47 protein-coding genes and 1 tRNA gene (2 of these 48 only partly in view) are annotated in these 57,671 nt (G+C 72.3%); 24 read left to right on the top strand and 24 right to left on the bottom strand.

The features are described 5' to 3' along the window. The 12 genes from ACZ6CV_RS23890 to ACZ6CV_RS23835 form a co-directional block, all read left to right on the top strand. Nucleotides 1-227, top strand: the 3' end of a protein-coding gene (locus ACZ6CV_RS23890) for an ABC transporter substrate-binding protein (RefSeq protein WP_469252735.1). The gene continues 1,114 nt to the left of window position 1, outside the view; the window shows 227 of its 1,341 coding nt (coding positions 1,115-1,341); its start codon lies beyond the left edge, outside the window; the stop codon is at nt 225-227. A gap of 18 nt (nt 228-245) precedes the next feature. Beyond that, a complete protein-coding gene (locus tag ACZ6CV_RS23885) occupies nt 246-1,181 on the top strand; it encodes a carbohydrate ABC transporter permease (RefSeq protein ID WP_355808153.1) in 936 nt (311 codons plus the stop codon). A 6-nt stretch (nt 1,182-1,187) separates the two neighbouring features. Further along, on the top strand, nt 1,188-2,093 hold the full coding sequence (locus tag ACZ6CV_RS23880) for a carbohydrate ABC transporter permease (protein ID WP_469252734.1): 906 nt from the start codon (nt 1,188-1,190) through the stop codon (nt 2,091-2,093). 8 nt (nt 2,094-2,101) lie between these two features. After that, entirely contained in the window at nt 2,102-3,367 is a 1,266-nt protein-coding gene (locus ACZ6CV_RS23875) for a 6-phospho-beta-glucosidase (RefSeq protein WP_469252733.1), read from the top strand. After that, the gene (locus ACZ6CV_RS23870) at nt 3,358-4,350 is read left to right on the top strand and encodes an N-acetylglucosamine kinase (RefSeq protein ID WP_469252732.1); all 993 of its coding nucleotides are present in this window, start codon (nt 3,358-3,360) and stop codon (nt 4,348-4,350) included. The genes ACZ6CV_RS23875 and ACZ6CV_RS23870 overlap by 10 nt, the downstream gene beginning before the upstream one ends. Nucleotides 4,351-4,570: 220 nt before the next feature. Continuing rightward, nucleotides 4,571-6,079 carry a hypothetical protein gene (locus ACZ6CV_RS23865; RefSeq protein WP_469252731.1) on the top strand — a complete coding sequence of 503 codons (1,509 nt, stop codon included), beginning with the start codon at nt 4,571-4,573 and terminating at the stop codon, nt 6,077-6,079. 32 nt (nt 6,080-6,111) lie between these two features. Continuing rightward, complete coding sequence (locus ACZ6CV_RS23860; RefSeq protein ID WP_469252730.1) at nt 6,112-7,104, top strand: glutamate ABC transporter substrate-binding protein; 993 nt, start codon at nt 6,112-6,114, stop codon at nt 7,102-7,104. Nucleotides 7,105-7,199: 95 nt separating this feature from the next. After that, nucleotides 7,200-8,519, top strand: a complete 1,320-nt coding sequence (locus tag ACZ6CV_RS23855) for a hypothetical protein (protein WP_469252729.1) — start codon at nt 7,200-7,202, stop codon at nt 8,517-8,519. Then, on the top strand, nt 8,513-11,056 hold the full coding sequence (locus ACZ6CV_RS23850) for a serine/threonine-protein kinase (protein WP_469252761.1): 2,544 nt from the start codon (nt 8,513-8,515) through the stop codon (nt 11,054-11,056). Before ACZ6CV_RS23855 ends, ACZ6CV_RS23850 begins: the two co-directional genes overlap by 7 nt. Nucleotides 11,057-11,058: 2 nt before the next feature. After that, nucleotides 11,059-12,426, top strand: coding sequence for a PP2C family protein-serine/threonine phosphatase (locus ACZ6CV_RS23845; RefSeq protein ID WP_469252728.1), 1,368 nt, complete (start codon nt 11,059-11,061; stop codon nt 12,424-12,426). An 84-nt stretch (nt 12,427-12,510) separates the two neighbouring features. Then, entirely contained in the window at nt 12,511-13,857 is a 1,347-nt protein-coding gene (locus tag ACZ6CV_RS23840) for a vWA domain-containing protein (RefSeq protein ID WP_469252727.1), read from the top strand. 100 nt (nt 13,858-13,957) lie between these two features. Continuing rightward, entirely contained in the window at nt 13,958-15,349 is a 1,392-nt protein-coding gene (locus ACZ6CV_RS23835; RefSeq protein ID WP_469252726.1) for an FHA domain-containing protein, read from the top strand. 6 nt (nt 15,350-15,355) lie between these two features. Here the strand turns inward: ACZ6CV_RS23835 and ACZ6CV_RS23830 are convergent, their stop codons facing one another. Then, nucleotides 15,356-16,315 carry a methyltransferase domain-containing protein gene (locus tag ACZ6CV_RS23830; RefSeq protein ID WP_469252725.1) on the bottom strand — a complete coding sequence of 320 codons (960 nt, stop codon included), beginning with the start codon at nt 16,313-16,315 and terminating at the stop codon, nt 15,356-15,358. Between the two features lie 126 nt (nt 16,316-16,441). Here ACZ6CV_RS23830 and ACZ6CV_RS23825 point away from each other — a divergent pair, with 126 nt between their 5' ends. Beyond that, complete coding sequence (locus ACZ6CV_RS23825) at nt 16,442-16,855, top strand: globin (RefSeq protein WP_362369108.1); 414 nt, start codon at nt 16,442-16,444, stop codon at nt 16,853-16,855. Nucleotides 16,856-16,928: 73 nt separating this feature from the next. Here ACZ6CV_RS23825 and ACZ6CV_RS23820 read toward each other — a convergent pair whose 3' ends face one another. The 7 genes from ACZ6CV_RS23820 to ACZ6CV_RS23790 all read right to left on the bottom strand — a co-directional run bounded on the left by ACZ6CV_RS23820 (nt 16,929) and on the right by ACZ6CV_RS23790 (nt 26,027). Next, nucleotides 16,929-17,621, bottom strand: coding sequence for a DUF8185 domain-containing protein (locus tag ACZ6CV_RS23820; protein ID WP_469252724.1), 693 nt, complete (start codon nt 17,619-17,621; stop codon nt 16,929-16,931). Next, entirely contained in the window at nt 17,618-18,064 is a 447-nt protein-coding gene (locus ACZ6CV_RS23815; RefSeq protein WP_362369102.1) for an acyl-CoA thioesterase, read from the bottom strand. Before ACZ6CV_RS23815 ends, ACZ6CV_RS23820 begins: the two co-directional genes overlap by 4 nt. Nucleotides 18,065-18,071: 7 nt before the next feature. Continuing rightward, nucleotides 18,072-19,736 carry an energy-dependent translational throttle protein EttA gene (ettA, locus tag ACZ6CV_RS23810; protein ID WP_362369099.1) on the bottom strand — a complete coding sequence of 555 codons (1,665 nt, stop codon included), beginning with the start codon at nt 19,734-19,736 and terminating at the stop codon, nt 18,072-18,074. 152 nt (nt 19,737-19,888) lie between these two features. Then, nucleotides 19,889-21,286 (bottom strand): LAETG motif-containing sortase-dependent surface protein, encoded by a 1,398-nt coding sequence (locus ACZ6CV_RS23805; RefSeq protein ID WP_469252723.1) that lies wholly within the window; start codon nt 21,284-21,286, stop codon nt 19,889-19,891. A gap of 315 nt (nt 21,287-21,601) precedes the next feature. Continuing rightward, nucleotides 21,602-22,045, bottom strand: coding sequence for a single-stranded DNA-binding protein (locus tag ACZ6CV_RS23800; protein WP_469252722.1), 444 nt, complete (start codon nt 22,043-22,045; stop codon nt 21,602-21,604). Nucleotides 22,046-22,227: 182 nt separating this feature from the next. Next, a complete protein-coding gene (locus tag ACZ6CV_RS23795) occupies nt 22,228-24,324 on the bottom strand; it encodes a YfjP family GTPase (RefSeq protein WP_469252721.1) in 2,097 nt (698 codons plus the stop codon). A 5-nt stretch (nt 24,325-24,329) separates the two neighbouring features. Further along, on the bottom strand, nt 24,330-26,027 hold the full coding sequence (locus tag ACZ6CV_RS23790) for a dynamin family protein (RefSeq protein WP_469252720.1): 1,698 nt from the start codon (nt 26,025-26,027) through the stop codon (nt 24,330-24,332). 307 nt (nt 26,028-26,334) lie between these two features. Here ACZ6CV_RS23790 and ACZ6CV_RS23785 point away from each other — a divergent pair. Continuing rightward, nucleotides 26,335-26,407 (top strand) — tRNA-Arg (locus ACZ6CV_RS23785). A gap of 89 nt (nt 26,408-26,496) precedes the next feature. On the opposite strand, the gene ACZ6CV_RS23780 is transcribed toward ACZ6CV_RS23785, so the two are convergent. Next, complete coding sequence (locus ACZ6CV_RS23780) at nt 26,497-26,937, bottom strand: VOC family protein (RefSeq protein ID WP_469252719.1); 441 nt, start codon at nt 26,935-26,937, stop codon at nt 26,497-26,499. Between the two features lie 215 nt (nt 26,938-27,152). Between ACZ6CV_RS23780 and ACZ6CV_RS23775 the strand changes: the two genes are divergently transcribed. Then, nucleotides 27,153-27,581, top strand: a complete 429-nt coding sequence (locus ACZ6CV_RS23775) for a VOC family protein (RefSeq protein WP_469252718.1) — start codon at nt 27,153-27,155, stop codon at nt 27,579-27,581. A gap of 53 nt (nt 27,582-27,634) precedes the next feature. Here the strand turns inward: ACZ6CV_RS23775 and ACZ6CV_RS23770 are convergent, their stop codons facing one another. After that, nucleotides 27,635-29,635: an AMP-dependent synthetase/ligase gene (locus ACZ6CV_RS23770; protein ID WP_469252717.1), complete on the bottom strand. Its 2,001-nt coding sequence runs from the start codon at nt 29,633-29,635 to the stop codon at nt 27,635-27,637. 150 nt (nt 29,636-29,785) lie between these two features. Then, nucleotides 29,786-30,526, bottom strand: a complete 741-nt coding sequence (locus ACZ6CV_RS23765) for a TetR/AcrR family transcriptional regulator (RefSeq protein ID WP_469252716.1) — start codon at nt 30,524-30,526, stop codon at nt 29,786-29,788. Between the two features lie 69 nt (nt 30,527-30,595). Here ACZ6CV_RS23765 and ACZ6CV_RS23760 point away from each other — a divergent pair, with 69 nt between their 5' ends. The 3 genes from ACZ6CV_RS23760 (at nt 30,596) to lacZ (ending at nt 36,424) form a co-directional block, all read left to right on the top strand. Next, on the top strand, nt 30,596-31,066 hold the full coding sequence (locus tag ACZ6CV_RS23760) for an SCP2 sterol-binding domain-containing protein (RefSeq protein ID WP_469252715.1): 471 nt from the start codon (nt 30,596-30,598) through the stop codon (nt 31,064-31,066). 73 nt (nt 31,067-31,139) lie between these two features. Continuing rightward, nucleotides 31,140-32,990, top strand: a complete 1,851-nt coding sequence (locus tag ACZ6CV_RS23755; RefSeq protein ID WP_469252714.1) for an arabinofuranosyltransferase AftB family protein — start codon at nt 31,140-31,142, stop codon at nt 32,988-32,990. 140 nt (nt 32,991-33,130) lie between these two features. Further along, the gene (gene lacZ / locus ACZ6CV_RS23750; protein ID WP_469252713.1) at nt 33,131-36,424 is read left to right on the top strand and encodes a beta-galactosidase, LacZ type; all 3,294 of its coding nucleotides are present in this window, start codon (nt 33,131-33,133) and stop codon (nt 36,422-36,424) included. Nucleotides 36,425-36,476: 52 nt separating this feature from the next. On the opposite strand, the gene ACZ6CV_RS23745 is transcribed toward lacZ, so the two are convergent. Next, a complete protein-coding gene (locus ACZ6CV_RS23745) occupies nt 36,477-37,046 on the bottom strand; it encodes a CYTH domain-containing protein (RefSeq protein WP_469252712.1) in 570 nt (189 codons plus the stop codon). A gap of 157 nt (nt 37,047-37,203) precedes the next feature. Between ACZ6CV_RS23745 and ACZ6CV_RS23740 the strand changes: the two genes are divergently transcribed. Continuing rightward, entirely contained in the window at nt 37,204-37,593 is a 390-nt protein-coding gene (locus ACZ6CV_RS23740; RefSeq protein WP_469252711.1) for a hypothetical protein, read from the top strand. 52 nt (nt 37,594-37,645) lie between these two features. Further along, entirely contained in the window at nt 37,646-38,020 is a 375-nt protein-coding gene (locus ACZ6CV_RS23735) for a hypothetical protein (RefSeq protein WP_469252710.1), read from the top strand. 63 nt (nt 38,021-38,083) lie between these two features. On the opposite strand, the gene ACZ6CV_RS23730 is transcribed toward ACZ6CV_RS23735, so the two are convergent. From ACZ6CV_RS23730 to iolC, 10 genes are all read right to left on the bottom strand, one after another. Next, nucleotides 38,084-38,545: a pyridoxamine 5'-phosphate oxidase family protein gene (locus ACZ6CV_RS23730; protein WP_469252709.1), complete on the bottom strand. Its 462-nt coding sequence runs from the start codon at nt 38,543-38,545 to the stop codon at nt 38,084-38,086. Between the two features lie 81 nt (nt 38,546-38,626). Then, the gene (locus ACZ6CV_RS23725) at nt 38,627-39,523 is read right to left on the bottom strand and encodes an ABC transporter permease (RefSeq protein WP_469252708.1); all 897 of its coding nucleotides are present in this window, start codon (nt 39,521-39,523) and stop codon (nt 38,627-38,629) included. Then, the gene (locus ACZ6CV_RS23720; protein ID WP_469252707.1) at nt 39,520-42,177 is read right to left on the bottom strand and encodes an alpha/beta fold hydrolase; all 2,658 of its coding nucleotides are present in this window, start codon (nt 42,175-42,177) and stop codon (nt 39,520-39,522) included. The genes ACZ6CV_RS23725 and ACZ6CV_RS23720 overlap by 4 nt, the downstream gene beginning before the upstream one ends. 115 nt (nt 42,178-42,292) lie before the next feature. Further along, nucleotides 42,293-43,759: an APC family permease gene (locus ACZ6CV_RS23715; RefSeq protein ID WP_469252706.1), complete on the bottom strand. Its 1,467-nt coding sequence runs from the start codon at nt 43,757-43,759 to the stop codon at nt 42,293-42,295. 386 nt (nt 43,760-44,145) lie between these two features. Further along, a complete protein-coding gene (locus ACZ6CV_RS23710; RefSeq protein ID WP_362369047.1) occupies nt 44,146-44,490 on the bottom strand; it encodes a tautomerase family protein in 345 nt (114 codons plus the stop codon). 108 nt (nt 44,491-44,598) lie between these two features. After that, the gene (mmsA, locus tag ACZ6CV_RS23705) at nt 44,599-46,101 is read right to left on the bottom strand and encodes a CoA-acylating methylmalonate-semialdehyde dehydrogenase (protein WP_469252705.1); all 1,503 of its coding nucleotides are present in this window, start codon (nt 46,099-46,101) and stop codon (nt 44,599-44,601) included. A 17-nt stretch (nt 46,102-46,118) separates the two neighbouring features. Then, the gene (iolD, locus tag ACZ6CV_RS23700; protein WP_469252704.1) at nt 46,119-48,008 is read right to left on the bottom strand and encodes a 3D-(3,5/4)-trihydroxycyclohexane-1,2-dione acylhydrolase (decyclizing); all 1,890 of its coding nucleotides are present in this window, start codon (nt 48,006-48,008) and stop codon (nt 46,119-46,121) included. Further along, nucleotides 48,005-48,817: a 5-deoxy-glucuronate isomerase gene (gene iolB / locus ACZ6CV_RS23695; RefSeq protein ID WP_469252703.1), complete on the bottom strand. Its 813-nt coding sequence runs from the start codon at nt 48,815-48,817 to the stop codon at nt 48,005-48,007. Before iolB ends, iolD begins: the two co-directional genes overlap by 4 nt. 53 nt (nt 48,818-48,870) lie before the next feature. Then, the gene (locus ACZ6CV_RS23690) at nt 48,871-49,755 is read right to left on the bottom strand and encodes a Cgl0159 family (beta/alpha)8-fold protein (RefSeq protein ID WP_469252702.1); all 885 of its coding nucleotides are present in this window, start codon (nt 49,753-49,755) and stop codon (nt 48,871-48,873) included. A gap of 96 nt (nt 49,756-49,851) precedes the next feature. Beyond that, nucleotides 49,852-50,820 carry a 5-dehydro-2-deoxygluconokinase gene (gene iolC / locus ACZ6CV_RS23685; protein WP_469252701.1) on the bottom strand — a complete coding sequence of 323 codons (969 nt, stop codon included), beginning with the start codon at nt 50,818-50,820 and terminating at the stop codon, nt 49,852-49,854. Between the two features lie 129 nt (nt 50,821-50,949). On the opposite strand from iolC, the gene ACZ6CV_RS23680 reads away from it, so the two are divergent. The 4 genes from ACZ6CV_RS23680 (at nt 50,950) to ACZ6CV_RS23665 (ending at nt 55,199) form a co-directional block, all read left to right on the top strand. Continuing rightward, entirely contained in the window at nt 50,950-51,852 is a 903-nt protein-coding gene (locus ACZ6CV_RS23680) for a sugar phosphate isomerase/epimerase family protein (RefSeq protein WP_469252700.1), read from the top strand. Nucleotides 51,853-52,086: 234 nt separating this feature from the next. Continuing rightward, nucleotides 52,087-52,284: a helix-turn-helix transcriptional regulator gene (locus ACZ6CV_RS23675; protein WP_362369029.1), complete on the top strand. Its 198-nt coding sequence runs from the start codon at nt 52,087-52,089 to the stop codon at nt 52,282-52,284. 161 nt (nt 52,285-52,445) lie between these two features. Then, nucleotides 52,446-52,763, top strand: coding sequence for a heavy-metal-associated domain-containing protein (locus ACZ6CV_RS23670; RefSeq protein WP_362369026.1), 318 nt, complete (start codon nt 52,446-52,448; stop codon nt 52,761-52,763). Between the two features lie 147 nt (nt 52,764-52,910). After that, nucleotides 52,911-55,199, top strand: a complete 2,289-nt coding sequence (locus ACZ6CV_RS23665) for a heavy metal translocating P-type ATPase (protein WP_469252699.1) — start codon at nt 52,911-52,913, stop codon at nt 55,197-55,199. A 423-nt stretch (nt 55,200-55,622) separates the two neighbouring features. Here ACZ6CV_RS23665 and ACZ6CV_RS23660 read toward each other — a convergent pair whose 3' ends face one another. Then, nucleotides 55,623-56,921: a citrate synthase gene (locus tag ACZ6CV_RS23660; protein WP_362369021.1), complete on the bottom strand. Its 1,299-nt coding sequence runs from the start codon at nt 56,919-56,921 to the stop codon at nt 55,623-55,625. 133 nt (nt 56,922-57,054) lie between these two features. Next, on the bottom strand, nt 57,055-57,671 hold the end of the coding sequence (recD2, locus tag ACZ6CV_RS23655; protein ID WP_469252698.1) for an SF1B family DNA helicase RecD2. Its footprint extends 1,687 nt past the window's final position; 617 of the gene's 2,304 nt are visible here — the last part of the coding sequence; its start codon lies beyond the right edge, outside the window; its stop codon occupies nt 57,055-57,057.

The raw sequence follows: 57,671 nt of genomic DNA, 5'->3' as shown, positions 1-57,671 counted from the left end.
TCAAGTCGCCGGAGCTGGACGCCGATCCGACCTTCCGGACCTTCTTCGACATCCTGGAGAACAAGCACAGCAAGGCCCTGCCCCCCTCCGTCAACGGCGGCGCCTACGTCGTCTCGCTGCAGGACTTCTCGTACTCCGCGGAGGCCGGACGCGTCCCCGACCTGCGCAAGGGCCTGACGAAGCTCGACGAGCAGATCGACGCCGACACCCTCCAGTCGAAGAGCTGACAAGCCGAGGACCCCGCCATGGCAATGACCCTCTCCAACCCCGCGCGCCGCAGACTGCGCACGCTGGGCTTCCTCTCCCCCTGGCTGGTCGGGTTCAGCGTCTTCTTCGCGTACCCGCTGATCGCCACCGTCTACTTCTCGTTCATGCACTACAACCAGATCAAGGAGCCCACCTTCGTGGGCCTCAGGAACTGGAAGTACGTGTTCGAGCAGATGCCGCTGTTCGGGCCCGCCCTGTGGAACACCCTCTGGCTGGTCGTGGTCATGGTGGCGCTGCGGGTGGTCTTCGGGCTCTCGCTCGGGCTGCTCATCACGAAGATCAAGACGGGCGCCGGCTTCTTCCGCACCGCCTTCTACCTGCCCTATCTCGCCCCGCCGGTCGCCGCCACCGTCGCCTTCGTCTTCCTGCTCAACCCGGGCACCGGGCCGGTGAACGAGATCCTGGACGCGGTCGGCATCTCCGGGCCCAACTGGTTCAACGACCCCGACACCGCCAAGCCCTCGCTCGTGCTGCTCTCCCTGTGGGGCATCGGCGACCTGATGGTGATCTTCATGGCGGCGCTGCTCGACGTGCCGAAGGAGCAGTACGAGGCCGCCGACCTGGACGGCGCGGGCGCCTTCGCCAAGTTCCGGTACGTGACCTGGCCGGCGATCACGCCCATCGTGATGTTCGCGGTGGTCACCGGCGTCGTACAGACCATGCAGTACTACACGCAGGCCCTGGTCGCGGGGAAGGTCGCGTCCGGCGTCAACATCGGACCCGGCTCGGTGATCCAGCCCGGCTACCCGGACCACTCGACCCTCACGGTCCCCCAGCTCGTCTACCAGATGGGCTTCCAGAACTTCAACACCGGTGCCGCGTGCGTGCTTTCGCTCGTGCTCTTCGCCATCGCCATGGCCGTGACGACGCTCCTGATGCGCAAGCGCTCCGGGCTGCTCGCGGCGGAGGACTGAGGACTCATGACGACCACGACTCTCGGCGCGCCGACCACCGCGGCCCCCGCCTCCCGGGAACGCGGCCCGGCCGCCGCCCGCGCCCGCCGCAAGCGGACCCTGCACTGGATAGCCGTGCACAGCGTGGCGATCGCCGTCGCGCTGCTCTTCGTCCTGCCGTTCGTCTTCGTCTTCCTGACGTCGGTGATGAGCGACTCGCAGGCGATGAGCGGCGACCTGTGGCCCGACGCGTGGCACTGGTCCAACTACCGGCAGGTCTTCGACACACCGGGCTTCCTGGACTGGTGGCGCAACTCCCTGATGTACGCGGGGCTCGGCACCCTCTTCACGGTCTGCTCGGCGATCCCGGTGGCGTACGCGCTCGCCAAGTTCCGCTTCCGCGGCCGGCGCACCGCGATGCTGCTCGTCATCTCGACGATGATGCTGCCGCCGCAGGTCATCGTGATCCCGATGTACCTGGTGTGGGCGCAGCAGTTCCACCTGTCGGGCACGCTGTGGCCGCTGATCATCCCGATGGCGTTCGGCGACGCGTACTCGATCTTCCTGCTGCGGCAGTTCCTCCTCACCATCCCCAAGGAGTACATCGAGTCCGCGAAGGTCGACGGCTGCGGTGAGTTCCGTACGCTGGTCAGGATCGTGGTGCCGATGGCCAAGCCCGGCATCGCCGCCATCGCGCTCTTCCAGTTCTTCTACTGCTGGAACGACTACTTCGGGCCGCAGATCTACGCGGCCCAGAACCCCGGCGCCTGGACACTCAGTTACGGCCTGGAGTCGTTCAAGAGCGCCCACAGCGTCAACTGGAACATGACCATGGCCGCGACGCTGCTCGTCATGGCGCCCGTCATCGTCATCTTCTTCTTCGCACAGAAGGCCTTCGTCGAAGGCGTCACCCTCACCGGAGTAAAGGGCTGAGAAACGGTATGAAGCTCGCAGTGGTCGGCGGAGGCTCGACCTACACACCCGAACTCATCGACGGATTCGCGCGGTTGAGGGACACCCTGCCGGTCGAGGAGCTCGTCCTCGTGGACCCGGCGGCCGACCGTCTGGAGCTGGTGGGCGGCCTCGCGCGGCGCATCTTCGCCAAGCAGGGCCACCCGGGCCGCATCGTCACCACGTCCGACGTGGACGCGGGCGTCGCCGACGCCGACGCGGTCCTGCTGCAGCTGCGCGTGGGCGGCCAGGCGGCCCGGCAGCAGGACGAGACCTGGCCGCTGGAGTGCGGCTGCGTCGGCCAGGAGACCACGGGTGCGGGCGGTCTGGCCAAGGCGCTGCGCACGGTGCCGGTCGTCCTCGACATCGCCGAGCGCGTCCGGCGGACCAACCCCGACGCCTGGATCATCGACTTCACCAACCCGGTGGGCATCGTCACCCGGGCGCTGCTGCAGGCCGGACACAAGGCCGTCGGCCTGTGCAACGTGGCGATCGGCTTCCAGCGGAAGTTCGCGCGGCTGCTCGATGTCGCGCCGGGCGAGGTGCACCTCGATCACGTGGGCCTCAACCACCTCACCTGGGAGACGGGTGTACGGCTGGGCGGGCCCGGCGGCGAGGACATCCTGCCGAAGCTGCTGGCCGAGCACGGGGACGCGGTCGCCGAGGACCTGCGCATGCCGCGCGCGATCGTCGACCGGCTCGGCGTCGTCCCCTCGTACTACCTGCGCTACTTCTACCAGCACGACGCCGTCGTCGACGAGCTCCGCACCAAGCCGTCGCGCGCCGCCGAAGTCGCCGCGATGGAGGCGGAGTTGCTGGCGATGTACGGCGACCCTGCCCTGGACGAGAAGCCGGAGCTGCTCGCCAAGCGCGGCGGCGCCTTCTACTCGGAGGCGGCCGTGGACCTGGCGGCGTCGCTGCTCGGCAACGGCGGCAGCCGGTACCAGGTGGTGAACACCGTCAACCACGGCACGCTGCCGTTCCTGCCCGACGACGCGGTCATCGAGGTGCAGGCCACGGTGGACGGCTCGGGCGCCACGCCGCTGCCCGTGCCGCGCCTCGACCCGCTGTACTCCGGGCTGATCGCGCACGTCACCGCGTACGAGGACCTGGCGCTGCAGGCCGCGCTGCACGGCGGCCGCGAGCGCGTCTTCAAGGCGCTGCTCGCGCACCCGCTGGTCGGCCAGTACGCGCACGCCGAGCAGCTCACCGACCGCCTCGTCGCGCACAACCGGGAGCACCTGGCGTGGGCGTAGGCACGAGCGTGCTCGCGATCGACGCGGGCAACAGCAAGACCGACGTCGCGGTGATCGCGGCCGACGGCAGCGTCGTCGGCGCGGCCCGCGGCGGCGGGTTCCAGCCGCCGCTGGTCGGCGTCGAGACCGCGGTGGACATCCTCGCGGCGGCGGTGGCGCGGGCGTTCGCCGAGGCCGGCACCGACTCCGTGGGCCATGTGTCGGCGTGCCTGGCCAACGCCGACCTGCCGGTGGAGGAACGGCAGTTGGCCGACGCCCTGCGGCTGCGCGCATGGGGCTCATCCGTCGAGGTGTACAACGACACCTTCGCCGTCCTGCGCGCCGGGCTCCTGGAGGACGCGGAGCCGCGTGGTGTCGCCGTGGTGTGCGGCGCGGGCATCAACTGCGTCGGCATGCTGCCGGACGGCCGCACCGCCCGCTTCCCCGCCATCGGCCGCATCTCGGGCGACTGGGGCGGGGGCGCAGCCCTCGCCGAGGAGGCGCTGTGGCACGCGGCGCGCGCCGAGGACGGGCGCGGGCCCGCCACCGCGCTGCGCGAGACGCTGCCCGCGCACTTCGGCCTGGAGTCGATGTACGCGCTGATCGAGGCGCTGCACCTGGGGCACATCGCCGCAGCGCGGCGGCACGAGCTGACGCCGGTGCTGTTCGTCACCGCGGCGGGCGGCGACGCCGTCGCCCGGTCGGTGGTGGACCGGATGGCCGACGAGGTGGTGGCCATGGCGGGCGTCGCCCTGGACCGGCTCGGCCTGCTCGACGAGGAGGCGCCTGTCCTGCTCGGCGGCAGCGTCCTCGCCGCCCGGCACCCCCAACTCGACGACCGGGTGCGGATGTTGCTCGCCGAGCGGGCGCCGAAGGCCGTGCCCCGGGTGGTCGCCGCGCGGCCGGTGCTCGGCGCGGCGCTGCTCGGCCTGGACCGGGTGGGCGCGCCGTCGCGGGTGTTCGCGCGGGTGCGCGAGCAGTACGAGGGCGCCGCGCAGGGCTGACCGGACCGCCGCCTCGCCCCGCCCCGCGCCCCGTGCGCGGGGCGAGGGAACCGAACCCCCCGCAATCACGTGTACAAGGGCAGGGATCCGAACAAGATCGAGTCAAGACCTGTGCGAATGTCCGTCCCTGCGGCAATACTTGCGGCCGACACCTCTTCCGGCGCCGCGCGCGCCGGGCGGAGGCAACCGTCCGGAGACCGAGGGGGAGGTCGAGGTCAAGGTGACACATCCGCCGTACGGCAGCGCCGCGCCGCCGGGCCCGCCGGTGCCGCCGTCCCGGGGCCCCGGGCAGGCCGCGCCGGCGATGCCCGCCGTGCCGCCGCAGGGGCCGGGCACCGCACCCGCGCCGCCGTCGAGCGACCCGGCGCTCACCCCGCCGCCGCCGGCCGCCCCGCGCCGCCGTACCGCCTTCTCCGAGGGCGTGGACCGGCTGCGCGCCGCCGCGACCACGGAGCCGGGCAGGCTCCGCATCATCGGCGCCGTACTGGCCCTGCTCGTCGTCGCGTTCGGCGCGGTCACCACCTGGCAGATGACGGAGCGCTCGGCCGCCGCGGACGACGTGCTGCACCGCAGCCAGCCGCTGACCGCCGACGCCGCGGCCATCTACCGCTCGCTCGCGGACGCCAACACCGCGGCGTCCAGCGGCTTCCTGGCGGGCGGCCAGGAGCCCGCCGACGTACGCGCACGCTACGAGCGGGACATCGAGCGCGCCTCCGACAAGCTGGCGAAGGCCGCGTCGAACGCCGGGTCGGGCTCCTCGTCGGCGGCCTCCGTCGGCAAGCTGAACAAGCTTCTGCCCGAGTACACCGGCCTGATCGAGCGGGCCCGCGCCAACAACCGCCAGGGCCTGCCGCTCGGCGGCGCCTATCTGCGTTACGCGAACGACAAGATGCAGACCCAGATGCTCCCGGCCGCCGAGAAGCTCTACACGGCGGAGAACGACCGGCTGAGCTCGGACTACGACAGCGCCAAGCCCTACCCCTGGTTCGCCATCGCCCTCGGCGTCCTCGCGCTCGCCGCCCTCGGCTGGGCCCAGCACCGCAACTACCGCCGTACGAACCGGGTGTTCAACCACGGCCTGCTCGGCGCGAGCGCCGCCGCCACGGTCGTGCTGCTCTGGCTCGTCGTCGGCCACACGGTCGCCCGCTCGGGCCTCGGCGACTCCTACGACCACGGCGTGCGCTCCCTGAACGTCCTCAACGACGCCCGCATCAGCTCCCTGAAGGCCCGCGGCAACGAGAACCTCACCCTGGTCAGCCGGGGCGCGGAGACCACCGAGGTGAACGGCGAGGCGCAGGACAAGTTCGACGTCGCCTACCGTACGCAGATGAAGCAGCTGGGCGGCGCCGACAGCGGTCTGCTCGGCAGGGCCGCCGACCTCGCCCGCGACACCGGCGGCGAGAGCCCCGTCACCGAGGCCGCGAAGAACGTGGGCGTGTGGAAGGACCGGCACAAGGTGGCGCGCGCCAGCGACGACGCGGGCAACTACCGGGGCGCGCTCGACAAGGTCATCGGCTCCCGGGCCGACAAGCCGACCGGCGAGTGCTTCGACAACGTGGACGCGGCCCTGGACCGGGCCCTGGCCTTCGAGCAGAACGAGTTCCAGCAGGCGGCACAGGACGGCAGGGGCGCGATGAGCGGGCTCCCGGTCGGCGCCGCCGTCCTCGCCGTGCTGGCCGCGGCGGGCGCGGTGCTCGGCATCGGCCGCAGGCTTTCGGAGTACCGGTGATGGAGTCAGAGGTGAGAGGGGGCGCGCAGACGATGCGGACACGACGCGGCACGAGCGGCAGGCTGCGCGGCTGGGGCGGCATCGGCGCGATGGGCGTGGCGTGCGCCCTGACGGGCACCCTCGTCCTGGTGCTCCCGCAGTGGGGCGGCGGGGACGGCAGCACCGGCCGCGGCGGTCCGGGCAGCACGGTCGCGGCCCCCGCGCGGGCCGACGCCGACGACTGCAACGACCGCAGCCTGAGCCCCTCGGGCAAGGACGGCCCGGCCATCGAGAAGATCAAGAACCGCGACGTCAAGAAGCTCGTCGTCGGCGTCGACCAGAACAGCTACCGCTGGGGCTACCGCGACCCGAACAAGGCGGGCGGCCGCCTGGAGGGCTTCGACATCGACCTCGCGCACGAGATCGCCGAGGAGCTCTTCGGCGACCGCGACGCCGTGGTGTTCCGCGCGATCCCCACCAACCAGCGCATCAAGGCGATCCAGAGCGGCCAGGTCGACATGGTCGTGCGCACCATGACGGTCAACTGCGAGCGCCTGAAGGACGTCGACTTCTCCACCGGCTACTTCGAGACGGGCCAGCAGGTGCTCGCCCCGAAGAACTCCGACATCACGGGGTACGACACCTCGCTCGCCGGCAAGAAGATCTGCACCGCCTCCGGCTCCATCGCCGAGGAGGAGCTCAAGAAGAAGAACTACGGCGCCGACATCTCCACCACGGTCCCGAACCAACTCGACTGCCTGGTACGGCTCCAGCTCGGCGAGGTGGACGCCGTGGTGACCGACAGCGCGCTCGCCGCGGGCCAGGCCGCACAGGACCCGACGGTGGAGCTGAAGGGCAAGGAGCCGTTCACCACCGAGCACTACGGCATCGCCATGAAGAAGGGCTCCGACGATCTGGTCCGCCGGGTCAACAAGGTCCTCGACGACTACCGCGACGACGACGGCTGGAAGAAGTCCTACGACCACTGGCTGAAGGCGGCCCTCGGCAAGGACGCGGACCCGCCGGCCCCCGAGTACCGCGACTGACCCGGAGCCGACAACCGACCTGATACCACTGGAGAGTTACGACTGAGGACTCACGCACCGAGGACTCACGGCGACACAGAGCGGAGAGGTGATCGATGAGCGTCGCGGGACCCCCCGGTCCGGTGATGGACCGGGACGAGGTGGACCGTGCGCTGGCGCGCCTCGACGCCGAGCACGAGGCGATCGAGACCTCGCTCCTCGCCCTCCAGGACCACGCGGGCCGCCGCCTGCTCGAAGGCGCGCGGCTCACCGGCGTCACCGAGGAGCGCTGGGCCGCCACGGAGGAGCGGATCACGCTGCTCTGGGCCTACTTCGACGCCTACGCCGGTGCCCTGCGCACCGCGCACGACGTGCGCGAACGCAGACGCTGGCCCAGCCGGGACGACCTGGTGGAGCTGACCGAGTTGCTGCGCGGCGACGCGGTGACCGTCGCGGGCGGCTCCGCGTCGGGCGCCTCCCCCGCGCTCACCGGCCCCGCCAAGCTCACCGAACGCTTCACCCTCGAAGAGCTCGTGTCGCGGATGAACGAGCTGTACGCGCACTCCCTGGACATGGTCGTCGCCGCCGACGCGGTCTGGTCGGCGCTGCCCGCCCGCATCGACCTGCTCGCCGCCGAGCTCGGCCGCACCCGCCAGCTCGCGCACTCCGTGGGCGTACGTCCCGGGGAGCACCCGGCGGGCGACGACCTGGAGCGCATCACGCGCACCCTGACCGCGCTGCGCGAGCAGGTGGTCTCCGACCCGCTCGCCTTCTGGCAGCGCTCCGAGGGCAGTTCGGCGCCCGGCGGCGGCCGCCCGCACACCGAGCGCTACGACCGCGAGGCCCGCGCCCTGGAGGAGGTGCGCCGCGAGATCGAGGCGGTGCTCACCGTCCGCCAGGACGCGGAGGCCCGGCTCGGCAGGCTGCGCGACGTGCTGTCGCGCGCGGACCGCACCCTCGCGGAGGCCCGCAGCGCCCGGGGCGAGGTCCTCGCGAAGATCGCCGCCTCCGAGGTGCCCGCGGTCAGCGGCCCGCCGACCGCGCTGCAGGAACAGCTGGCGGCGGCCGCCGAGTACCGCAGGTTCGGCCAGTGGCACCGTCTCTCGCCGCTCCTGGAGTCCCTGGAGGAGAAGGCCGAGGACGAACTGCTGCGCGCCCGTGAGTCGTTGACCGCCGTGACGGCGCCGCTCGCGGTCCGCGCGGAGCTGCGCGGCCGCCTGGACGCGTACAAGGCGAAGATCGCCCGCCTCGGCCACGCCGAGGACCCGTTCCTGATCGAGCGGTACGACGCGGCACGCCGGATGCTGTGGAGCGCGCCCTGCGATCTCCGCGTGGCGGAGCAGGCGGTCCTGCGCTACCAGCAGGCCGCCGCCGAGGCGCTCGCGCCGAAGGTCCCCCAGCAGGGCGGGCCCACCGACCGGACGGGGGAATCGTGAGCCAGCGACAGTGTCAGCGGCCCGGATGCACGGGGTCGTACGAGGACGTCGGCGGCGGCGAGATGTACTGCGACACCTGCGGCCTCGCCCCGGTCGTCGCGCCCAACGGCATGGTCGGCTCGTCGCCGACGGGCATCACCGGCGCCGCCAAGGGGTCGCGGGGCTCGGGAAGTTCGAGCGCCCGCTCCTCCTCGCGTACGTCCTCGCAATCGTCCCGGTCCTCGCGGTCGCACTCCTCGCGCAGGTCGGTGTCGGGGCGGCTGTCGCGCTCGCTGTCCGGCGACTCGACGTCCCGCTCGGTGTCGGTGCGCAGCTCGGGGTCCGCGGCCTCGTCCTCGGGGCGCGGGCGGCTCGGGGTCGGCCTGGTCGCGGTGCCGGACGTGCCACGTCCCGATCCGCGCGGCGCGGTGCAGGAGCACCCCGAGGTGCCGGAGCGCAAGCGGTTCTGCTCGCGGTCGGACTGCGGGGCCCCGGTGGGGCGTGCGCGCGGTGACCGGCCGGGCCGCACCGAGGGGTTCTGCACCAAGTGCGGCCACCCGTACTCCTTCGTGCCCAAGCTGAACCCGGGCGACATCGTGCACGGCCAGTACGAGGTCGTGGGGTGTCTGGCGCACGGCGGGCTCGGCTGGGTCTACCTCGCCATCGACCGCGCGGTGTCCGACCGCTGGGTGGTCCTCAAGGGCCTGCTCGACACGGGCGACCAGGACGCGATGGCGGCGGCGATCTCCGAGCGCCGCTTCCTCGCCGAGATCGAGCACTCCAACATCGTGCGGATCTACAACTTCGTCGAGCACCTCGACCAGCGCACGGGCTCGATGGACGGCTACATCGTCATGGAGTACGTCGGCGGCAAGTCGCTGAAGGAGATAGCCAACGGCCGCCGCACGGAGACCGGCAGGCGCGATCCGCTGCCCGTGGAGCAGGCCTGCGCGTACGGCATCGAGGCCCTGGAGGCGCTCGGCCATCTGCACAGCCGCAACCTCCTGTACTGCGACTTCAAGGTCGACAACGCCATCCAGACCGAGGGCCAGCTCAAGCTCATCGACATGGGCGCGGTCCGCCGGATGGACGACGACGAGTCCGCGATCTACGGCACGGTCGGCTACCAGGCCCCCGAAGTCGCCGAGACGGGGCCCTCGGTGGCCTCCGACCTCTACACGGTCGCGCGCACCCTCGCGGTCCTGACCTTCGACTTCCAGGGCTACACGAACGTCTTCGTGGACTCGCTGCCCGATCCGGACAACATCGACGTCTTCCGTACGTACGAGTCGTTCTACCGGCTCCTGGTGCGCGCCACCGACCCGGACCCGGCCCGTCGCTTCGCCACCGCGCAGGAGATGGCCGAGCAGCTCACGGGCGTCCTGCGCGAGGTCGTGGCGCTGCAGACGGGGCGGCCGCGGCCCGCGCTCTCCACGCTGTTCGGCCCCGAGGTGAAGGTGCCGGACACGGAGCTGTTCGCGGAGCCGACCGGCGACGTGTCGCTGCTCGGGGTGCGCGCGGCATCGACGGCGACGGGTCCGGGCGCTGGCCCTGGCACGAACACCGCCCCGCAGGGCGTCGGCGGCATCGTGCGCGAGCTGGACGCCGTCGCCACCGCCCTCGCGCTGCCCGTGCCGCTCGTCGACCCGGCCGACCCGAACGCCGGGTTCCTCGCGGGCCTCATCGCCTCCGCGCCCGCCGAGCTGATCACCGCGCTGCGGGCCGCGCCCGCCGCCTCCCTCGAACTGCAGCTGCGCGGCCTGCGCGCCCGCCTCGGCATGGGCGAACTCCAGCCCGCCGCGCAGGCCCTGGCCGATCTGGAGCTGCAGCATCCGGACGACTGGCGGGTGGTCTGGTACCGGGGCGTCGCGTCGCTCGCGACCGGTGACTTCGAGACGTCGGCGCTCTCCTTCGACGCGGTCTACGACGCCTTTCCCGGCGAGCCCGCGCCGAAGCTGGCGCTCGGCGTCTGCGCGGAGGTCCTCGGCCAGCTGGACAACGCCGCCGAGTACTACCGCCTGGTGTGGGCGACCGACCCGAGCTATGTGAGCGCGGCGTTCGGCCTGGCCCGCGTGCAGCTCGCCGCCGGTGACCGCGGCGGCGCCGTCCACACCCTGGAGTCGGTGCCGGAGTCGTCCATCCACTACACCGCGGCCCGGGTCGCGGCGGTGCGGGCACGGCTGCGGCGGCGCCTGGGCGCCGGCGCGGACCCCTCGCCCGGCGCCGCCTTCCTGGACGACCTGACGGCCGCCGCGGGGCAGATCGAGGCGCTCGCCGCCTTCGGCCTCGACGCGGTGCGCAGGGAGCGCCTGTCGACCGAGGTACTGGGGACGGCGCTCGACTGGGTACTCTCCGGTAGGCACTCTGGTCACGCCTCCGCGCCGCCGGCCCCCGCCGGTACGCGGACCGTACTGCTCGGCAGCGACCTGGACGAGCGCGGCCTCCGGTTCGGTCTGGAGCGTTCGTACCGGACACTGGCCCGGCTCGCACAGGGTGGCGAGGAGAGGATCGAACTGGTGGAACGGGCCAACCGTTTCCGCCCCCGGACGTGGGTGTGAGTATGTCGCAGATGCCCCAGCTGTCTGCCTGCCCCAGCTGTGAGGAGCCGCTGGAGTCGGGTGACCTGTATTGCGGTGCGTGCGGGTTCGACCTGTCGGCGGTGCCGCCGCGGCCGGCCGCCGCGCCGGACGGGTCGGCCGCCGCGCCGGACGGGTCCGCCACCGCGGGCGAGCCGGAACGCTGGCCCGTCGCGCCGGACGCCGACAGCTCCGACCGGCCGGTGCCCGCCCACCTGCCGACGGACCTGCCGGGCACGGACTCGGCGGGCGGCGCGCTCCCCGGCACCCCCGAGGGCACCCCCGCAGGCACCCCCGGAGCCGGCTCCGCCGAGCCGGACGAGTACCCGCTGCCCGCCCCCGGCGCGACCGCACCCGGCGCCGCCGCACCCGCCCCCGTGCCCGCGGCCGCCGCCGACCCGCGCACCGACCTCCCCGGCGCCACGCCCCCCGCGGGCACCAAGCTCTGCGTGGCGTGCCGTTCGGGCCGGGTGGACCCGGACGGGTACTGCGAGAACTGCGGGCACGCCCAGCCGCGCGAGCGCGACCACATGGAGCAGGAGCTCGACACCGTCGCCGCGGTCAGCGACCGCGGCCTGCGCCACCACCGCAACGAGGACGCCTTCGCGCTCTCCGCGGCCGCGCTGCCCGACGGCTCTCCCGCCACCGTCGCGATCGTCTGCGACGGCGTCTCCTCCGCGACCCGCCCCGACGAGGCCTCGCTGGCCGCCTCCCGCGCCGCGGGCGCCTCGTTGCAGGAGTCCCTGCCGCGCGGCGTCCACCCACAACAGGGCATGCACGAGGCGATCCTCGCGGCGGCCGACGCGGTCAACGCGCTGGCCGACGAGCCCGCCGCGGCCCGCGAGCACAGCCCGCACCAGAACGCGCCCGCCTGCACCCTGGTCGGCGCGGTCGTCGCCGGCGGCCTGCTCGTCGTCGGCTGGGTCGGCGACAGCCGCGCCTACTGGGTGCCCGACGACCGCACGGGCCCCACCGTCCGGCTGACCGAGGACGACTCGTGGGCCGCGCAGATGGTCGCCGCCGGCCTGATGAGCGAGGCGGAGGCGTACGCCGACGAGCGCGCGCACGCCATCACGGGCTGGCTCGGCGCGGACGCGTACGAACTGGAGCCGCACACCGCTTCCTTCAAGCCGGACCGTGCGGGTGTAGTGGTGGTGTGCACGGACGGGCTGTGGAACTACGCGGAGGCCGTCGAGGAGATGGCCGACGCGGTGCCCGCCGACGCCGCGGCCCGGCCGCTGCACAGCGCCCAGGTCCTGGTCGGCCACGCGCTGGACGGCGGGGGCCACGACAACGTAACAGTGGCCGTCGTCCCGTTCCCGTTCGTGGCTCAAGGGGCAGGATCGGCCTAGGACCCGGCGGGGGGACCGTACGGGGTCCGTGGTCCTGAGGTTGTCGGGATCTGAAGATCTGGGGATCTGAGGGGGAGCAGTTCCATGGCCAATTTCTCGAAGTCGACCGTGCCGCAGTTCTCGGTCGACGTGTACCAGAACGAGTACCTGCCGGAAGGCGGCAGGGAGGTCAACGCCATCGCCACGGTCACCTCGACCGGGGGCGGAACGATCGGTTCCGCGGTGCGGGCCCCGCATCTGTACACCGCGGGGCAGAGCCCGGACGCCGCCGTCGCGATCATGGTCGACTGTTCCGGGTCGATGGACTACCCGCCGACGAAGATGCGCGGCGCGCGGGACGCCACCGGCGCGGCGATCGACGCCCTGCGCGACGGCGTGCACTTCGCGGTGATCGGCGGCACGCACGTCGCCAAGGAGGTCTACCCGGGCAACGGCCGGCTCGCGGTGGCGGACGCCACCACCCGCGAGCAGGCCAAGCAGGCCCTGCGCAAGCTGAGCGCAGGCGGCGGCACCGCGATCGGCACCTGGCTGCGCCTCGCCGACCGGCTGCTCGCCTCCGCCGACGTCGCCATCCGGCACGGCATCCTGCTGACCGACGGCCGCAACGAACACGAGTCGCCGGACGACCTGCGGGCCGCGCTCGACTCCTGCGCGGGCCGCTTCACCTGCGACGCCCGCGGCGTCGGCACGGACTGGGAGGTGAAGGAGGTCACAGGGATCGCCTCCACGCTGCTCGGCACCGCCGACATCGTCGCCGACCCGGCCGGGCTCGCCGCCGACTTCACACAGATGATGGAGACGGCGATGGGCAAGGAGGTCGCCGACGTCAGCCTGCGGCTCTGGACGCCGGTGGGCGTGGAGATCAAGTTCGTCAAGCAAGTGGCGCCCACGGTCGAGGAGTTGACCGACCGCCGCACGGAGTCGGGCCCGCGCTCCGGGGACTATCCCACCGGGTCCTGGGGCGACGAGTCCCGCGACTACCACATCTGCGTCCAGGTGCCGGGCGCCGAGCTGGGCCAGGAGATGCTCGCGGCCCGCGTCTCGCTGATCGTGCCGCAGGAGGACGGCGGCGCGCGGACGCTGTCGCAGGGCCTGGTGCGGGCGGTGTGGACGGACGACATGGCGGCGTCCACCTCCATCAATCCGCAGGTCGCGCACTACACGGGCCAGGCGGAGCTGGCCCACGTCATCCAGCAGGGCCTCGACGCCCGCAAATCGGGCGATGTCGACGGCGCGACGGCGAAGCTCGGCCGCGCGGTCCAGCTCGCCGGCGCCTCGGGCAACGCCGATACGGCGAAACTGCTTTCGAAGGTGGTGGACGTCGTGGACGCGGCGGCAGGTACTGTTCGATTGAAGGCGAAGGTCGCCGAGGCCGACGAGATGACACTCGAGACCCGGTCGACGAAGACCGTTCGCGTCAAGAAGCAGTAGCGCGTCGACGACGCGGGTACGCGGTGCTCCGGCGCCGCGTACCGACCACGAGCAGCACGTACGGCCCTCGGGCCGGAGAAGGAGAGGGGGAAGCGCCGACATGCCGACCTGCCCGAACGGACACCAGTCGGGTTCCGACGACTGGTGCGAGGTCTGCGGTCACCGCATGGCCGGTGCCGTACCCCCGCCGCCCCCGCCGCCGCCCGCGGCCGGGTACGGCTATCCCCCGCCGCCCGGCCAGGAGCCGGGGTTCCCGCAGCCGCCCGCGCCGGGCCGCCCGCACCTGGCCGCCGTGCCGGAGCCGGCTCCCGAGGCGCAGCTCTGCCCGCAGTGCCGCACGCCCCGCGAGGCGAACGCGCCGTTCTGCGAGGAGTGCCGCTGGAACTTCCTGACGAACACGGCGACCTCGTACACCCCGGCCGCGCCGAACCCGCCGCTGCCCGGCACCCAGGGCGGACCCGGCCAGGGTCCCGGCCGCGTACCCGGTCCCGGGCACGGCCCCGGCCCCGGCATGCCGCCGGGCCCGAACCCGGCCCAGCAGTTCCAGCAGCCTCCGCCGGGTTACGAGTACCAGGGCTCGCGCCCCTCGCAGATGAACCGGCCCGCCGAGCCGATCCCGCCGTTCGGCAACGGCGGCCCGCAGGGTCCGGGTGGCCCTGGCCCGCAGGGTCCCGGCCAGCAGGGTCCGGGTGGCCCCGGTCCGCAGGGTCCGGGTCAGCACGGCCACCCCGGCCACCCCGGCCCGCAGGGTCCGCAGGGTCCCGGCCCGCACGGCCCCGGTCAGCCGCCGCACGGCGCCCCGCAGGCGTTCCAGCAGCCGGGCCCGCCCGCGCCGCCCGCGTTCCCGCAGGAGTCAGGCGCCCCGCAGGGTCCGCCGCCGCCCCCGCCGGGACCGTCCTTCGGCGGCGGAGGCGACGACTGGGTGCTCTCGCCGCCGTCGTCCGCGGCCCCGGCTCAGCAGGACCCGTTCCGGCAGGAGCCCTTCCCGCAGCAGGACCCGTTCCCGCAGGCCCCCGGGCAGCAGCAGGCTCCCCCCGCCCAGCAGGCTCCCCCCGCCCAGCAGGCGCCCCCGGCCCAGCAGAGTCCCGGCACGTGGACGGCGACGATCGGTCCCGACCGCGAGTACTTCATGGCGATGATGCAGCGCAGCGGCCCCGAGGCGTCGGGCCTGAACCTGCCCGCGTACTCGCCGGAGCAGCAGCGCCCGCTGTCCGGCAACCAGATCAGCATCGGCCGCCGCCGGCACTCCACGGGTGACACCCCGGACATCGACCTGTCGGTGCCGCCGGAGGACCCGGGCGTCTCCCACCAGCACGCGGTCCTGGTCCAGCAGCCGGACGGCGGCTGGGCGGTCGTCGACCAGAACTCGACGAACGGCACCACGGTCAACGGCGGCGAGGAGCCCATCCAGCCCTTCGTCCCCATCCCGCTCCAGGACGGCGACCAGGTGCACGTGGGCGCCTGGACGACGATCACGATCCGGCGCGACTGAGCGGGTTCACAGCGGCCAGGCGTACGGCCCTTCGGGGTCGTCGAGCCAGGCCCACTCGTACGGTCCGCTCACGGACACCCCGAAGCGCTCGCGCACCGGCAGCCCCTCGCGCCGCCACAGCGCGAGCGCTTCGTGCGGATCGAGGGTGCCCGCGGTCAGCTCCAGGAGGAAGCGGAAGAGCTCGTCCTGCAGGGCCCGGCGCGGCAGCCCTCCGATGTGCTGCTCGCGCCCGCCCCGCGCGCCGCCGCCGCGCAGCGGGACGAAGTAGGCGGGCGTGTGCAGGAAACGGCCCTCGGCGTGCTCCGCGTCCCGTACGGTCAGCGCGATCAGGCCGGTGGCCAGCGGCGCGAGGATCCGGGCGCCGGGCGCGCACTGGGCGAGCCAGGTCCGGGGCACCGAGGTCAGGGCGCAGGTGGCGATGATCCGGTCGTAGGGGGCGCGCTCGGGACAGCCGGCCGCGCCGTCGCCGGTCACCACGGCCGGGCGGTATCCGGCGGCCGCGAGGTGGCGCCGCGCGGACTCGGTGATCTCCGGGTCCAGGTCGACGGTCGTGACGCGGTCGTCGCCGAGCCGGTGGGCGAGGAGCGCGGCGTTGTAGCCGGTGCCCGCGCCGACCTCCAGGACGCGGTGGCCGTCCCGCACGTCGAGTTCGACGAGCATCTTCGCCATCAGGGACGGCTGGCTGCTGGAGGAGAGCAGGCTTCCGTCGCGCACCCGGGTCGCCAGCGGGGCGTCGGTGTAGGCGCCGCGCAGCCAGCGGGCGCGGCGCCCCGCGTCGGGGTCCTCGCCCCACAGCCGCTCGTACCCGCCGCCGGCGCCCACGTAGTAGTACGGCACGAACAGGTGCCGCGGCACGGCCGTGAACGCCGCCCGCCAGGCCGGGTCGTCCCGCCAGGCCCCGCTCGCCTCGATCTCGCGCACGAGCGCGGCCCGGCCCTCGGCGGCGACGACAGGATCGGCTTCCATGGGTCCACTGTGCTGCGCGGACGCCGCCGATGCGAGTGGCGGAGCCGGGGCGGGCGCCGGTTCCGGGGACGGCCGGTCCCGGGGGTGGTCCTAAGTCTTCCGTACTCGGTCGCCCCGTCTGAGACCATGGACCGTGTGAACGAGATCCCACGCGGCACGCTTCAGGAGCAGACCTACTACGAGCAGGTCGGCGGCGAGGAGACCTTCCGGCGCCTGGTGCACCTCTTCTACCAGGGGGTCGCGGAGGACCCGCTGCTGCGGCCGATGTACCCGGAGGGCGACCTGGGCCCGGCCGAGGAGCGCCTCGCGCTCTTCCTCATGCAGTACTGGGGCGGCCCCCGCACGTACAGCGACAACCGCGGCCACCCCCGCCTGCGCATGCGCCACGCGCCGTTCACGGTCGACCGGGCCGCGCACGACGCCTGGCTGAAGCACATGCGCGCGGCGGTCGACCAGCTCGGCCTCTCCGAGGAGCACGAGCGCACGCTGTGGAACTACCTGACGTACGCGGCGGCGTCCATGGTCAACTCCGAGGGCTGACACGGCGAGGCGGCGCGACTGATCCCGCCCCGGGCGACGGGGCGGGCCCTCATTCGCACGGTCCACCCGGTCCTCACGCCGGCGTGACGGTGAGCCCTCCGGCGCCGGCCCGGCGCACCGCGACCGACCCGTAGTCCGTACGCAGCCGGAGCCACGGCCCCGACGACAGCAGGGTCAGCGCGGTGCCGCGCAGGAACCCCAGGGACTGCGCCGCGTGTGCGGCCCGCACCGGCAGGTGCGTGTCGCCGATGGTCCTGGACCAGATCTCGCGCCCCACGCGGTCGAGTTCGGCCCGCACCCGCCGCTCGGCGGGCAACTCCTCGATGCGGGACCGGAATTCGGCGACGGCGCCCTGCACGAGGGCCCGCACCGCCGTCGGGGCCGGCAGCCCCGGCTCCGGCCGCCAGCCGCCGCGCGGCGGCAGCACGCCCGCCCACGGCGGCCCGGTGACGGCCGCCGGCACGCCGGCGACCCCGGCGTTCTCCACCGGCTCCGTCTCCGTCGACACCCCGACCAGCTCCAGGAACTCACCGGCCGAGACGGTGACGTCGAGCGTGGTGTCGTGCCCGTGCTCGTACGGCCGGGCGAGCCGCGCCGTACGGATGACGAGCACCTCGAACGACGGCGGCCGCCCGAACACGGCGAGCGTGTCCCCGGCGGCCTGCAGCCGGACCGCGGCCGCCTTGTCGTAATGGATCAGCCGGGCCAGGAAGGCGGCGAGGTCCGCCGCCTCCCCGGCATCGGCGAAGTGCAGCCGCGCGGTCATGCGGCCAGCGCCTCCGCGGCGCCGGCGTCGGCGTCGGCGTCGTCCATGTACTGCTGCAGGACGGCCTTCTCCTCGGGGGTGATCCGCCGGGGCCGCTGCGCCTCCAGGTTGAAGGGCACGACGACCGTGGAGGCCCGCACGTACACCTGCTCCGGGTCCTTGACCTCGTAGGAGATCGTGAGCGAGGCGGCGCCGATCTTCGTCACCCACGACTCGATGGTGACCGGCTCGTGCCGGTGCACCAACGGCCGTACGTAGTCGATCTCGTGGCGCGCCACGACGGAACCGCCCGAGAACGACGGGCTGCCGTCACCCGGCGCGAGCCGGAACATGAAGTCGATCCGCGCCTCTTCCAAGTACCGCAGGAAGACAGCGTTGTTGACGTGCCCGAAGGCGTCCATGTCCGACCAGCGCAACGGGCATTGGTACAGGTGTCGAGCCACGGTCGCCTCAGCCCCGAGTCAGCTTCTTGTAGGTGGCACGGTGCGGACGGGCCGCGTCCGGGCCGAGCCGCTCGACCTTGTTCTTCTCGTACGACTCGAAGTTGCCCTCGAACCAGTACCACTTGGAGTCGCCCTCGTACGCCAGGATGTGCGTGGCGACCCGGTCGAGGAACCAGCGGTCGTGGGAGATGACCACGGCCGCACCGGGGAACTCGAGCAGCGCGTTCTCGAGCGACGACAGGGTCTCGACGTCGAGGTCGTTCGTCGGCTCGTCGAGGAGGAGCAGGTTGCCGCCCTCCTTGAGGGTCAGCGCCAGGTTGAGGCGGTTGCGCTCACCGCCGGAGAGCACGCCAGCCGGCTTCTGCTGGTCCGGACCCTTGAAGCCGAAGGCGGAGACGTACGCGCGGCTCGGCATCTCGACCTGGCCGACGTTGATGTAGTCCAGCTCGTCGGAGACGACGGCCCACAGCGTCTTCTTCGGGTCGATGTTGGCGCGGCCCTGGTCGACGTAGCTGACCTTGACCGTGTCGCCGACCTTGATGCTGCCGGAGTCCGGCTGCTCCAGGCCCTGGATCATCTTGAACAGCGTGGTCTTGCCCGCGCCGTTCGGACCGATGATGCCGACGATGCCGTTGCGCGGCAGCGAGAAGCTCAGGTCGTCGACGAGCACCTTGTCGCCGAAGGCCTTCGACAGGTTCTCGACCTCGACGACGATCGAGCCCAGACGCGGGCCCGGCGGGATCTGGATCTCCTCGAAGTCCAGCTTCCGCATCTTGTCCGCCTCGGCGGCCATCTCCTCGTAGCGGGCGAGACGCGCCTTGGACTTGGCCTGACGCCCCTTGGCGTTGGACCGCACCCACTCGAGCTCTTCCTTGAGCCGCTTGGCGCGCTTGGCGTCCTTCTGGCCCTCGACCTTGAGGCGGGACTGCTTCTTCTCCAGGTACGTGGAGTAGTTGCCCTCGTAGGCGATGGCGCGGCCGCGGTCGAGCTCGAGGATCCACTCGGCGACGTTGTCCAGGAAGTACCGGTCGTGGGTGACGGCGATGACGCAGCCCGCGTATTTCGCGAGGTGCTGCTCCAGCCAGTTCACCGACTCGGCGTCGAGGTGGTTGGTGGGCTCGTCGAGAAGGAGCAGGTCGGGCGCCTCGATGAGGAGCTTGCAGAGCGCGACGCGGCGCTTCTCACCACCGGAGAGGGTGGTGACGGGCCAGTCGCCGGGCGGGCAGCCGAGCGCGTCCATGGCCTGCTCGAGCTGGGCGTCGAGGTCCCACGCGTTGGCGTGGTCCAGGTCCTCCTGGAGCTTGCCCATCTCCTCCATGAGCGCGTCCGAGTAGTCGGTCGCCATGAGCTCGGCGACCTCGTTGAAGCGCTTGAGCTTGCCCATGATCTCGGCGGCGCCGTCCTGCACGTTCTCCAGGACGGTCTTGGACTCGTCGAGCTGCGGCTCCTGCATGAGGATGCCGACGCTGTAGCCCGGCGAGAGGAACGCGTCGCCGTTGGACGGCTGCTCCAGGCCCGCCATGATCTTCAGCACCGTGGACTTACCGGCGCCGTTGGGGCCCACGACACCGATCTTCGCGCCAGGAAGGAAGCTCAAGGTGACATCGTCGAGGATCACCTTATCGCCGTGCGCCTTGCGCGTCTTGCGCATGGTGTAGATGTACTCAGCCAAGAGAAACCGTCCGGCAATCAGTGAGTGGGCAGATACACCCCATCTTGCCTGACGGCCACCTCCCGGAGGAAACCCGTATGGCCGGGGGGCCATGACCTGGACGTTCGCCGGTCACTTGGGTGGCCGGGTCGGCACCGAGCGTTACCGGGCCCTCAGTCCTCCGTCGAGGCGTCCGTCGCGTCGTCCTTCTTGCGCAGGAAGAACACCGCCGCGCCGCCCAGGACCACGAAGCCCACCGCTATGCCCGCTATCAGCGGGGTGTTGCTGGAGCTGCCCGTCTCGGCGAGGTCGCCGCCGTCGACCGTGCCGCCCTCCGACGCGGGGCTGGGCTCGGCGACGGGCTGGGCCTTGTTGGTGATCACCGCGCCCTCGGTGCGGCAGTCGAGGACGCCCTTGAAGCGCTTCTCGAAGCCGTTCGGGCCCTGGATGGTGAAGTCGTAGGGCTGGTCCTCCTGCAGCGGGATCGTCACCGTCCGTGACGCGCCCGCCTTGATGGTGTGCCGGTGGCCCATCAGCCGGAAGGTGAACGGCTCGTCGCCCTTGTTCGTCGCGGTGATGTCCACGCCGCTCTTGGCGCAGTCCTTCTCCGCCGAGAGAGCCGGCAGCGCCCCCTCCGCGGCCCAGTGCGCCGTCGCCGCGGCCGACACCGTCGACTCGCTGGAGCCCGCGAGGATCTGCGTCTGGCTCCTGGTCTCGGAGGTGAAGGCGCGGCCGACCGGCACGGTCGTGGAGGCCTGCACGGAGAGCGCGGCGGAGCCGTCGGGCGCGTCCTTCGGCACGTCGAAGTAGAGGCGGCTGCCGTCGCGCGCCGACTTCACCGCCTTGCCGTTGCCGCCGACGACCTTCACGCCGCTCGCCGTGTCCGCGGGCGGGGTCACCGTCACCGAGTCGGCGTCGGTCCGCACGGTCACCGGGCCGAGCCGCTCCCCCGCGCGCCCCGACACGGCCGGCGGGTCGAGCGTGAGCGACGCCTTCGGCTCGGCGCTGCCGCGCGCGCTCCGGAACAGGTGGTCGGCGAGCTTCTCGGCGCTCGGGTCGACGGCCTCGACCTTCGCGTGGTCGGAGTACCGCCAGATCGCCACCTGGGTGCCGGCCGCGGCGGTCTGCGCGGTGAGCGAGCGCACGCCCGCCTTCCTCGCCAGCGCCGCGAGGTCGTCCACCTGCGGATAGGAGTGCTGCAGGATCCAGCGGATCTTGCCCGCGTCACGGTTGGCGCTCAGCGAGGTGCCGCTCCAGGGCGTCTCCTCGTACTTGGCATCCTTCTGCGTGGGGTTGAGGATGTCGACGCAGTACGTCTGGAGGGTGCCACCGCCCTCCACGGTCATCTCGAAGAGTCCGGCGGGCACCTGCTGGGAGCTGCCGTTGTCCCGGACGACGGCCTGGTCGAACGTCCGCAGTCCGCCCAGCGTCGCGGTCGCGCCACCGCGGTTCTGCGGGGTCTCCCCCGCCGCGGCCGCGCCGGCGGCGGACACCCCGCCCGCCACCACGGCCAGCCCCAGCGCCGCGGTGACCGCGGCGAGGCGGGCGACGCCTCGGCTACGTATGGACAACGCAGAAAACACTGAATTCCCCTCCGGGCGGGCCCCGTTCACAACGGTGGGGGGTGGACCCGCCAGCAGACCGAATGGGGCAGGATCATCCGCCATCCGCATGGCGTCACCTGCCAACTGCCCCGTGAGTTATCTTCGGCATCCTAAGGAAACGGCGCATCACGAGCCCCACGCATCCCATCGCACGACGGATCCGACTCGGAATCGTTATCCCCCAACACCCGCTCCGAGCTGGGCTTATCGACAAATCAACCGCCCTCATTCGGCGATATGCCGCACATCGGTCGCCTCCCCGGACCCGGGCCTGACGTGCCGTCACCCCACCGGCGCCGGCTCCCGGTCCCGCGCCCCCTCGGCCTCCTCACCCCGCTCCGAGACGGGTGCCGTCAGCGCCGGATTGCCCCTGGCCACCCGCCGGAACGCGGACGTGCCCCGGGACAGATCGTGGCCGATGGTCAGCGCCTCGATGTCCGCCGACGTCCAGTGCTGGCCGCCGCGCTCCTCGTCGCGCACCTTCAACCGGCCCTGCACGATGACCGGTTCGCCCACCGACACCGAGCCCTGCACGTTCGTGCCGAGCGCCCGCCAGGCCCAGACGGTGAAGAAGTTGGTGTGCCCGTCGTTCCACGTGTTCTTCGCCCCGTCGAAGTACCGCGCCGTCACCGCGAGCCGGAACCGCGCCACCGGTCCCGACGGCAACTCCCGGTACACCGGCGTCGTCGCGACGTTCCCCACCACCGTCACCAAGGTCTCGTTCATGCCGAACCCCTCCCGCGTCGTCCGCTCCTGCCGCCGCGCCCTCCGCGACCGCGATCTCAGACTGCACCGGCCGGACGGATCCCGCTGGACGCTGTGGACCGTCCCCCGGTTGTGGATAACTCCGTCACCCGTAAGGGGGGCGGCCCCCTGAATTCGGGCCCCCTCACCCCTCACCCCACCCCTCACCCCACCGGCGCCCCCGTGACCCGCACGTACTGCTCCCTGACCTCCCGGTACCGCAGCAGCTCCGCCGCCACCGGATCGAGCACCCGTGCCCGGCCGCACCCGGCGGCCGCCTCCCGCAGGCGCCGTTCCGCCTCGTTCCCGTACCGCCGGGCCGGCCCGCGCGCCGCGAGGCGGCTCGCCCACTCCACGCACGGACCGCCCACGATGCCCGCCAGCATCAGCAGCGCGGGCACGCCCAGGTTCGGCGAGGAGATCCCGATGATCTGCCCCACCAGCCACAGCCCGCCCACCACTTGGAGCAGCGTCATCGCCGCCTGCGCGAGGACCGCCGCGGGCCACCAGCCGGGCCGCGGTGGCCGTCCGGCCGGTCCGCCGGCCGTCACCGCCAGCTGGTCGAGGTCCTCGGGCAGCCCCACGGCGCCGCGCGCCGCGGCCTCCCGTACGGCCTGTCCCCAGGGCGTGGGCAGGCCGGACGCCGCCTCGTCGGCCACCGTCCGCACCGCGTGCTCCACGCGCTGGCGGGCCGTCGCCTCCTCGTCCACGGGCGGCAGCGCGCCCGGCGCCGGCAGACCCTGCGGGGAGCGCTGGGCCTCGAACCAGCGCCACAGCCTGAGCCACGGGTCGCCGCACGCCTTGCCCGCGTGTCGGCGCCAGGCCCGCTCCGCCGCGTCCCCCGCCGCGGTCGCCCCCACGGCGTCCGCGAGCCGGTCGGCGAACTCCTCGCGCGCCTCCTCGCTGAGCCCGATCCAGCCGCGGTTGCGCCCGCTGTGGCCGCCGCCGACGTACACCGGCCACAGCCGGTCCGTCGCGGCGTCCAGGTCCGCGGTGATGCGGCGGGCCGCGGCGCCCCGCTCCTGGGTGAACTGTCCGAGCGCCTCGCGCAGTTCACCCATTCCCTCGCCGGTCAGCGCGGAGATGGCGAGCACCGTCGCGCCCGGCTCGCCGTGTTCGCCGAGCGCGACGCCGTCCTCGTCCAGGAGGCGCCGCAGATCGTCGAGCACCTGGTCGGCGGCGTCCCCGGGGAGCCGGTCGATCTGGTTGAGCACCACGAAGGTGACCTCGGCGTGTCCCGCCATCGGCCGCAGATAGCGCTCGTGGACCATCGCGTCGGCGTACTTCTCCGGGTCGACGACCCAGATGACGGCGTCGACGAGGGCGAGGATCCGGTCGACGTGCTCGCGGTGTTCGGCGACCGCCGAGTCGTGGTCCGGCAGGTCGATCAGGACGAGCCCCTGGAGCTCGTCGGCGCCCGGTCCCTGCAGCGGCCTGCGGCGCAGCCGCCCCGGGATGCCGAGCCGGTCCAGGAGGCCCGCGGCGCCGTCCGTCCAGCTGCAGCCGATGGGCGCGGCGGTGGTCGGCCTGCGCACTCCGGTGTCGGAGATCATCACGCCAGCCAGCGAGTTGAAGAGCGTCGACTTGCCGCTGCCGGTGGCGCCCGCGATGGCGACGACAGTGTGCCGGTCGGAGAGCCTGCGCCGCGCGGCGGCCTCGTCCAGGACCCGCCCCGCCTCCTCGAGGGTCCCGCCGTCGAGGCGGGTGCGGGAGAGCCCGACGAGTTCGCGCAGCGCGTCGAGCCGCGCGCGCAGCGTCCCTTCGGGGGAGGCGACGCCCCGCTCGTACGCGCTGGGACTCCCCTCGTACGCGCTGGGACTCCCCTCGTACGCCATGGGGCTCTTGTCGTACGAGGTGGCGCTCTTCTCGTACGCGGTGACGCTCTCCTCGTACGCCGCGGCGCTCTTCTCGTACGCGAGGGGGCTCTTCTCGTACGACGTGGGGCTGCCCTCGTACGACGTGGGGCTGCCCGCGCGCGTGTAGGAGCGCACCGCGGTGTCGGCGCCGGGGAGCTCGCCCCGGGGGCCGACCGCGACGCGCCGCGCGATGAGCCCGTCGTCCCAGGCCGGTTCGGAGCCGGGGCCGGCCTGCTCGTCGCCCGCGTCGCCCTCCTCGGGGCGGGCTTCGGCGGCACGGGACGCGTCGGGTGCGGCGCGGCGCGGCCCGGAGCTCTTGGACCTGCTCCCGTTGGGCTCGGCCCTGCGGGGTTCCGTCCCGTCGCCGTGGTCGGCGCGGTCGGCGTGATCAGTGACGGCGGTCACCGCGGTCACCTCTCCTTCTGCAGTACGGACAGGGCGGCGATCAGCTCGGCCTGGGGTTCGGGATGCACCTCTAGGGCGTCCAGGGGGGCGAGCCGGCGCTCCCGTTCGGCGGTGAGGACCTTCTCCAGGTAGTCGGTCAGCAGGCGTGTGCCCCGGTCGCGCAGCCGGACCGCGGCCTGGGCGCCGATGCGTTCGGCGAGGCTCTCCCCCGCGGAGCGCGCCCGGCGCCCGCCGAGCAGGGCGGTGGCGAGCAGCGCGGCGACGACCTCGGGGTCGGGCACGGAGTTCTTGTCGACCCGCTCGATCCCGCGGACCTCGTCCTCGGCGTACTCCTCCAGGACGCGCCGCCATCTGCGGACGGCCATCCCGATGCGGTGTTCGGCGTTCTCCATCTCCCGGTCGCGGTCGGCGAGGCCCGGGGCGCCCGCGGCGGGTTCGCGCCGCCACGCCTCGTCGATGCGCTCGTCGGCGGCGGTGACGGCGCACAACAGGAGCGCCTCCAGGCTCTCGGCGATGGCGTCGAGGAGTTCGCCGGGACCGCAGTCGAGCGGGTAGCTGCGCCACCGCTTCAGGGCGCCGCCCGCCAGTACTCCCCCCGCGCGCAAACGCCCCTGCACGCGCGCGTGCTCGTTCTCGTACGCCTCGTCGACGGCGGAGGTGAGCCGCAGCGCGGCGGCGTACTGGGCGGCGACGGCCCCCGCAAGCTCCGGCATCCGGCTGTCGAGGGATCCGATGACGCCGTGCGCGGTGCGGGCGACGGCCTGGGTGCGGGCGGCGGGTTCCTGCACGCGGTGGATGAGCCAGGCGCGCAGCGGGGCGACGGCGGTGGAGGGCAGCAGTCCGCCGCCGCCCGCGGATTCGGGCAGCTCGGGGATGGTGAAGCGCGGTACGTCGCCGAGGCCGGCCTTGGCGAGCAGCGCCCCGTACTGCCGCGACACCTCGCCCACGACCTGGTGGGGCACGCGGTCCAGGACCGTGACGAGGGTGGCGTCGTGTTCTTTGGCGGTCCGCAGCAGGTGCCAGGGCACGGCGTCGGCGTACCGCGAGGCGGTGGTCACCATGACCCATACGTCGGCCGCGGAGATGAGCTCCGCGGCGAGGTTGCGGTTGTCGGCGACGAGGGAGTCGATGTCGGGGGCGTCGAGCAGGGCGAGGCCGCGCGGCAGGGTCGAGGCGGTCTCGATGCGCAGCGCGCGCCCCGGCTCGTCCCCGAGCGCCTGTGGATCGGCGTCGTCGCCGCCTCTGCCGTCCGCGCGGCGGTCCGCCCTCTCTCCTCGCTCGTGGCTCCTCCCGTCGCCCTCACCGCCCTCAGAGGGCTCCTGACGGGGCATCCACACGCGCGTGAGGTCGGGCAGGACGCGCATCCCCGAGAACCAGTGGTGGTCGTCCGGGTGGCAGACGAGCACCGGCGTACGTGTCGTGGGCCGCAGCACACCCGCCTCGCTGACCTGCCGGCCCACGAGGGAGTTCATGAGGGTGGACTTGCCGGCGCCGGTGGATCCGCCGATGACGGCGAGCAGGGGCGCTTCGGGTGCCTTGAGGCGGGGCACCAGATAGTCGTCGAGCTGTGCCAGCAGCTCGTCCCGGTTGGCACGCGCGCGTGGCGCCCCCGCAAGGGGGAGCGGAAAGCGTGCGGCGGCGACACGCTCGCGCAGGGCGGAGAGTGCGTCAAGCAATTGAGGCCGTACGTCCAAGGTCACCACATGCGAAGAATGCCCAATTTTGACGGGTTTCTGAAGCATATGGACGTCCCTGCGCGCCGATCGGACACAGGGGATGGAAGGGGCGACTGGGGCGCAGGCATAACGAGTGCACAACACCCGGGGCGTGAGGCGCCAAAAGCGATGCGAGATTCGCACCTGCCTGCGATTATCAGGACCGCTTCACCGAACCTCCACATCACGGCGCGGAGGCGAAGCACCAGGGGCAGGGACCCGGGAGCCCTATCCTTGTCCCCGGCAAGGTCACGGATCTCCCCCACATCCGGCTCCATGCCACCGGCCACACCCGGCCCCCGTAGCTCAGTGGATAGAGCAGGCGCCTTCTAAGCGCTTGGCCGCAGGTTCGAGTCCTGCCGGGGGCGCTTTCGTTCCGTCCAGTACGGCCCTCCGCCTCGGAGACCTTTTCGCTGGGGTCTCTGCGTTGTGGTCAGGGCGACCGGGCGGGTGCCGCTCAGCCCAGTTGTTCCGCCAGGCCGATGATGATGCCCTCCGGGCCGCGGGCGTAGCAGAGGAGGTAGCTGTCCTCGAAGCGGGCGATCTCGCCGATGACCTCGGCGCCGTGGGGGCGGAGGCGGGCGAGCGTGTCCTTGATGTCGTCCACCGCGAACATGACGCGGTGCGTGCCGACGATGTTGTGCGGCTTGTTGCGGGGGGCGGTGCTGGTCGCCTCGGGGCTGCGGTACTTCGACAGCTCCAGGCGGCTGTGGCCGTCCGGGGTCCTGAGCATCGCGATGTCGCAGCGTACGCCGTCGAGTCCCGTGCACTGGTCGGCGAAGCCGCCCTCGACCTGGCCCCTGCCCTCCAGCTCCATGCCGAGTTCCTGGAAGAACGCGACGGCGGCGTCCATGTCGTCGACGACGATGCCCACGTTGTCCATGCGCTGAATCGCCATGGTGGTCTCTCCTGTTTCCTCGGGCGGCCCGCGATGGCCGCTGATGTCCCTGGGACGGAGCCGGTGACACGTTCTCGACATCCCCGCCCCGCCGACTTCCGAATAATTCGGGATCGCGCCTCGGGGGAGGTTCATTCGGATGTACCAGCGTTCAGGAGAGCTTCGTGACGTGACGGCGGGTTCTCAGGGACGGTATACGCCTCTACGGTGATCGCGTGATGTCGATCAAGAAGTTCCAGGTCACCTTCGACTGCGCGGAACCCGAGCGCCTCGCACGCTTCTGGTGCGAGGTGTTGGGATACGTCGTGCCGCCTCCGCCCGACGGATTCGCTGGATGGGAGGAGTACCAGGCGGCGCAGCCGCCCGAGGAGCGGGACGCGTGGTTCGCCTGTGTCGACCCCACGGGTGTGGGACCGCGGCTGTACTTCCAGCGCGTCCCCGAGGGGAAGGCCGTCAAGAACCGGGTGCACCTGGACGTGCGCGTCGGCACCGGGCTCGTCGGCGAGGAACGGCTCGCCGCACTGGAGGCCGAGTGCGCCCGGCTCGTCCCGCTCGGCGCGGTGCACGTGCAGACGCTCTATGACGGCAACGACTCCTGCATCCCGATGCTGGACATCGAGGGCAACGAGTTCTGCATCGACTGAGTTCTGCGTCGACTGGATTCTGCGTCGACTGACTTCCGCATCGACTGACCCCCTCAGCCCCGCTCCCCGTACACCCCCTCGATCTCCTCCGCGTACGCCGCCGCCACCGCGTCCCTCTTGATCTTCAGGGACGGGGTCAGCAGACCGTTGTCCTCCGTGAACTCGCCCCCGACGATCGCGAACCTGCGGATCGACTCGGCCCTGGACACCGCCGCGTTGGCGTGGTCCACCGCCTTCTGGATCTCCGCGATCATCGCCGGGTCCCGGGCGAGTTCCGCGGTCGGGGTGTCCCTGGGCCGCTTGCGAACCGTCAGCCAGTGTTCCACCGCCTCCGGCTCCAGGGTCACCAGCGCGGCGACGTACGAACGGTTGTCCCCCACGACCATGCACTGGCCGACCGGCGCCCGGCTGCGCAGCCGGTCCTCCAGGACGGCGGGTGAGACGTTCTTGCCGCCCGACGTGACGATGATGTCCTTCTTGCGGCCGGTGATGGTCAGATAGCCGTCGGCGTCCAGCGCGCCGAGGTCGCCGGTGGCGAACCAGCCGCCGGTGAGCGCGGCGTCCGTCGCGGCCGGGTTGTTCCAGTACGAGCCGAAGACGATGCCGCCCTTGATCAGCACCTCCCCGTCGTCCGCGATGCGCACGGCCGTGCCCGGCACGGGCAGCCCGACCGTGCCGGGGCGGGGCCGCAGCGGTGGGGTGATGGTGGCGGCGGCCGAGGTCTCCGTCAGGCCGTACCCCTCGTAGATGACAATTCCGGCGGCGTAGAAGAAGAGGTTGAGGTCGCGGTCCAGGGGCGAACCGCCGCTGATCGCGTACCGCAGCCGGCCGCCGACCTCCTTGCGGATGCGGCGGTAGACGAGGAGTTCGTACAGCGCCCAGCCGGCCCGCAGGCCGAGCGACGGGCCCGGGAGCTTGCCGTCCAGGAATTTGTTCAGGTACGCCTCGCCGAAGCGCGTCGCGATCTGCTCCGCGCGGTCGAACGAGGCGGCCCGGCCCATCTTCTCGGCCGTCGCCCGGCCGGTGTCGTGGATCTTCTCGAAGAGGTACGGGACGCCGACGAGGAAGGTGGGCCGGAACGAGCGGAGTTCCGGGCGGAGTTCGTCCGGTTTGATGCCGGGGCAGTGGCCCACCTCGATGCGGGCGAGCATGCAGGCGATCTGCAGGGTGCGGCCCAGGATGTGGGCGAGCGGCAGGAAGAGGAGGGTCGAGGCGACCTGCCCGGTGATCTCCTTGAAGATGGGGTGGAGCAGGTCGACGGTGTTCGCCGCCTCCGCGTGCAGATTGCCGTGCGTGAGGACGCAGCCCTTGGGGCGGCCCGTGGTGCCCGAGGTGTAGCAGAGGGTCGCGATCGAGTCCGGGGTGAGGGCGGAGCGGCGCTTGGTGACCTCCTCGTCGAACAAGTCCCGCCCTGCGAAGGTCAGTTCGGCCACGATTCCGGAGGCGGGATCCGGGGTCGGGCCGACGTCGGGGGTGGGGTCGCCGGCGCCGGGGTCCGTCGAGCCCGCGCCGCCCTCGATGCACCGCACCCGCGGCGGATCCGCGTGGGCCGCCACCGCCTGCTCGGCGGTCGCCGCGTTCTCCGGCGTCTCCGCGATGAGCAGGCGCGCGCCGGAGTCCCTGACGATCCACTCGATCTGTTCCGCCGACGACGTGGCGTAGACCGGGACGGTCTGGCCGCCCGCCGCCCAGATCGCGAAGTCCAGGACCGCCCACTCGTAGCGGGTGCGCGACATCAGGGCGACCCGGTCGCCGGGTTGCAGGCCGTCCGCCATCAGGCCCTTGGCCACGTCGGTCACCTCGCGCGCGAAGGCCGCGGCGGTGACGGGGTGCCACCGGCCGTCCCGCTTGCGGCGCAGCACCACCGCGTCGGGGGCCTCCGCGGCGTTGACGAAGGGGATGTCCGCGGTGCTTCCGGTGGTGGCCGGGGGGACGAGCGGGGCGGTACGGACCTCCCGTACGGTGCCGTGTTCGTCCCGGACGACCTGGACCTCTGCGCGGTCCGCGAGCCCGGTGTGACGTCGTGCCTTCTTCAGATCCTTGCGTACGCCCATGACGGCTCCCCGGCTTCCCGTTCCCAGCGGTGGTGCAGGCGGCAGTTGGTGCAGACGGCTCTTGGTGATGCGCGCGGACGGCTCGTGCCGACACGCGATCGGTACGTACGTACTTACTCGGAGGTCAACTTACTCACCCGTAAGGAGAATTCAATGGGCCTGACGGGCCGGACGCCAGACCTCCCCCGCCAGAACTCCGCCCATCCCCACCCAGACCATGTTCATCAGCCGGAGCGTCACGCCCTCCGGGGACTGTCCCGGGTGCCGCGCCATCCAGTCCGTCAGCGAGTCCGCCGCGCCCACCAGCGCGTGGGTCACGAAGTCCGCGTCCTCGTCGGAGAGTTGTACGCCGGCACCCCTGACGCCCCCGCCCCTCCCGCCCCCGCTCTCCGCGATCCCCGACCGCACCAGATCCGCCACCTCGGCCATCACCGCACCGCGCGCCTCGGCCACCGCCGCCGCGATCGCCTCGCTCAGCTCCGACGCCTGGCGGTGCAGCACCACCCAGCTGTCGCGGTGCTCGGCGACGAAGGTGAAGAACGCCAGGAGCCCGGCGTGCAGCCGCAGTTCGGGCGCCGCGTCCGCCGCCGTCGCCGCCCCCTGGAACGCGCCGACCAGGCGGTCCGCCTCGCGGCGCAGACAGGCGAGGAAGAGGCCCTCCTTGGATTCGAGGTAGAGATACACCATCGGCTTGGAGATTCCGGCGAGTTCGGCGATCTCGTCCACGGAGGCGCCGTGGTAGCCGCGCTTGGCGAAGACCCGGACCGCCACGTCGACGATCTGCCGTTCGCGCTCGGGGCGCGGGACCTTGCGCCTGCGGGGAGCGGGGGCGCCGCCTCCACTGCCCTCCCCCGCATCGGCGGACGGCGCGCCTTCGGAGCTGTCGCTCACCCTTGTCAGCCTCCTGGTTCCGACTTACCTTACTCTTTAGTAAGTTTACTGCAGAGTAAGGAGATTGCCGTGGCGGACGACATCAGCAGGATCGCCGACCTCGACTTCGCCCGCGTCACGCCCGAGGAGTTCGCCGGGCTCGTCAAGGGCCTCTCCGCCAAGGAGATCGCCTCGATCGCCCGCGACGGTGCGCTGCGCACCCGCGTCCTGAACGAGGTCTTCGGGCGCATGGAGCGGCAGTTCAGGCCGGAGGCGGCCCAGTCGCTGACCGCGCTCATCCGCTGGCGGATCACCGGCAGCGGCGACAACGACGAGGCCGTGTACGAGACGGACATCGCCGACGGCACCTGCGTGGTGCGCGAGGGGAGCTCGGACGCCACGCCGCGGGTCACGCTCACGCTGGCCGACCCCGAGTTCCTCAAGCTCGTCTCCGGAAACGCCAGCCCCGTCTCACTGTTCCTGATGCGCAAGGTCAAGGTCGCCGGTGACGTGGCGTTCGCGGCGGGGCTCACGCGGTACTTCGACATTCCGAAGGCCTGAGCCCACGGCCCGTGGGCCGGGGGGCACGCCCCCGTGATTCAAGGCCACCTTGACCTGCGCCGATGTAGCGGTCATGACGACCTCTGCGTACTCCTCCGTCGATGGTGCCGAAGCCGTCGCCGGGACCGCCCCGGAAACGTCCGGCGGCCGGCCCGCGCGATGGCGGGCCCGATCCCGTCTCGCCGCCTGCCTGCTGCCCGCCCTCGTCATCGCCTTCGCCGGGTTCCAGCGGCGCTGGATGTCCGACGACGGGCACATCTACGTGCGGACCGTCCGCCAGGTCCTCGCGGGCAACGGGCCCGTCTTCAACCCCGGGGAGCGCGCCGAGTCCTCCACCGGCACCCTGTGGCAATGGCTGCTCGTGCTCGGCGGGGCTCCGGGGTTCGACGTCGCGACGGTCGCGATGTACGGGGGGCTGCTGCTGACCGCCGCCGGGTTCGTGCTCGCCGGGGCCGGCGCCCTGCGGGTGTGGGGCGGCGACGGCTACGCGGTGCCGTGCGGGGCGCTGGTGCTGCTCGCGCTGCCGCCCGTCTGGGACTTCGCCACGTCCGGCCTGGAGACCGGGCTCGCCACCTGCTGGATCGCCGGGGCGTGGCTCGCGCTCGTGGGGCCGGCACGTGCGGGGTCCGGGTTGAGGTCGGGGGCGGGGCTCAGGTCGGGGGCGTCGCCGTCACCCTCGGCGTCGCAGTCCCTCGTGACCTGTGCGGTGATCGGGCTCGGTCCGCTCGTCCGGCCCGATCTGGCGCTGGTCTCGGTGGTCTTCCTGGCCGCGCACTGGGTGATGGTCCGGCCGTCGTGGCGCGGTGTGCTCGCCGGGGCGGGTGTCGCGGGCGCGCTGCCCGTCGCGTACGAGATCTTCCGCATGGGCTACTACGGGCATCTGGTGCCGCTGCCGGGCGTCACCAAGGAGGCCTCGCGCAGCCTGTGGGGACGGGGGTTCGGCTACCTCGGGGACTTCGTCGGCCCGTACGCGCTGTGGCTTCCGCTGGTGGCGGTGGGCGTGGGCGTGGGCGCGCTGGTCGCCGGAGAGCGCCCATCGGGCATGAGGGCCGCCGCGCCCACGCCCGGACGGCTCCCCGCGAACGTCCGCACGCTCGCCCCGGCCCTCGCCCCCGTCCTCGCCCCGCTCCTCGCCGGGACCCTGTGCTGGGTCTACGTCATCAAGGTCGGCGGCGACTTCATGCACGGCCGGATGTTCCTGCCCGGCCTGCTCCTGATGCTGCTGCCCGTCTTCGTCGTGCCCGCCACCCGCGTGTGGCGCGTCGTCGCGGTGGGCGTGGCCGTGTGGGCGGTGGTGTGCGCGGCCGCGCTCCGCATCCCGTACGAGGGGAAGATCGGCCCGAGCGGGATCGCCGACGAACGAGGCGTGTACGTACGGCAGAACGGCGACCCGCACCCCCTCCACCACGACTTCTCCGAGTCCGCCGGCAACGCCCACTACATGCAGCTCGTCCGCCGGGCGGCCCGGTCCGGCGAGCCCACGCTCCTGATCGCCTGGACGCCGACCCCCGCCAGGACCCCGTCCGTCACCGGTGTCTACAACGTCCTCGGCATGAACGGCGCCGTCGTCCCGCTGAGCGGCGCCGCGCTCGATCCGATCGGTCTGGCCTATCCGCTGGCCGCCCACTCCGAGCCGCTCCCGGGCCGGGTCGGGCACGACAAGAGCCTCCCGTACGAGTGGATCGTCGCCGACCGGGGCACGGCACGCGGTGCGGCGGACCAGCGGCTCGACCCCGCCCGGGTCGACGCGGCGCGCCGGGCCCTGCGCTGCGGGCGGCTCGCGGAGCTGCGGGCGGCCACGCGCGCGCCGATGACGGCGGGGCGGTTCTGGCACAACCTGACCGGGGCCGTGCAGCGCACGTCGTTCCGCTTTCCCAACGATCCGGTGCGGGCGGAGCGGGAGTTGTGCGGGCGGGGACGGTGACGGGGTGGCCGTCGGCATGCGTCGGCGTCCGCTGAGTCAGCGGGGCGGCCGTCAACTCCCGGCGTTTGCGGGCCTCTTGCGCCCTGAGTGAATGCGTCGGATGCTGACGGTTCTTGTTGCCTTACGTTCGGAGTTGCCGCATGAGCCGTCCGAGCCGCCGGTCCTTCCTCGCCTCCGGAACCGCCCTGGCGGGGTGGGCCGTCTTCGCCGCACAGAAGCAGGCCTTCGCCGCGAGCGGCGGCGCCACCCATGCCACCCGCGCCGCCCCCGGGGCACCCGGCGCCCGCGAGGCCGGTGCCCCGTGGGACGCCGACCCCCGCCTCTTCCAGGTCAACAGAGAGCCCGCCCGCACCCGGCTCGTCCCGTACGCGTCCGCCGCCGACGCCCTGCGCGGCGACTTCTCCAAATCCCCGTACCACCGTTCCCTGAACGGCCGTTGGGCCTTCCACTGGTCCCGCAACCCGGAGCAGCGGCCGGTCGGTTTCGAGGCGGACGCGTACGACGTGAGCGGCTGGGACCGGATCGCCGTCCCCGCGAACTGGGAGATCGAGGGCTACCCGCACCCGATCTATCTCAACATCAAGTACGCGTGGGAGGGGTACGAGAAGCCCGACTTCCCCGACGTGCCCAAGGACTTCAACCCCGTCGGCTCCTACCGCCGCACCTTCACCGTGCCGCGCGGCTGGCGCGGGCGTCGCACCCTGCTCTCCTTCCAGGGCGTGAAGTCGGCCTTCTTCGTCTGGGTCAACGGCGAGAAGGTCGGCTACAGCGAGGACAGTTACACGCCTGCGGAGTTCGACATCACGCCGCATCTGCGACCGGGCGAGAACACCCTCGCCGTGGAGGTGTACCGGTGGTCCGACGGCAGCTGGCTGGAGGACCAGGACATGATCGACCTGTCCGGGATCTTCCGGGACGTGTACGTGTACTCCGTCCCGGAGCTGCATGTTCACGACCTCGGGGTGCGGACGGATCTCGACGGGGCGTTCCGGGACGCGGTCCTGTCCGTGACGACGGTCGTACGTGACCTCGGCGGGAAGGCCGGGGCCACCGGCAAGAACAGGACCGGGGCCGGGGCCGGGGTCGGGGTCGGCAAGCTCCGCGTCGAGGCGGTGCTGCACGACGCCGAGGGCCGTCCCGTCCCCGGTGCCGAGCTGACCGGAGAACCCGTACCCGACCGCCCCCTCACCCTCAAGACCACCGTGCGCGAGCCCGCGCTCTGGTCCGCCGAGCAGCCGAACCTCTACACCCTCGTCGTCACCCTGCGGGACGGCTCCGGCAAGACGGTGGACGTGCACAGCACGCGGGTCGGTTTCCGCCAAGTCGACTACGGGCCCGGCAAGTTCACCGTCAACGGCAAACCCGTCATGCTGCGCGGCACCAACCGCCACGAGTCCCACCCCGACCACGGCCAGGCCGTCCCGGAGTCGGTGATGCTGCAGGACGTGCTGCTGATGAAGCGGCACAACATCAACGCCGTGCGCACCTCGCACTACCCCAACCACCCGTACTGGCTCGAACTCTGCGACGAGTACGGCCTGTACGTCATCGGCGAGACCAACCTGGAGACGCACGGCGTGCGCGACCGGCTGCCCGGGTCGCTGCCCGAGTGGACCGACGCCTGCGTGGACCGGATCCGGTCGATGGTCGAGCGGGACAAGAACCACCCCAGCGTCATCGTCTGGTCGCTCGGCAACGAGGCCGGTGAGGGCGACAACTTCAAGGCCATGGCGGACTGGGTGCGCGCCCGCGACGACTCGCGGCCCGTGCACTACGAGGGTATGAACTCCGTCGCCGACCTGCACAGCGAGATGTACACCAAGCCCGCCGACGTGGAGAAGTACGGCAAGTCGGGCAATCCGACGCCGTTCATGCTCTGCGAGTACTGCCACTCGATGGGCAACAGCAGCGGCAACCTCACCGAGTACTGGGAGATCTTCGAGAAGTACCCGAATCTGCATGGGGCGTTCGTGTGGGACTGGGTCGACCAGAACATCCGGCTGCCCATCCCCGGCGACCGCCGGCACACCTACCTGTCGTACGGCGGCGACTGGAAGCCCGGCTATCCGACCGACGGCAACTTCAGCGGCAACGGCCTCGTCGCCTCCACCCGTGCGCCGCACCCGGGCCTCCTGGAGATCAAGAAGGTCTACCAGCCGGTGGCCTTCTCGGCGGCGTTCACCGCGGCCTCCAGGGCGGCATCCACGGCGGGTAGCCGCGACGCTGCCTCCGTACGCGTCCACAACAAGCACCTGTTCAGCACGTTGGACGCGTACGAGCTGCGGTGGGCCGTCACCCGGGACGGTGAGGAGATCCAGGAGGGCACGCTGCCCGCGCCGGACGTCGCGCCCGGCGCCACGGGGACGGTACGCGTCCCGTTCAAGAAGCCCGGCCACCCGGTGCCCGGCGCCGAGTACCTGCTGAACCTCGCCCTGGTCCTGCGGAAGAAGGCGAGTTGGGCCGGGGCGGGCCACACCGTCGCCGCCGAACAACTCCAACTCCCCGCGGACTGGCACACACCCGCGCCCGCCGACCCGGCGCCGGGCTCGCTGCCCCGGCTCGATCTGGCCGAGGACGCGAAGGAGGTACGGATCAGCGGCAGGGACGTGACGGTCGTGCTGTCCAAGGCGACGGGAACCCTGTCGTCGTACGAGGTCGGGGGCCGGCGCCTGCTGTCCGGCGGGCCGGTGCCGAACCCCTGGCGCGCGCCCATCGACAACGACATAGGCCGCAACTTCCCGGATGCAGCCGCGACTTGGCGCTCGGCGGGCGAGGACGCGAAGGTCACCGGGATCAAGGCGGCACAACCCTCGCCGGGTGAGGTGACGGTCGAGGTGAGCGCCACCCTGCCGACCTCCCCCACGCCTTCCACCTGGCACACCGTGTTCACGGTGCGCGGCGACGGCGAGGTACGGGTCCGGCACACGCTGAAGGCGGCGGCCGGCCTGCCCGACCTCCCCTTGGTGGGGGCGCTCCTCACGGTGCCCGCGGGCTTCGAGCGTCTCGACTGGTACGGGCGCGGGCCGCAGGAGAACTACCAGGACCGCAAGTCCGGTGCGTTCGTGGGCCGTTACCGCTCGACGGTCGACGACCAGATCGCGCCGTACCAGCGACCGCAGGAGACCGGGAACAAGACCGACGTACGGCGCGTCACGCTCACCGACCGGTCCGGGGACGGCCTGGTGGTCCTCGCCGACCCGGCGGACGGCGAGCCCTTCCTGGAGGCGAGCGCCCTGCACCACACCCCGGCGGACCTGGAGGGCCCGCGCCACCCGCACAAGGTGAAGCGGCGCGCGGAGACGTTCCTCAGGGTCGCCCACCGGCAGATGGGCGTGGGCGGCAACGACTCGTGGGGCGCGCCGCCGCTGGAGCGGTATCTGCTGCATGCGGGGCGTACGTATACGTACGCCTATCGTTTGCGGGCCGCGCGCTGACCGGCGGGCCGGCGGGTCTGTAGGCCGGTTGCAGGGGCTGGATGATCGTGGCTCACCGAGGTGCCGTGACGCGGATCCCGTACTCGGCCAGCCACGTCACCCAGTCCTGCCGGGCGGCGCGGACCAGTCGCCCGCCGGTGAAGCGGACGTCGTCCGTCACCTCAACCAGGCATCCCGGCGGAGGCACGAAGTCGCGAGCCTCTTCGTCATCGGCGAACTCCGCCTCCGCCAGGACCAGCCCCTCCAGAGGGCCGGCGAAGACGTCGACGCCCAGGGGCGGCACGCTGAGCCGCGTCTTGGACAGCACCGCGCCCGGCAACGAGGCGAGCACGTCGTACTCCGCCTGGGACAAGTACGTGTTCGTGATCAGCCCCTGCACGGCACCCGGCCGATCAGCCGGCACCTTCTGAGTGAGTTTGAGCTCGCGGGCGCCGGTGTCCGGGCGGTCGGCCCGCCGCAGGCGCAGGCGTGTCCCCGTCAGGTACCGGTCCGTGATGACACGGGTGGCCGTGACCGATGTGGGGTCCGGAGGGCCGGCCAGCACGTACCGTCTCTCCCGTTCCACCAACGCGTACTTTCCCCGGCTGACGACCTCACCTCGTACGACACCGGCCTTCCGCATCACGGCTCCCTCATGGAACGAGTTTCTCAGCCTGGCCACCCACCAGAAACCCCTGAGCGAGGAGCACGCCTTGCCCGTCCCGCTGTCACCGCCCCTCTGCTCGCCCGAGTGCGTCCCCCGGACCCAGCGGGCCGTTGCCGCCGCGCTGGCGCATTACATGAGCGCGCCGATCGCACCGCCGTACTACGTACGAGGGTGCATTCCGGAGCCCGACGAGGCTGCGGTCACCGTGGCGCTGTGGACCGGTCCGACGGCCCGGGACAAGTGGAACATGTTCCTCCTCATTCCTCTCGTCTCCGATGGCCTGGTCGTCTCGGCGGTGCAGGTCACGGCGGGGCTGATGCGCCTGGGTCGTGGGACGCACATCTTCGGCTCGGCCGGCCGCCGCTTCGACGGCAAACCCGTCCTCAGGGGGAGCCAGCTGGTGACGGGCGGGTCCTCCAGGGACTCCACCGCACCCTCCGCGTGCCCCTGCCTCGAGGGTGGCGATCCGGAGGGGCCCAAGGGCTTCTACTACCAGAGGCCCGGCCAGTTGACGTGGTATTGACTGCTCAGGTGACGACGTCGGTCCCGGCTCGGCGGTAACACGGAGGGCAGACATGAAGCGTGTGACGGCCGCGGTCCTGTGCGCGGTGATCGGCGCCGCGGCGTTGGCCGCCTGCGCGACGGACGACGGGCCCTCGGCCTCCTCGGACTCCTCGGTCTCGGGGGACGCCGAGCCCGTCGCGGGGCCGCCGTCCCCGGAGGCGGGGCAGCAGGAGATATTGCTGCACGACCTCGAAGCCATCGACCCGAGGCTCGTCGCGGACGAGGGGCGGGCCGTGGACGACGCCGGGTGGGTCTGCCTGGACGTCCGGCAGGGGGCGGTCGACGACGAGGTGCGGCACGACGCGGCGCGACGGTTCGACGTGACGAACGACCAGGCCGACCTCGTCGTGCGGTCGATCAAGACCACGTTCTGCGGCGGCGGGTGACGGGCAAGCACGACGCGCTCACGGGCGCCCGGAAACCGGCCTCAAGCCGTCCTCAGGCCCGCCTCACGCCAGCCACGCCCCCTCCCGCATGGCCGTCCTGCCCCGCAGTTCCGGCTCGCCGCGCCACGCCCGCACCGTTCGCGGCAGCACCCGCACGTACAGGAAAGGGCCCGTCTCCGTACGCGGCTCCCAGCCGAACTTCTCCGCGAACGCGTCCGCGGGCTCCCTCGGCACCTCCGTCGCCGGGTATGTCTCCGCCCGCCCCTCCAGGAGCACCACGTCGAAGGTGTCCGGCAGGGCGAGGCGTACGCGCGGCTCCTCGCGGACGTTGCGTGCGGCCGCGGAGGCCGCCCCCGTGCACATCCACACCGCCCGGCCGTCCCACAGGAACCACAGCGGTATCTGGTGCGGGCCGTGGTCGGGGTGGGACGTCGACACCCAGATGTCGCGCTCCGCACCGAGCCGGTCCACGGTGTCGCGCCTGCGCCGCGCCGTGTCGCGTGGGGTGATCTTCGTGGGGTGCATGGGGGTCGACCTTAGGCAGCGTGCCCACCGCGCGCATCGGGCGCAGGTCCTAGGCCCGGCGGGGCCGGCAGGCCCACCCCCTCAACTCACCACGTCCTTCCGCGCGAACCCCCTGAACGCCAGCGCGAACAGCACCAGCGCGTACGTCACCGAGATCGACGCGCCCTGGATCATGCCCGCCCACTCGGGCTGGGCCTGCAACGCGTCCGCCCAGGCGAACTGCCAGTGCGCCGGCAGGAAGTCACGCCAGTCGCCGAGCGCCGTCACCGCGTCCAGGACGTTGCCGACGATCGTCAGGCCGACCGCTCCGCCCACCGCGCCGAGCGGCGCGTCCGTCTTCGTCGAGAGCCAGAACGCCAGGCCCGCGGTGACCAGTTGGGAGACGAAGATGAAGGCCACGACGACCAGCAGGCGCTGGGCCGCCGTGCCCGCGGGGAGCTCGCCGCCGGTCGGGGCCTCCAGAGGCCCCCACCCGTACGCCACCGTGCCGATGACCAGGCCCACCAGGGGCAGCAGCACCATCGCCGCGGCGCTCATGCCGAGCGCGACCGCCAGCTTGGACCAGAGCAGCCGGGCCCTCGGCACCGGCGCCGCGAGCAGATAGCGCAGCGAGGACCAGCTCGCCTCGGAGGCGACCGTGTCGCCGAAGAACAGCGCCACGGGGATCACGAGCAGGAAGCCCGCCGAGACGAAGAGGCAGGTCGCCGCGAAGTTCGCCGCGGACGCCGTCGCCGTGTCCATCAGCGTCACGCTGCCGTTGCGGGAGCCCGGTGAGCCGCCCGCGACGGCGAAGGCGATGACGAGGATCACCGGCAGGAGCGCCATGACGGCGCCCATCACCAGCGTGCGGCGCCGCTTCAGCTGGCGGACCGCCTCGACCCGCAGGGGCAGCGTGCGGCCCGCGCGGTAGCCGGGTGCGGTCGGCCGCTCCAGGGTGGGTGTGGGTGTGGGCGGGGGTGTGGGCGTGGGGGCGCTCATGCCGTCCCTCCGATCAGGGTCAGGAACGCGTCTTCGAGGCGGCGGTGCGGGCCCACCGACTCCACCGGCACGTCGAGCCGGACCAGTTCGGGCAGCAGGCGCGCCGCGCTCCCCCGCTCCGTGCCGTCCAGCCGTACGAGCAGGCCGTCGTCGGCCCGTACCGCCGACAGGACGCCGGGCAGCGCCGCCACCTTCTCCACCAGCGGGTCGGGGACCTCGGACGCCAACCCCACGAGCAACGTGTCCCCGGAGCCGATGATCTCGGCGACCGGGCCCGCCTGGACGAGCCGGCCGCGGTCCATCACGACCAGGTGCGTGCAGGACTTCTCGACCTCGGCGAGGAGGTGGCTGGAGACGATGACGGTGCGGCCCGCGCGCGCGTACCGGATCATGACCTCGCGCATCTCGCGGATCTGTGGCGGGTCGAGGCCGTTCGTCGGCTCGTCGAGGATCAGCAGGTCGGGCAGGCCGAGCATGGCCTGGGCGATGGCGAGGCGCTGCCGCATGCCCTGCGAGTAGGTGCGCACCGCGCGGGCCAGGGCGTCGCCGAGGCCCGCGATCTCCAGGGCCTCGTCCAGGTGGGCGTCCTCGGGCGGGCGGCCGGTCGCCTTCCAGTACAGCTCCAGGTTCTCCCGGCCGGAGAGGTGCGGCAGGAAGCCGGCACCCTCGACGAACGCGCCGACCCGGGAGAGGACGGGCGCGCCGGGGCGGATCGCCCGGCCGAAGACGCGGATCTCGCCCGCGTCGGGGCGGATCAGGCCCATCAGCATGCGCAGGGTGGTCGTCTTGCCCGCGCCGTTCGGCCCGAGCAGGCCGAGGACCTGGCCCTTCTCGACGGTGAAGGAGACGTCACGGACCGCGTACCGGTCGGTGGCCTTCGCGTACCGCTTGGTCAACCCGGTGATCTGGAGCGGGACTTCGGCGAGTGCCGCATCGAGTGCGGGGGCCGAGGTGCGGCGGCGCGCGGTGACCAGCAGGCCGAGGGCGAGCACCGCGCCGGTGGCCGGCAACCACCACACCCAGGAGGGCAGCGGCGCGGCGGCGGTCTCCACGCCGGGCGCCGTCGGCACCTTCAGGTCGCCCTTGAGGGAGAGGGTGTACTTGGCGGGCCGGGCCGGGGAGGCGAAGCCGAGGTCGGTCGAGGTGACCACGAGGCGCAGGCTGTGGCCCTTCTGGACCTTGTGGTCGACGGCGGGCATCCGCAGCTCGACGTCCTTGCCCTGGCGGGCGCCCTCCACCCTGATGGGAGAGACCAGTTGGGAGGGCAGCACCTTCTGCTTGCCGCCGGGCGACACGTCGTACACCTTGGCGAAGAGGACCGCGTCCTGCGAGGTGGACTTCACGTGCGCGCGGACCGTGGGTGTGCCGGTGATCCGCAGATCCTTGGTCAGCGGCGCCGAGCCGAACGCGGCGAACTGGCCGGGGAAGTCGACGGAGACGCCCACGCCGAGCGAGGCGAACTGGGAGAGGCGGCCGCCGCCGACGCCGGGGAGCCCGGAGATGGCGGGCGGGCTCGCGCCCGCCGGGTTGTCGAACGTCTGCTCGTGGCCGCGGAGTCGCACCGCGCGCGGGCCGCTCTCCAGGCCCGGGTAGACGGCGCCGCTCGCGCCCCGCTTCCGCGCGGCCCCGTCGGTGGAGTCGAGGCCTCCGGTGCGGGTGACGCGGAAGGCGGGGCCGGTGTCGGCGGACGGTTCGTCCTTGAGGTAGCGGTCGAACCACTCGTTGACGCGGCCTTCCACGCGGCCCTTCTCGCGGTCGCCGCCGTCGTGGCCGCCCGCGATCCAGTCGACGGAGACCGGCGCGTGGTTCGCCCGGATCCCCTGGGCGATGGCGTCGCCCTGGGTGAGCGGGAAGAGCGAGTCGGTCTGGCCCTGGGCGAGGTACGTCGGCACCTTGATGCGGTCGCCGACGGCCGCGGGGCTGCGCTCGGCGAGCAGCTTGCGCGCGGCCGCGTCGGGCTTGCCGGCCTCGGCGACCCGCTCGTACATGGCGCACAGCTTCTTCTCGAACTTCTCGCAGCCGCCACCGGTGTTGATGAAGAGGCCGGCCCACATCTTCTTGAAGACGCCGTCGGGGAAGAGGGCGTCCGCGAGGTTCCAGTAGGTGATCTGCGGGGCGATGGCGTTGACCCGGTGGTCGTACCCGGCGGTGAGCAGGGAGACCGCTCCCGCGTACGACGCGCCGGTCATGCCCACGCGCGGGTCGCCGGGCTTGTCGAGCTGGACCTCGGGGCGGGTGGCCAGCCAGTCGATCAGCTTGCGGGCGTCGGCGACCTCGCCCTTGGGGTCGTTGAGCCCGATCTTGCCGGTGGACCTGCCGAAGCCGCGGGCCGACCAGGTCAGGACCGCGTACCCGTGCCGGGCCAGGTCCTCGGCCTGGGCGCGCACGTCGTCCTTGTTGCCGCCGAAGCCGTGCCCGATGAGGATCGCGGGGCGCTTGGTGTCCGGGTCGCCCGCGGTGAAGTACGAGGTGTCGATCTTGGCGGCGCCGGTGTCGACCCGGCGGTCCACGCGGTGCACGGCGGGGGCGTCGTCCGACGCGGCGGCCGTCCAGGTGCCCACCCCGGCGAGCACCGCGACGGCGGCCGCGGCGGCGAGCAGCCGGCGCGGACCGCGCGGCACGGGGAACCTGGGCCTGGGCAGTCGTAGATCCATGACGCCCACGGTACGGGCGGGGTCCGACAGCCGGGGCAGCCGGGGCAACCGGCCTCCCCCACCGCGACCTCCCCCACCGCGACGGGACGTCGGCGTCCGCTCCCCGCAGGGGACGTCACACGCTCTCGGCGCGCCCCGTTACCGCCTGCCCGAGCAGTCCCGCCTCCGCGTGGTCCTCCTCCGGCACGCTCACCAGCCACCGCGTCTCGCGGTGCGGGCGCAGGTAGCAGGCCCAGTACAGGGTCGCGGCCAGCACGATGCCGCCGGTCCACAGGAGGAACCTTGCCTCCTGCTGGCTGAGGACGTACGCGAGCACCGCGATCAGCACCACCGGCACCGCGGGCCACAGCGGCATCCGCCACGCGGAGCCGTGCCGGTGCGCGCCGCGGCGGGCGAGCAGCGCGGCGACCGCCACCAGCAGGTACATGCCGGTCACGGAGACGCCGGTCACGCCGTACAGCGTGTCCAGGTTGACGAAGCACAGGAGCGCGCCGGGGACGCCGACCAGGAGCGTGGCCACCCAGGGGGCGCCGGACGCGCCGAGCTTGGCGAGGGCCTTGTTCACCGGCGAGGGCCAGGCCTTGTCCCGCGCGGAGGCGAACAGGACGCGGGAGTTCTGGATGACCATGACGATGCCTGCGTTGATGATCGCGAGGGCCACGCAGAGGCTGACGAACGTGCCGACGGCGGAGTTCGACCAGGCCGTCACCATGGCGCTGATGTCGCCCTCGGTCAGCGCGGTCAGGCTGTCGGCGCCCATGGTGATCGCGACGACCGGGACCAGGATGATCACGGTGGAGATGGCGAGGGTGGCGAGGACGGTGCGCGCGACGTTGCGGCGCGGGTTCTCCAGCTCCTCGGAGAGGTAGACGGCCGTGGAGAAGCCCTGCGTCACGAAGAGGGCGATCGCGAGGCCGGAGACGATCAGCATCGCCGTGACCGTGTCGACGCCGCCGGGGCCGGAGCCCGCCACCGACAGGTCCGTCAGGCTGCTCGCGCCGCGCTGCGCGTGCGTGAAGCCGAGGACGGCCACCACGCCGGCCGCGATGACCTCGAGGACCAGGAAGACGCCGGTGATCCACGCGTTGGCGCGCAGGTCGAGCAGGCCCGCGAGGGTGGCGAGGATCATGACGCCGGCGCCCGCGTAGGAGGGGTCGAGGTGGATGACCGGGGCCAGGTAGTCGGCGGTGCCCATGGCGATCACGGGCGGGACGATCATCACGACCAGGAGGGAGAGGACGAAGACCAGCCAGCCGGCCAGCCGGCCCGCCATCGTCGAGACCATCGCGTACTCGCCGCCCGCGCTGGGGATGAGGGTGCCGAGCTCCGAGTAGCAGAACGCGACGCCCACGCAGAGCAGTGAGCCGATGGCGATGGTGAGGGCCGTGGCGGTGCCGAGCGAGGAGAAGAGGTCGGGGACGACCACGAAGAGCGTGGAGGCGGGCGTCACGCACGACAGCGTGAGGAGGGTGCCGCCGACGACACCGATGGAACGCTTGAGCTTCTGGGGATCGCCGGGGACGGCTGTCGGCGCCGGGGAATCCTCGGCGGCGGTCTGGAGCGGGCGAAGCGTATCGGTCATGAAGCGCGGTTCCGATCGACTCGTGCGGCAGGAGTGCGGCGGGAGCGCTATCGCCTCCGAAGGCTGTTGATCTGGTCTTTCGGTGGCTCCCGGCGCGTCATCGAACCCCGGCGGCAACCGGAACGTCAACGGTCATTTACCTACGGAATCCGCAGTCGCGAAGATCCCCAAGTTGCCTGGCTTTCCCAAGAGTTTGCTTCGGAGGGTCGCAATGAACATGCCCGTGGTGAATATGACCTTGATATTGCAGGCGTATGAACGCGGGAGCATTGGTTGCCCGAATTGCACCCTGTGCACGGGAACCGCAAGGACGGCGTCAAAAAAGAATCAGGACCGTCCGGATTCCGGACGGCCCCGCTCCACGTTCGGTCACCGCGCGGGCGCGGTCAGTGCGTCGGCCACAGCCGGTACGAGGGATCGAGGTCGCGGACCTCCACCGAGTACGTCGCGTCCGCGACCCCGGACAGATGCTTGCCGAGCAGCGCGAGGACGTCCGCGGAGAGCGCCGCCTTCACCCGGGGCGCGCGCCCCGCCAGCAGGCCCACGGTGACGTGCACGAAGGCCGCCGCGGGCCGCCCGTCCACGAAGGCGGGCGCGGCCCGGCAGAAGGTCTTGCCGACCCCGACCGAGTCCACCCGCTCCACGACCAGCGGATGCAGCTCGGCCACCAGGGCGGGCAGATCCAGGACGCCGGACAGGGTGTCGGCGTAGTCGATGTCGATGTGCGGCATGGCTCACGGCCTTTCCTGTAGTGCACACACATCGTAGAACGGTGAACCAACGGCGCAGCCCCCGGCCGGGGGGCCGGGGGCTGCGGAGCCGAGGGAGGGGAGATCGGCTCAGTGGTTGCGCGGGAAGCCGAGGTCGACGCCGGAGGGTGCGTCCGACGGGTCGGGCCAGCGCGTGGTGACGACCTTGCCGCGGGTGTAGAAGTGCGTGCCGTCGTTGCCGTAGATGTGGTGGTCGCCGAAGAGCGAGTCCTTCCAGCCACCGAAGGAGTGGTAGCCCACCGGCACCGGGATCGGCACGTTCACGCCGACCATGCCCGCCTCGATCTCCAGCTGGAAGCGGCGGGCCGCGCCGCCGTCCCGGGTGAAGATCGCGGTGCCGTTGCCGAACGGCGAGGCGTTCATGAGCGCCACGCCCTCCTCGTACGTGTCGACGCGAAGCACGCACAGGACCGGGCCGAAGATCTCGTCCTGGTAGGCCTTGGCGGTGGTCGGGACGCGGTCGAGCAGCGAGAGCCCGATCCAGTGGCCGTCCTCGTGGCCCTCGACCGTGTACCCGGTGCCGTCCAGGACGACCTCGCAGCCCTCGGCCGCGGCGCCCGTGACGTACGAGGCGACCTTGTCGCGGTGGGCCGCGGTGATCAGCGGGCCCATCTCGGACGACGGGTCGTTGCCCGGACCGATCTTGATCTTCTCGGCGCGCTCCTTGATCTTGCCGACCAGCTCGTCGGCGATCGAGCCCACCGCGACGACGGCCGAGATCGCCATGCAGCGCTCGCCCGCCGAGCCGTACGCGGCGGAGACGGCGGCGTCGGCCGCGGCGTCCAGGTCGGCGTCGGGCAGCACCAGCATGTGGTTCTTGGCGCCGCCGAGCGCCTGCACGCGCTTGCCGTTGGCGGAGGCGGTGGCGTGGATGTGGCGGGCGATGGGCGTGGAGCCGACGAAGGAGACGGCGGCCACGTCCGGGTGCTCCAGGAGGCGGTCCACGGACACCTTGTCGCCGTGCACCACGTTGAAGACGCCGTCGGGCAGACCGGCCTCGCTCAGCAGCTCCGCGATCTTCATCGACGCGGACGGGTCCTTCTCGCTCGGCTTGAGGATGAAGGTGTTGCCGCAGGCGATGGCCAGCGGGAACATCCACATCGGCACCATCGCGGGGAAGTTGAACGGCGTGATGCCGGCGACGACGCCCAGCGGCTGGCGGATGGACGACACGTCCACGCGCGAGGCCACCTCCGTCGACAGCTCGCCCTTCAGCTGCACGGTGATGCCGCAGGCCAGGTCGACGATCTCCAGGCCGCGGGCGACCTCGCCGAGCGCGTCGGAGTGCACCTTGCCGTGCTCGGCGACGATCAGCTCGGCGATCGCGTCACGGTTGGCGTCGAGCAGCGCGCGGAACTTGAAGAGGATCGCGGTGCGCTTGGCGAGCGAGGACGTGCCCCAGGTCGCGAAGGCCTCGCGGGCGGCGGCGACCGCCGCGTCCACCTCACCGGCGGACGCGAACGCGACCTGCGTCGTGACCGCGCCGGTCGCCGGGTCGGTGACCGGGCCGTAGTTGCCGGACGCGCCTTCGACGGGCTTTCCACCGATCCAGTGGTGGACGGTCTTCGTCATGACAAGCATCCCTACTCTCACAGGTGGCGGCGTCGGGCTGCGACGTGCCGGTCGTACTCTTCCCTGGCCTTGACCGCCGACTCCCGGGTCGCGGTCTCGGCCACGGGCACATCCCACCACGCCTGCGCCGGGGGCGGGCCCGACACTGTGTCTGCCGTTTCCGTCTCCACATAGACACATGTGGGGCGGTCTGCCCCCCGCGCCTCGCGCAGCGCCGCACGCAGGTCGCGGACGGTCTTGGCGCGCAGCACCCGCATGCCGAGGGAGGCCGCGTTCGCCGCCAGATCCACGGGGAGCGGGCCCTCGGTGTACGTGCCGTCCGGCGCCCGGAAGCGGTAGGCGGTGCCGAATCGCTCGCCGCCCACGGACTCCGAGAGGCCGCCGATGGAGGCGTACCCGTGGTTCTGCAGGACGACGACCTTGATCGGCAGGTTCTCCTGGACGGCGGTGACGATCTCGGTGGGATTCATCAGATACGTGCCGTCGCCGACCAGCGCCCAGACGGGCCGCTCGGGCGCGGCGAGCGCGACGCCGATGGCGGCGGGGATCTCGTATCCCATGCAGGAGTAGCCGTACTCGACGTGGTACTGGCGCGGCGAGCGGGCCCGCCACAGCTTGTGCAGGTCGCCGGGGAGCGACCCGGCGGCGTTGATGATCACGTCCTCGTCGGTCACCAACGCGTCGAGCAGGCCGAGCACTTGGGTCTGCGTGGGCCTTATGTCCGGCTCGTCGGCCTGGAAGGCTGCGTCGACGCGCTGTTCCCAGCGCTCCTTGTCGTCGGCGTACTCGACGGTGTACGCGGGCTCGACGCGATGGCCGCGGAGCGCCCCGGTGAGGGCCTCCAGGCCGGCGCGCGCGTCAGCGACCAGAGTGGTGCCCGCCATCTTGTGACCGTCGAAGGGCGCGATGTTGAGGTTGAGGAAGCGCACCCCGGAGCCCTCGAAGAGGGTGCCGGACGCGGTGGTGAAGTCGCTGTAGCGGGTGCCGACGCCGATCACCAGGTCGGCGGTGCGGGCCAGTTCGTCGGCGGTGGCGGTGCCGGTGTGTCCGATGCCGCCGACGTCCGCCGGGTGGTCGTGGCGCAGGGAGCCCTTGCCGGCCTGGGTGGAGGCGACGGGGATGCGGGTCGCCTCGGCGAACTCCCGCAGGGCGTCCTCGGCGGCGCTGTGGTGGACGCCGCCGCCCGCGACCACCAGGGGCCGCCGCGCCTCGCGCACCGCGGCCGCCGCGGCGGCGAGTTCGCGCGGGTCGGGGGCGGGCCTGCGCACGGTCCACACCCGCTCGGCGAAGAACTCCGCCGGCCAGTCGTACGCCTCCGCCTGCACGTCCTGCGGCAGCGCCAGGGTGACGGCGCCGGTCTCCGCGGGGTCGGTGAGCACCCGCATCGCGGCGAGCGCGGCGGGGATCAGCGCCTCGGGCCGGGTGACGCGGTCGAAGTACCGGGAGACCGGGCGCAGGCAGTCGTTGACCGACACGTCGCCCGCGTACGGGACTTCGAGCTGCTGGAGGACCGGGTCGGCGGGGCGGGTCGCGAAGGTGTCGCCGGGCAGCAGCAGGACGGGCAGCCGGTTGACGGTGGCGAGCGCGGCGCCGGTGACGAGGTTGGTGGCGCCGGGTCCGATGGAGGTGGTGACGGCGTGGGTGGAGAGCCGGCCCGACTGGCGGGCGTACCCGACGGCGGCGTGCACCATGGCCTGTTCGTTGCGGCCCTGGTGGAAGGGCATGGCGTCGGCGTGCTCCACGAGCGCCTGGCCGAGGCCGGCCACGTTGCCGTGTCCGAAGATGCCCCAGGTCGCGCCGATCAGCCGCTGCCGTGCCCCGTCCCGCTCGGTGAACTGCCGGGACAGGAAGCGTACGAGCGCCTGTGCGGTGGTCAGCCGCACGGAGCCCGCCTGCGTCTGCGTCATCGATATCCCTCCGTGTGGTCGGGGTGGAAGCGGATCCGCCACTCCCGCTCCTCGCCCGGACCTGCCATCACGTTCAGGTAGTACATGGCGTGGCCGGGCTGGGCGACGGACGGTCCGTGCCAGCCGTCGGGCACCAGCACGGCGTCCCCGGTGCGGACCTCGGCGAGGACGTCGGTGCCGCCGGGCCGGGACGGGAACACCCGCTGATACCCCCATCCTGCACGGCCGTCCCGCGCCTCGATCTCGAAGTAGTAGATCTCCTCGAGCTCCGCCTCGACGCCGGGCCGGTGCTCGTCGTGTTTGTGCGGCGGGTACGAGGACCAGTTGCCGCCGGGTGTGATCACCTCGACGGCGATGAGCCGGTCGCAGTCGAAGGCGTCCGCCGCCGCGAAGCCCCGCACCTCGCGGGCGCAGGTGCCGCTGCCCCGGCTCTCCACGGGTACCTCCGGCGCGGGGCCGTAGCGGGCGGGGAGTCGACGCTCGCACTTCGCTCCTGCCAGGGCGAAGCGGCCTCCCGCGCCGGAGGCGATCTGGATCCGGGCGTCGCGCGGCACGTAAGCGAAGTCGGAGACTCCGCTGAACACGCTGGCGCGGCCCAGCAGTTCGATGATCCCGTCTGCTGTCTGCACCGTACAGCCGCCGGTCAGCGGGAGCACGATCCATTCACTCCCACCCGTATCGAAGGCATGCGCACCGCCCGGTCCGAGCTCGACGACGCGCAGGGCGGAATAGGCCCAACCGGCCCGCTGCGGATCGATGTCGAGCGCGTACGTGCCATCGGCCGCGCTCCCCTTCGGTACGTACGTCATGTGGGCCTCCCAGCCTCGTCGTCCCGCTCACCGCCTGCCCCGCAGCGGCGCCGCTACAGCAGCCCCACCGCGGTGTCGACCGCCCCGGCCACGTCTCCGTCGGGCGGGTACAGCAGCGCTCTGCCGACGACCAGACCCTGCACGGTGGGCAGTTGCAAGGCGCCGCGCCACTTCTCGTACGCGGCGTCCTGATCGCCGCCGACGTCGCCGCCGAGCAGCACGGCGGGGAGCGTCGAGGCCGCCATGACGCGGGCCATGTCGTCGGGGTTGTCGGTGACGGGGACCTTCAGCCAGGTGTACGCGGAGGTGCCGCCGAGCCCGGAGGCGATGGCGATGGACCGGGTGACGGCCTCGGCGCTCAGGTCGTTGCGGGGCGGCCCCGGCCCCTCCCTGCGGGTGAGAAACGGCTCGACGAAGACCGGAAGCCGCCGCTCCGCCATGGCGTCGACGACGCGGGCGGCGGAGTGCAGGGTGGTCAGGGACCCCGGGTCGGCGTGGTCGACGCGGAGCAGCAGCTTGCCGGCGTCGAACCCGAGCCGTGCCAGGTCCTCGGGCCGGTACCCGGTGAACCGGTCGTCCATCTCGAAGGCGGCCCCGGCGAGCCCGCCCCGGTTCATCGACCCCATAACGACCTTGCCGTCGAGGGCGCCGAGGAGCAGCAGGTCGTCCAGGACGTCGGCGCTGGCGAGCACGCCGTCGACGCCGGGCCGCGACAGCGCGAGACAGAGCCGTTCGAGGAGGTCGCCCCGGTCGGCCATGGCGAACGGCTCCGACCCCACGCCGAGCGAGCCGCGGGCGGGGTGATCGGCGGCGACGATCATGAGCCGCCCCCGTCCCCGGAGAAGCGGCCGCCGCGTCCGCCGCGCGGCAGCGTCAGCAACGGCTTCGGGCCACCGCGCCCGAGTACGGGCAAGAGCCGCGACATCAACAGAACTCACGCGCGCACCCCCGCGTGCAATTCAGCCACTCCGGCGTTTGAGGAGCGGGGTCCGGGGCGGAGCCCCGTGCACGACGCCCCCGTGCAACGGCAAACCTCAAGAGACGCCCCCCGATTCCACCGCCGAGGCGACCTCGCCAGGAAACGGCATGGCGGACGAGCACTCCAGCCGCGAAGCGACAATCGCCCCCGCCGCGTTGGCGTACCGCATGATCCGTTCCAGCTCCCACCCCGCGAGCAGCCCGTGGCACAGCGCCCCGCCGAACGCGTCGCCGGCGCCGAGGCCGTTGAGGACCTTCACCGGCAGCGGCGGCACCCGCGCCGTCTCCCCCGCGCGGTTCATCGCGAGGACTCCGGCGGGTCCCTGTTTGACGACGGCCAGTTCGACGCCCGCGTCGAGCAACGCCCGCGCCGCCGCGCGCGGTTCGCGCTCCCCCGTGGCGATCTCGACCTCGTCGAGGTTGCCGACGGCGACGGTGGCGTGCGCGAGGGCCGCGGCGTAGTGGGGCCGCGCCTCCTCGGGGTCGGCCCAGAACATCGGCCGCCAGTCCAGGTCGAACACGGTCGACGCCGACCCAGGACCCGAGCCCGGCCGGTGGGCGAGCGCCGCGAGCGTCGCCGAGCGGCTCGGCTCCGCGCACAGCCCCGTCCCCGTCATCCAGAGGATCCGCGCCGCCGCGATCGCGTCGAGGTCCAGCTCCTCCTCGTACATCTCCAGGTCGGGCGCCTTCGGCAGCCGGTAGAAGTACAGCGGGAAGTCGTCCGGCGGGAAGATCTCGCAGAAGGTGACCGGCGTCGGCAGCCCCGGGACCGGGCTCACCCACCGGTCGTCGACGCCGAACTCCCGCAGCGCGCCGTGCAGATAGGCCCCGAAGGGGTCGTCGCCGGTGCGCGTGACGACGGCGACGCGCCGCCCGAGGCGGGCCGCTGCGACCGCGACGTTGCTCGCGGAGCCGCCGAGGAACTTCCCGAACGCGGTCACCTCGGCGAGCGGCACGCCCGCCTGGAGGGGGTACAGGTCCACCCCGATCCGGCCCATCGTGATGACGTCGAACGGATCGGACACCCTGCACGCCCCTTCATCGCCTCGTGTGCCCCCAGGTCTAATCCCGCCCCGGGAACCCTGTCAACATTTTGTCCTTACATTCGGACCACTGCTTGACACTCTTCCGAGGCGGCCTGGACTCTGGCTGACATGACGACGCTGTCTCGCATCCGGATCGGTTCGGCGCCCGACTCCTGGGGCGTGTGGTTTCCCGAGGACCCGCGGCAGGTGCCCTGGCGCCGCTTCCTCGACGAGGTCGCCGCGAGCGGATACGAGTGGATCGAGCTCGGCCCGTACGGCTATCTGCCCACCGACCCGGCCGAACTGACCGAGGAGACCGCACGCCGCGGCCTCAAGGTGTCCGCGGGCACCGTCTTCACGGGCCTGCACCACGGCCCCGCCGTCTGGGAGAAGACCTGGGCACACGTGGCGGACAACGCGGCGCTCGCGCAGGCCATGGGGGCGGAGCACCTCGTCGTCATCCCCTCCTTCTGGCGCGACGACAAGACCGGCGAGGTCCTGGAGGACCGCGTCCTCACGCCCGCACAATGGCGCGAACTGACCACCCAGACCGAGCGCCTGGCCCACGAGGTCCGCGAGCGGTACGGGCTGCGCGTGGTGGTCCACCCGCACGCGGACACCCACATCGACGGCGAGGAGAACGTCGCCCGCTTCCTCGACGCCACCGACCCCGGCCTGGTCTCGCTCTGCCTGGACACCGGCCACTACGCCTACTGCGGCGGCGACAACCTCAAGCTCATCGAGACGTACGGCGAACGCATCGGCTATCTGCACCTCAAGCAGGTCGACCCGGAGATCCTCGCCGAGGTGCGGGCCCACGAGGTGCCGTTCGGGCCCGCGGTGGCGCGCGGCGTGATGTGCGAGCCGCCCGCCGGGGTGCCGCCCCTGGAGCCGGTCCTCGCCGCGGCCCAGCGGCTGGGCGTGGAGCTCTTCGCCATCGTGGAGCAGGACATGTATCCGTGCGCGCCGGACGAGCCGCTGCCGATCGCCCGCCGCACCCGCTCCTACCTGCGGTCGTGCGGCGCCCAGTAGTAGCCACGCCGGGGTGACGTGCCCCGCGGATGCGTCGCTTACGTCACAAAAACCCACGTCCTGTCACACATGTCTCGCGTACGCGGGTCTTGCGTCACAGGCGGTCGACAGCCGCTCTCGCGTGGTCACTCAGCGTCGTTCACCGGGCACAGGCTGAGTGATCGCCGCGCGTCGCACCCAGCTCCCCCGTCGGCTTCTCCGGCCGCCCTGGGTGCGCGCAGGGAGGTGCCACCGATGACCGACCGCAGGCTCTGGTCGTACAAGGAGATCGCCGCGCACATCCGGGTGCAGCCCGACACCGTGCGCTCCTACCGCAAGCACGGTCTGCTTCCCGCCCCCGACCACGTGGAGGGCGGCAAGCCCTACTGGTACGCGGACACCGTCCGCGCCTGGGTCGCGGCCCGGCCGGGGAACCGGGGACGCAGAGGGTGAGGCGGGGGGGCGGGGCGGCGCTCCCACCTCGCCCCACCTCGTTGAGACGTACCCCCCAGGGGTATAGTGTCCACGTGTGGCAGGAGGTTGCCGGGACTCCGGGGCCCCCTCCTGCACGCTACGCCGCATCCGTACCCACACCCCTCCCCGAGGAGAACGACATGAGCGCCCAGACCGAGCTCCCGCAGGCCGCCTCCGAGTCGGCCGGCTCCTGCTGCTCCCCCAGCGGCTCCTGCCACTCCGGCGCCGAGGCGCCGCAGGGCGCCGTCACCACCGTGTACGAGGTGACGGGGATGACCTGTGGGCACTGCGAGGGCGCGGTCACCGCGGAGATCTCGGAGATCGCGGGGGTCAGTTCCGTCAAGGCCGTGGCGTCCACGGGCCAGGTGACCGTGGTCTCCGAGGCCCCGCTGGACGAGGCGGCCGTGCGCGAGGCCGTCGACGAGGCGGGCTACGAGCTCGTCGGCGTCAAGGCCTGACGCACCCGCGGGCCGCGCCGTACGACCGGCGGCCCGCCGGGCACCCCGGGCCCTGTGGCGCCGCCGGCCGGCGCCACAGGGCCCGGAGCCGTCCCACCACACGGAAACACGCCGGAAGCAGCGGCACGAAAGCAGTACGGAAGAGCCATGACGGAAGCCCCAAGCGCCACGACCGACGCCGAGGTCACCGCGGTCGAACTCGCCGTCGGCGGAATGACCTGCGCCTCCTGCTCCTCGCGCATCGAGAAGAAGCTGAACCGCATGGAGGGCGTGACCGCCACCGTCAACCTCGCCACCGAGAAGGCCAGGGTCGAGTACGCCGAGGGGGTCGACGTCGGCCGGCTCATCGCCCTGGTCGAGAAGCTGGGGTACACGGCACAGGAGATCGTCCCGCCCCCGCCGGAGCCCGCGGAGGGCGGCGCCCCGGCGGCCCCCACCACCGCCGACATCACCGAACCCGACGTGCTGCGGCAGCGCCTGACCGTCTCCGCGCTGCTCGCCCTGCCGGTCGTGCTGCTCGCGATGGTCCCCGCCCTGCAGTTCGACAACTGGCAGTGGCTCTCGCTGACGCTCGCCGCGCCCGTCGTCGTCTGGGGCGGACTCCCCTTCCACCGGGCGGCGTTCACCAATCTGCGGCACGCGGCCGCGACCATGGACACCCTCGTCTCCGTCGGCACGCTCGCCGCCTTCGGCTGGTCCCTGTGGGCGCTGTTCGTCGGCGACGCCGGGATGCCGGGGATGCGGCACGGCTTCGACCTCACGGCAGGACCCGGCGAGGGCGCCTCCACCATCTACCTCGAAGTCGCCGCGGGCGTCGTCACGTTCATCCTGCTCGGCCGCTGGCTGGAGGCCCGCTCCAAGCGGAAGGCCGGGTCGGCGCTGCGCGCCCTGCTGGAGCTGGGCGCCAAGGACGTGGCGGTGCTGCGGGACGGCGCCGAGGAGCGGGTGCCGGTCGGGCGGCTCGCCGTCGGGGACCTGTTCGTCGTACGGCCCGGTGAGACCGTCGCCACCGACGGCACCGTCGTCGAGGGCGCGTCCGCCGTGGACGCCTCGATGCTGACCGGCGAGTCCGTGCCGGTCGACGTCGGCGCCGGCGCCGCGGTGACCGGCGGCACCGTGAACGTCGCCGGGCGGCTGGTGGTCCGGGCGACGCGCGTCGGCTCGGACACCTCGCTGGCCCGGATGGCACGCCTTGTGGAGGACGCGCAGACCGGCAAGGCCCAGGTGCAGCGGCTCGCCGACCGGATCGCCGGCGTCTTCGTGCCGGTGGTGCTGCTCATCGCGATCGGCACGCTCGGCGGCTGGCTCGGCGCCACCGGCGACGCCACCGCCGCGTTCACCGCGGCCGTCGCCGTGCTGATCATCGCCTGCCCCTGCGCGCTCGGCCTCGCGACGCCGACGGCCCTCATGGTCGGCACCGGCCGCGGCGCCCAGCTCGGCATCCTCATCAAGGGCCCGGAGGTCCTGGAGTCCACCCGCCGCGTCGACACGATCGTCCTGGACAAGACGGGCACCGTGACGACGGGACGCATGGAGCTGACGGACGTGCACGCCGTCGAGGGCACCGACGAGGAGCTGCTGCTGCGGCTCGCGGGCGGCCTGGAGCACGCCTCCGAGCACCCCGTCGCCCGCGCCGTCGCGGCGGGCGCCGCGGACCGGCTGGGGGTCGCGGTGGGCGAGCTGGGGACGCCGCAGGGGTTCGAGAACGTCGCCGGGTCCGGGGTGCGCGGCACGGTGGAAGGGCACGCGGTGCTCGCCGGCCGCGAGCGGCTCCTCGCGGAGGCGGGCGTGGCCGGTCTGGAGGCCCTCGCCGAGCTGCGGGACGCGGCGCAGGCCGCGGGCCGCACCGCCGTCCTGGTCGCCTGGGACGGCGCCGCACGCGGCGTCCTGGGGGTCGCGGACGCCCTGAAGGAGACCAGCCCCGAAGCGGTACGGGAACTGCGCGGGCTCGGCCTGACGCCGGTGCTGCTCACCGGCGACAACCGGGCCGTCGCCGCGCCGGTCGCCGAGGCGGTGGGCATCGCGCCGGACGCCGTGTTCGCGGAGGTCCTGCCCGAGGAGAAGGTCGACGTCGTACGGCGGCTGCAGGGCGAGGGCAAGGTCGTGGCGATGGTCGGGGACGGCGTGAACGACGCCGCCGCGCTCGCCACCGCCGACCTCGGCCTGGCGATGGGCACCGGCACGGACGCGGCGATCGAGGCGAGCGACCTGACACTGGTGCGCGGGGACTTGCGGGTCGCGGCCGACGCCATCAGGCTCTCCCGGAAGACCCTCGCCACCATCAAGGGCAACCTCTTCTGGGCCTTCGGCTACAACGTCGCCGCGCTGCCGCTCGCCGCGGCCGGTCTGCTGAACCCGATGATCGCCGGCGCCGCGATGGCGTTCTCCTCGGTCTTCGTGGTGACCAACAGCCTCCGCCTGAGGGCGTTTACATAACCCCTTCACAGGGCCGTTTCAGCATCCTCACCGTGGTCACAGAATCCCCATACGGGGGCTCTTGCGCCTGTTTGCGACATATGCAAGAGACGCAGATCACAGTGATTGGCACGTAACCATTGAGGCGGGTCGCGAGTCTAATGGGGCGATGCAGGAAGATGTCTTGGGGGACGTCTTCCGACATCGAGGGACATCTTGGGGGATGTTCCTTGGAAATTGCGTTGCCGGGGCACGTGCACCGGGGAGCTTTGAGCGGCCCTCCCGTACGTACGCGTCCCGGCAGACCGCAGGGCATCCACAGACGCCCGGCCGGATCCCGTGGGGGGAATCCGCACCGGGAAAAAGGGAAGCGCCCCGACCGTCGACCCGTGGGGGGATCGGCGGCGGGGCGCTTTCCGCTTTGTGCGCGGGGGCCCGGGAGGGTCAGCGGCCCTCGACCGGGACGAAGTCCCGGAGAACCTCGCCCGTGTAGATCTGGCGCGGGCGGCCGATGCGCGAACCCGGCTCCTTGATCATCTCGTGCCACTGGGCGATCCAGCCGGGCAGCCGGCCGAGCGCGAAGAGCACGGTGAACATCTCGGTCGGGAAGCCCATGGCCCGGTAGATGAGACCGGTGTAGAAGTCCACGTTGGGGTAGAGCTTGCGCTCGACGAAGTAGTCGTCGGCCAGCGCGTGCTCCTCCAGCTTCAGCGCGATGTCGAGCAGCTCGTCGGACTTGCCGAGCGCCGAGAGGACGTCGTGCGCCGCCGCCTTGATGATCTTCGCCCGGGGGTCGAAGTTCTTGTAGACGCGGTGCCCGAAGCCCATGAGCTTCACGCCGTCTTCCTTGTTCTTCACCTTGCGGATGAAGGTGTCGACGTCGCCGCCGGAGGCCTGGATGCCTTCCAGCATCTCCAGGACCGACTGGTTGGCGCCGCCGTGCAGCGGGCCCCACAGGGCCGAGATGCCGGCCGAGATCGAGGCGAACATGTTCGCCTGCGAGGAGCCGACCAGACGCACGGTGGAGGTCGAACAGTTCTGCTCGTGGTCCGCGTGCAGGATCAGGAGCTTGTCGAGCGCGGAGACCACGACCGGGTCCAGCTCGTACTCGGCGGCGGGCACCGAGAAGGTCATGCGCAGGAAGTTCTCGACGTAGCCGAGGTCGTTGCGCGGGTAGACGACCGGGTGGCCCTGCGACTTCTTGTACGCGTACGCCGCGATCGTCGGAAGCTTGGCGAGAAGACGGATCGTCGAGAGGTGACGCTGCTTCTCGTCGAAGGGGTTGTGGCTGTCCTGGTAGAACGTCGACAGCGCGCTGACGACCGACGACAGCATCGCCATCGGGTGGGCGTCGCGCGGGAAGCCGTCGTAGAACCGCTTGACGTCCTCGTGCAGCAGGGTGTGCTGCGTGATCTCGTTCTTGAACGTGGCCAGCTCGTCGACCTTCGGCAGCTCGCCGTTGATCAGGAGGTACGCCACCTCGGTGAAGGTGGAGCGCTCGGCCAGCTGCTCGATCGGGTAGCCGCGGTACCGGAGGATGCCCTGCTCACCGTCGAGATAGGTGATGGCGGATTTATAGGCGGCGGTGTTGCCGTAGCCGCTGTCCAGGGTCACCAGACCGGTCTGGGCGCGGAGCTTCCCGATGTCGAAGCCCTTGTCGCCCACGGTCGACTCGATCACCGGGTAGGTGTACTCGTCGTCGCCGTACCGCAGTACTACACCGTTGTTAGCGTTCTCGCTCACGTCATCCCTCACCGACGTTGTGCCTCTTCTTCGAGGTGCCCTGACTGTCTCTACCATCCCCCATTTGGCCCTGGAGAGTGCACTCGGGGTCGACCATTGGGCCTATTGGCGGCACTCAGTGCCGCCAACCTGCTCATCCTGCCCCCTTCGCCCCGGTTCCGGAAGTGCTGTGTGACGTTTCCGACTCGTTTGATCGATCAAACTTTCCCGGGCCCGCTCCGCGGTGTCCGGAAAGCCGGAAATCCAGGGCCGTACAGCGCCTGCCCGCCGAGACCGTGCGCACCGCCTGACCCAGAGCCTTGCGCGAACCGACCAGAACGACCAGCCTCTTGGCGCGTGTCACCGCCGTATAGAGCAGATTCCGCTGCAGCATCATCCATGCCCCGGTGGTGACCGGAATCACCACGGCGGGGTATTCACTGCCCTGGGAGCGGTGGATGGTCACCGCGTAGGCGTGCGCCAGCTCGTCCAGTTCGTCGAAGTCGTAGGGGACTTCCTCGTCCTCGTCGGTGCGCACGGTGAGCCGCTGCTCGTCGGCGTCGAGGGCGGTGACAACGCCCACCGTGCCGTTGAAGACGCCGTTCTGCCCCTTCTCGTAGTTGTTGCGGATCTGGGTGACCTTGTCGCCGACGCGGAACACCCGGCCGCCGAACCGCTTCTCCGGCAGGTCGGGCCGGGCGGGGGTGATGGCCTGCTGGAGGAGGCCGTTGAGATGGCCGGCGCCGGCCGGGCCGCGGTGCATGGGGGCGA

It is taken from the genome of Streptomyces sp. NPDC041713 (assembly GCF_055591085.1).
Note: the sequence above shows the minus strand (reverse complement) of the source record. Positions and strands in the feature narration are given on the sequence as shown.

Excerpts from the sequence above, each read along its gene's own strand:
- ACZ6CV_RS23755 (WP_469252714.1), top strand. The coding sequence starts at position 31,140 with ATGACGACCTCTGCGTACTCCTCCGTCGATGGTGCCGAAGCCGTCGCC.
- mmsA (WP_469252705.1), bottom strand. The coding sequence starts at position 46,101 with ATGACGAAGACCGTCCACCACTGGATCGGTGGAAAGCCCGTCGAAGGC.
- ACZ6CV_RS23840 (WP_469252727.1), top strand. The coding sequence starts at position 12,511 with ATGGCCAATTTCTCGAAGTCGACCGTGCCGCAGTTCTCGGTCGACGTG.
- ACZ6CV_RS23715 (WP_469252706.1), bottom strand. The coding sequence starts at position 43,759 with ATGACCGATACGCTTCGCCCGCTCCAGACCGCCGCCGAGGATTCCCCG.
- iolB (WP_469252703.1), bottom strand. The coding sequence starts at position 48,817 with ATGACGTACGTACCGAAGGGGAGCGCGGCCGATGGCACGTACGCGCTC.
- ACZ6CV_RS23830 (WP_469252725.1), bottom strand. The coding sequence starts at position 16,315 with ATGGAAGCCGATCCTGTCGTCGCCGCCGAGGGCCGGGCCGCGCTCGTG.
- ACZ6CV_RS23720 (WP_469252707.1), bottom strand. The coding sequence starts at position 42,177 with ATGGATCTACGACTGCCCAGGCCCAGGTTCCCCGTGCCGCGCGGTCCG.
- ACZ6CV_RS23800 (WP_469252722.1), bottom strand. The coding sequence starts at position 22,045 with ATGAACGAGACCTTGGTGACGGTGGTGGGGAACGTCGCGACGACGCCG.
- ACZ6CV_RS23710 (WP_362369047.1), bottom strand. The coding sequence starts at position 44,490 with ATGCCGCACATCGACATCGACTACGCCGACACCCTGTCCGGCGTCCTG.
- ACZ6CV_RS23780 (WP_469252719.1), bottom strand. The coding sequence starts at position 26,937 with ATGGCGATTCAGCGCATGGACAACGTGGGCATCGTCGTCGACGACATG.
- lacZ (WP_469252713.1), top strand. The coding sequence starts at position 33,131 with ATGAGCCGTCCGAGCCGCCGGTCCTTCCTCGCCTCCGGAACCGCCCTG.
- ACZ6CV_RS23735 (WP_469252710.1), top strand. The coding sequence starts at position 37,646 with ATGAAGCGTGTGACGGCCGCGGTCCTGTGCGCGGTGATCGGCGCCGCG.
- iolD (WP_469252704.1), bottom strand. The coding sequence starts at position 48,008 with ATGACGCAGACGCAGGCGGGCTCCGTGCGGCTGACCACCGCACAGGCG.
- ACZ6CV_RS23665 (WP_469252699.1), top strand. The coding sequence starts at position 52,911 with ATGACGGAAGCCCCAAGCGCCACGACCGACGCCGAGGTCACCGCGGTC.
- ACZ6CV_RS23860 (WP_469252730.1), top strand. The coding sequence starts at position 6,112 with ATGCGGACACGACGCGGCACGAGCGGCAGGCTGCGCGGCTGGGGCGGC.
- ACZ6CV_RS23835 (WP_469252726.1), top strand. The coding sequence starts at position 13,958 with ATGCCGACCTGCCCGAACGGACACCAGTCGGGTTCCGACGACTGGTGC.
- ACZ6CV_RS23675 (WP_362369029.1), top strand. The coding sequence starts at position 52,087 with ATGACCGACCGCAGGCTCTGGTCGTACAAGGAGATCGCCGCGCACATC.
- ACZ6CV_RS23875 (WP_469252733.1), top strand. The coding sequence starts at position 2,102 with ATGAAGCTCGCAGTGGTCGGCGGAGGCTCGACCTACACACCCGAACTC.
- ACZ6CV_RS23725 (WP_469252708.1), bottom strand. The coding sequence starts at position 39,523 with ATGAGCGCCCCCACGCCCACACCCCCGCCCACACCCACACCCACCCTG.
- ACZ6CV_RS23740 (WP_469252711.1), top strand. The coding sequence starts at position 37,204 with ATGAGCGCGCCGATCGCACCGCCGTACTACGTACGAGGGTGCATTCCG.
- ACZ6CV_RS23670 (WP_362369026.1), top strand. The coding sequence starts at position 52,446 with ATGAGCGCCCAGACCGAGCTCCCGCAGGCCGCCTCCGAGTCGGCCGGC.
- ACZ6CV_RS23880 (WP_469252734.1), top strand. The coding sequence starts at position 1,188 with ATGACGACCACGACTCTCGGCGCGCCGACCACCGCGGCCCCCGCCTCC.
- ACZ6CV_RS23680 (WP_469252700.1), top strand. The coding sequence starts at position 50,950 with ATGACGACGCTGTCTCGCATCCGGATCGGTTCGGCGCCCGACTCCTGG.
- ACZ6CV_RS23885 (WP_355808153.1), top strand. The coding sequence starts at position 246 with ATGGCAATGACCCTCTCCAACCCCGCGCGCCGCAGACTGCGCACGCTG.
- ACZ6CV_RS23845 (WP_469252728.1), top strand. The coding sequence starts at position 11,059 with ATGTCGCAGATGCCCCAGCTGTCTGCCTGCCCCAGCTGTGAGGAGCCG.
- ACZ6CV_RS23770 (WP_469252717.1), bottom strand. The coding sequence starts at position 29,635 with ATGGGCGTACGCAAGGATCTGAAGAAGGCACGACGTCACACCGGGCTC.
- ACZ6CV_RS23730 (WP_469252709.1), bottom strand. The coding sequence starts at position 38,545 with ATGCACCCCACGAAGATCACCCCACGCGACACGGCGCGGCGCAGGCGC.
- ACZ6CV_RS23825 (WP_362369108.1), top strand. The coding sequence starts at position 16,442 with ATGGACCGTGTGAACGAGATCCCACGCGGCACGCTTCAGGAGCAGACC.
- ACZ6CV_RS23855 (WP_469252729.1), top strand. The coding sequence starts at position 7,200 with ATGAGCGTCGCGGGACCCCCCGGTCCGGTGATGGACCGGGACGAGGTG.
- ACZ6CV_RS23820 (WP_469252724.1), bottom strand. The coding sequence starts at position 17,621 with ATGACCGCGCGGCTGCACTTCGCCGATGCCGGGGAGGCGGCGGACCTC.
- ACZ6CV_RS23745 (WP_469252712.1), bottom strand. The coding sequence starts at position 37,046 with ATGCGGAAGGCCGGTGTCGTACGAGGTGAGGTCGTCAGCCGGGGAAAG.